This window comes from Burkholderia sp. TSV86 (assembly GCF_001522865.1).
Classification (GTDB): domain Bacteria; phylum Pseudomonadota; class Gammaproteobacteria; order Burkholderiales; family Burkholderiaceae; genus Burkholderia.
On record NZ_LOWB01000078.1, the window covers coordinates 115,198 to 171,797 of the forward strand.

At 66.0% G+C, this 56,600-nt stretch carries 47 protein-coding genes, 1 tRNA gene, 2 pseudogenes and 2 riboswitches (2 of these 52 only partly in view); of the genes and pseudogenes, 22 read left to right on the forward strand and 28 right to left on the reverse strand.

Annotated elements, in window-relative coordinates; genetic code table 11:
- On the reverse strand, positions 1–123 hold the 5' end (the start) of the coding sequence (locus tag WS68_RS14600; protein ID WP_059571579.1) for an AraC family transcriptional regulator. 357 nt of this gene lie to the left of the window's left edge; 123 of the gene's 480 nt are visible here — the first part of the coding sequence; the start codon lies at positions 121–123; its stop codon lies off the left edge, out of view.
- Between the two features lie 625 nt (positions 124–748).
- Here WS68_RS14600 and WS68_RS14605 point away from each other — a divergent pair.
- Entirely contained in the window at positions 749–2,212 is a 1,464-nt protein-coding gene (locus WS68_RS14605) for a mechanosensitive ion channel (protein WP_059571482.1), read from the forward strand.
- A 393-nt stretch (positions 2,213–2,605) separates the two neighbouring features.
- On the opposite strand, the gene WS68_RS14610 is transcribed toward WS68_RS14605, so the two are convergent.
- Positions 2,606–3,700: an acyltransferase family protein gene (locus WS68_RS14610; protein WP_059571483.1), complete on the reverse strand. Its 1,095-nt coding sequence runs from the start codon at positions 3,698–3,700 to the stop codon at positions 2,606–2,608.
- Positions 3,701–4,019: 319 nt separating this feature from the next.
- Between WS68_RS14610 and eat the strand changes: the two genes are divergently transcribed.
- The 3 genes from eat to eutC all read left to right on the forward strand — a co-directional run bounded on the left by eat (position 4,020) and on the right by eutC (position 7,831).
- Complete coding sequence (eat, locus tag WS68_RS14615; protein ID WP_059571484.1) at positions 4,020–5,429, forward strand: ethanolamine permease; 1,410 nt, start codon at positions 4,020–4,022, stop codon at positions 5,427–5,429.
- Between the two features lie 213 nt (positions 5,430–5,642).
- Positions 5,643–7,040: an ethanolamine ammonia-lyase subunit EutB gene (locus WS68_RS14620; RefSeq protein WP_059571580.1), complete on the forward strand. Its 1,398-nt coding sequence runs from the start codon at positions 5,643–5,645 to the stop codon at positions 7,038–7,040.
- Entirely contained in the window at positions 7,037–7,831 is a 795-nt protein-coding gene (gene eutC / locus WS68_RS14625; protein ID WP_059571485.1) for an ethanolamine ammonia-lyase subunit EutC, read from the forward strand. Before WS68_RS14620 ends, eutC begins: the two co-directional genes overlap by 4 nt.
- A 63-nt stretch (positions 7,832–7,894) precedes the next feature.
- On the opposite strand, the gene WS68_RS14630 is transcribed toward eutC, so the two are convergent.
- Positions 7,895–8,785, reverse strand: coding sequence for a LysR family transcriptional regulator (locus WS68_RS14630; protein WP_059571486.1), 891 nt, complete (start codon positions 8,783–8,785; stop codon positions 7,895–7,897).
- A gap of 176 nt (positions 8,786–8,961) precedes the next feature.
- Between WS68_RS14630 and WS68_RS14635 the strand changes: the two genes are divergently transcribed.
- Complete coding sequence (locus WS68_RS14635; protein WP_059571487.1) at positions 8,962–10,563, forward strand: MFS transporter; 1,602 nt, start codon at positions 8,962–8,964, stop codon at positions 10,561–10,563.
- A 111-nt stretch (positions 10,564–10,674) separates the two neighbouring features.
- Here WS68_RS14635 and adh read toward each other — a convergent pair whose 3' ends face one another.
- Positions 10,675–12,195 carry an aldehyde dehydrogenase gene (adh, locus tag WS68_RS14640; protein ID WP_059571488.1) on the reverse strand — a complete coding sequence of 507 codons (1,521 nt, stop codon included), beginning with the start codon at positions 12,193–12,195 and terminating at the stop codon, positions 10,675–10,677.
- 325 nt (positions 12,196–12,520) lie between these two features.
- Between adh and WS68_RS14650 the strand changes: the two genes are divergently transcribed.
- Positions 12,521–13,546 (forward strand): helix-turn-helix domain-containing protein, encoded by a 1,026-nt coding sequence (locus WS68_RS14650; protein WP_059571490.1) that lies wholly within the window; start codon positions 12,521–12,523, stop codon positions 13,544–13,546.
- A gap of 446 nt (positions 13,547–13,992) precedes the next feature.
- On the opposite strand, the gene WS68_RS14655 is transcribed toward WS68_RS14650, so the two are convergent.
- Positions 13,993–15,144, reverse strand: coding sequence for a glycosyltransferase family 9 protein (locus WS68_RS14655; protein WP_231753023.1), 1,152 nt, complete (start codon positions 15,142–15,144; stop codon positions 13,993–13,995).
- 36 nt (positions 15,145–15,180) lie between these two features.
- The gene (locus tag WS68_RS14660; protein WP_059571491.1) at positions 15,181–16,884 is read right to left on the reverse strand and encodes a thiamine pyrophosphate-binding protein; all 1,704 of its coding nucleotides are present in this window, start codon (positions 16,882–16,884) and stop codon (positions 15,181–15,183) included.
- Positions 16,885–17,147: 263 nt separating this feature from the next.
- Here WS68_RS14660 and WS68_RS14670 point away from each other — a divergent pair, with 263 nt between their 5' ends.
- Entirely contained in the window at positions 17,148–18,266 is a 1,119-nt protein-coding gene (locus tag WS68_RS14670; protein WP_156429515.1) for a hypothetical protein, read from the forward strand.
- Positions 18,267–18,305: 39 nt separating this feature from the next.
- Here the strand turns inward: WS68_RS14670 and WS68_RS14675 are convergent, their stop codons facing one another.
- The 3 genes from WS68_RS14675 to WS68_RS14685 are packed head-to-tail and all read right to left on the reverse strand — an operon-like array spanning position 18,306 to position 21,272.
- A complete protein-coding gene (locus tag WS68_RS14675; protein WP_059571494.1) occupies positions 18,306–19,364 on the reverse strand; it encodes a 2,3-butanediol dehydrogenase in 1,059 nt (352 codons plus the stop codon).
- Positions 19,361–20,719, reverse strand: a complete 1,359-nt coding sequence (locus WS68_RS14680) for an MFS transporter (protein WP_059571495.1) — start codon at positions 20,717–20,719, stop codon at positions 19,361–19,363. The genes WS68_RS14675 and WS68_RS14680 overlap by 4 nt, the downstream gene beginning before the upstream one ends.
- A 19-nt stretch (positions 20,720–20,738) precedes the next feature.
- Positions 20,739–21,272 (reverse strand): 2,4'-dihydroxyacetophenone dioxygenase family protein, encoded by a 534-nt coding sequence (locus WS68_RS14685; protein ID WP_059571496.1) that lies wholly within the window; start codon positions 21,270–21,272, stop codon positions 20,739–20,741.
- 453 nt (positions 21,273–21,725) lie between these two features.
- On the opposite strand from WS68_RS14685, the gene WS68_RS14690 reads away from it, so the two are divergent.
- On the forward strand, positions 21,726–22,745 hold the full coding sequence (locus WS68_RS14690) for a helix-turn-helix domain-containing protein (RefSeq protein ID WP_059571582.1): 1,020 nt from the start codon (positions 21,726–21,728) through the stop codon (positions 22,743–22,745).
- Positions 22,746–22,818: 73 nt separating this feature from the next.
- Here WS68_RS14690 and WS68_RS14695 read toward each other — a convergent pair whose 3' ends face one another.
- From WS68_RS14695 to WS68_RS14730, 8 genes are all read right to left on the reverse strand, one after another.
- A complete protein-coding gene (locus WS68_RS14695; protein WP_059571497.1) occupies positions 22,819–24,207 on the reverse strand; it encodes an L-serine ammonia-lyase in 1,389 nt (462 codons plus the stop codon).
- A 32-nt stretch (positions 24,208–24,239) separates the two neighbouring features.
- Positions 24,240–25,358, reverse strand: coding sequence for an alginate lyase family protein (locus WS68_RS14700; RefSeq protein ID WP_059571498.1), 1,119 nt, complete (start codon positions 25,356–25,358; stop codon positions 24,240–24,242).
- 154 nt (positions 25,359–25,512) lie between these two features.
- Positions 25,513–28,443, reverse strand: a complete 2,931-nt coding sequence (gene gcvP, locus WS68_RS14705; protein ID WP_059571499.1) for an aminomethyl-transferring glycine dehydrogenase — start codon at positions 28,441–28,443, stop codon at positions 25,513–25,515.
- Positions 28,444–28,697: 254 nt separating this feature from the next.
- Positions 28,698–29,078 carry a glycine cleavage system protein GcvH gene (gcvH, locus tag WS68_RS14710; RefSeq protein WP_059571500.1) on the reverse strand — a complete coding sequence of 127 codons (381 nt, stop codon included), beginning with the start codon at positions 29,076–29,078 and terminating at the stop codon, positions 28,698–28,700.
- Positions 29,079–29,187: 109 nt separating this feature from the next.
- Positions 29,188–30,306 (reverse strand): glycine cleavage system aminomethyltransferase GcvT, encoded by a 1,119-nt coding sequence (gene gcvT, locus WS68_RS14715; protein WP_059571501.1) that lies wholly within the window; start codon positions 30,304–30,306, stop codon positions 29,188–29,190.
- 101 nt (positions 30,307–30,407) lie between these two features.
- Positions 30,408–30,544, reverse strand: a riboswitch (glycine riboswitch).
- Between the two features lie 37 nt (positions 30,545–30,581).
- A riboswitch (glycine riboswitch) is annotated at positions 30,582–30,692 on the reverse strand.
- A 138-nt stretch (positions 30,693–30,830) separates the two neighbouring features.
- Entirely contained in the window at positions 30,831–31,196 is a 366-nt protein-coding gene (locus WS68_RS14720) for a hypothetical protein (protein WP_059571502.1), read from the reverse strand.
- Positions 31,197–31,359: 163 nt separating this feature from the next.
- Positions 31,360–32,412, reverse strand: a complete 1,053-nt coding sequence (locus tag WS68_RS14725; RefSeq protein WP_059571503.1) for an oxidoreductase — start codon at positions 32,410–32,412, stop codon at positions 31,360–31,362.
- A 191-nt stretch (positions 32,413–32,603) separates the two neighbouring features.
- Complete coding sequence (locus WS68_RS14730) at positions 32,604–33,311, reverse strand: SGNH/GDSL hydrolase family protein (protein ID WP_059571504.1); 708 nt, start codon at positions 33,309–33,311, stop codon at positions 32,604–32,606.
- 587 nt (positions 33,312–33,898) lie between these two features.
- Here WS68_RS14730 and WS68_RS14735 point away from each other — a divergent pair.
- Positions 33,899–35,989: a UvrD-helicase domain-containing protein gene (locus tag WS68_RS14735; protein WP_059571505.1), complete on the forward strand. Its 2,091-nt coding sequence runs from the start codon at positions 33,899–33,901 to the stop codon at positions 35,987–35,989.
- 107 nt (positions 35,990–36,096) lie between these two features.
- On the opposite strand, the gene WS68_RS14740 is transcribed toward WS68_RS14735, so the two are convergent.
- Positions 36,097–36,993, reverse strand: coding sequence for a c-type cytochrome (locus WS68_RS14740; RefSeq protein WP_059571506.1), 897 nt, complete (start codon positions 36,991–36,993; stop codon positions 36,097–36,099).
- A gap of 286 nt (positions 36,994–37,279) precedes the next feature.
- Between WS68_RS14740 and WS68_RS14745 the strand changes: the two genes are divergently transcribed.
- Positions 37,280–37,355, forward strand: a tRNA-Arg gene (locus tag WS68_RS14745).
- 73 nt (positions 37,356–37,428) lie between these two features.
- On the opposite strand, the pseudogene WS68_RS26240 reads toward WS68_RS14745, so the two are convergent.
- A pseudogene (locus WS68_RS26240) lies at positions 37,429–37,584 on the reverse strand (tyrosine-type recombinase/integrase); the annotation flags it as partial.
- Positions 37,585–37,709: 125 nt separating this feature from the next.
- On the opposite strand from WS68_RS26240, the gene WS68_RS14750 reads away from it, so the two are divergent.
- Positions 37,710–38,243, forward strand: coding sequence for a GNAT family N-acetyltransferase (locus tag WS68_RS14750; RefSeq protein WP_059571507.1), 534 nt, complete (start codon positions 37,710–37,712; stop codon positions 38,241–38,243).
- 37 nt (positions 38,244–38,280) lie between these two features.
- Here WS68_RS14750 and WS68_RS27680 read toward each other — a convergent pair whose 3' ends face one another.
- A complete protein-coding gene (locus WS68_RS27680) occupies positions 38,281–38,517 on the reverse strand; it encodes a hypothetical protein (protein ID WP_156429516.1) in 237 nt (78 codons plus the stop codon).
- Between the two features lie 136 nt (positions 38,518–38,653).
- Here WS68_RS27680 and WS68_RS14755 point away from each other — a divergent pair, with 136 nt between their 5' ends.
- The 5 genes from WS68_RS14755 to WS68_RS14775 all read left to right on the forward strand — a co-directional run bounded on the left by WS68_RS14755 (position 38,654) and on the right by WS68_RS14775 (position 44,804).
- Positions 38,654–40,459 (forward strand): methyl-accepting chemotaxis protein, encoded by a 1,806-nt coding sequence (locus WS68_RS14755; RefSeq protein ID WP_059571508.1) that lies wholly within the window; start codon positions 38,654–38,656, stop codon positions 40,457–40,459.
- Between the two features lie 649 nt (positions 40,460–41,108).
- Positions 41,109–41,786 (forward strand): CsgG/HfaB family protein, encoded by a 678-nt coding sequence (locus WS68_RS14760; RefSeq protein ID WP_059571509.1) that lies wholly within the window; start codon positions 41,109–41,111, stop codon positions 41,784–41,786.
- A gap of 41 nt (positions 41,787–41,827) precedes the next feature.
- Positions 41,828–42,205 (forward strand): DUF4810 domain-containing protein, encoded by a 378-nt coding sequence (locus WS68_RS14765; protein ID WP_059571510.1) that lies wholly within the window; start codon positions 41,828–41,830, stop codon positions 42,203–42,205.
- A gap of 9 nt (positions 42,206–42,214) precedes the next feature.
- On the forward strand, positions 42,215–42,889 hold the full coding sequence (locus WS68_RS14770; protein WP_059571511.1) for a DUF799 domain-containing protein: 675 nt from the start codon (positions 42,215–42,217) through the stop codon (positions 42,887–42,889).
- Positions 42,890–43,118: 229 nt separating this feature from the next.
- Positions 43,119–44,804 carry an acid phosphatase gene (locus tag WS68_RS14775; RefSeq protein ID WP_059571512.1) on the forward strand — a complete coding sequence of 562 codons (1,686 nt, stop codon included), beginning with the start codon at positions 43,119–43,121 and terminating at the stop codon, positions 44,802–44,804.
- 135 nt (positions 44,805–44,939) lie between these two features.
- Here the strand turns inward: WS68_RS14775 and WS68_RS14780 are convergent, their stop codons facing one another.
- Positions 44,940–45,563, reverse strand: coding sequence for a LysE family translocator (locus WS68_RS14780; RefSeq protein ID WP_059571583.1), 624 nt, complete (start codon positions 45,561–45,563; stop codon positions 44,940–44,942).
- A gap of 655 nt (positions 45,564–46,218) precedes the next feature.
- Here WS68_RS14780 and WS68_RS28950 point away from each other — a divergent pair.
- Complete coding sequence (locus tag WS68_RS28950) at positions 46,219–46,446, forward strand: hypothetical protein (protein ID WP_231753024.1); 228 nt, start codon at positions 46,219–46,221, stop codon at positions 46,444–46,446.
- Positions 46,447–46,867: 421 nt separating this feature from the next.
- Here WS68_RS28950 and fliT read toward each other — a convergent pair whose 3' ends face one another.
- From fliT to WS68_RS28385, 4 genes are all read right to left on the reverse strand, one after another.
- Complete coding sequence (fliT, locus tag WS68_RS14790; protein ID WP_059571514.1) at positions 46,868–47,191, reverse strand: flagellar protein FliT; 324 nt, start codon at positions 47,189–47,191, stop codon at positions 46,868–46,870.
- A gap of 13 nt (positions 47,192–47,204) precedes the next feature.
- Positions 47,205–48,734, reverse strand: a complete 1,530-nt coding sequence (fliD, locus tag WS68_RS14795; protein ID WP_059571515.1) for a flagellar filament capping protein FliD — start codon at positions 48,732–48,734, stop codon at positions 47,205–47,207.
- A 150-nt stretch (positions 48,735–48,884) separates the two neighbouring features.
- On the reverse strand, positions 48,885–50,054 hold the full coding sequence (locus tag WS68_RS14800) for a flagellin (protein ID WP_059571516.1): 1,170 nt from the start codon (positions 50,052–50,054) through the stop codon (positions 48,885–48,887).
- A complete protein-coding gene (locus tag WS68_RS28385) occupies positions 50,021–50,425 on the reverse strand; it encodes a hypothetical protein (RefSeq protein ID WP_197419609.1) in 405 nt (134 codons plus the stop codon). Before WS68_RS28385 ends, WS68_RS14800 begins: the two co-directional genes overlap by 34 nt.
- Positions 50,426–50,555: 130 nt before the next feature.
- Between WS68_RS28385 and rpsU the strand changes: the two genes are divergently transcribed.
- Positions 50,556–50,768 (forward strand): 30S ribosomal protein S21, encoded by a 213-nt coding sequence (gene rpsU / locus WS68_RS14805; RefSeq protein WP_006401410.1) that lies wholly within the window; start codon positions 50,556–50,558, stop codon positions 50,766–50,768.
- Between the two features lie 227 nt (positions 50,769–50,995).
- Here rpsU and WS68_RS26250 read toward each other — a convergent pair.
- A pseudogene (locus WS68_RS26250) lies at positions 50,996–51,155 on the reverse strand (DNA-3-methyladenine glycosylase I); the annotation flags it as partial.
- Positions 51,156–51,314: 159 nt separating this feature from the next.
- Here WS68_RS26250 and WS68_RS14815 point away from each other — a divergent pair.
- Together WS68_RS14815 and WS68_RS14820 are read left to right on the forward strand one after the other, a co-directional pair.
- The gene (locus tag WS68_RS14815) at positions 51,315–52,214 is read left to right on the forward strand and encodes a BadF/BadG/BcrA/BcrD ATPase family protein (RefSeq protein WP_059571518.1); all 900 of its coding nucleotides are present in this window, start codon (positions 51,315–51,317) and stop codon (positions 52,212–52,214) included.
- Positions 52,215–52,301: 87 nt separating this feature from the next.
- Positions 52,302–53,123 carry a Cof-type HAD-IIB family hydrolase gene (locus WS68_RS14820; protein WP_059571519.1) on the forward strand — a complete coding sequence of 274 codons (822 nt, stop codon included), beginning with the start codon at positions 52,302–52,304 and terminating at the stop codon, positions 53,121–53,123.
- A 197-nt stretch (positions 53,124–53,320) separates the two neighbouring features.
- Here the strand turns inward: WS68_RS14820 and aqpZ are convergent, their stop codons facing one another.
- Entirely contained in the window at positions 53,321–54,019 is a 699-nt protein-coding gene (aqpZ, locus tag WS68_RS14825) for an aquaporin Z (RefSeq protein ID WP_059516159.1), read from the reverse strand.
- A 307-nt stretch (positions 54,020–54,326) separates the two neighbouring features.
- Here aqpZ and WS68_RS14830 point away from each other — a divergent pair, with 307 nt between their 5' ends.
- On the forward strand, positions 54,327–54,623 hold the full coding sequence (locus WS68_RS14830) for an H-NS histone family protein (RefSeq protein ID WP_059571520.1): 297 nt from the start codon (positions 54,327–54,329) through the stop codon (positions 54,621–54,623).
- 115 nt (positions 54,624–54,738) lie between these two features.
- Here WS68_RS14830 and WS68_RS14835 read toward each other — a convergent pair whose 3' ends face one another.
- Positions 54,739–55,803: a glycosyltransferase family 4 protein gene (locus WS68_RS14835; RefSeq protein WP_059571521.1), complete on the reverse strand. Its 1,065-nt coding sequence runs from the start codon at positions 55,801–55,803 to the stop codon at positions 54,739–54,741.
- A gap of 577 nt (positions 55,804–56,380) precedes the next feature.
- Here WS68_RS14835 and flhD point away from each other — a divergent pair.
- Positions 56,381–56,600, forward strand: the 5' portion of a protein-coding gene (gene flhD, locus WS68_RS14840; protein ID WP_059571522.1) for a flagellar transcriptional regulator FlhD. Its footprint extends 101 nt past the window's final position; 220 of the gene's 321 nt are visible here — the first part of the coding sequence; it begins with the start codon at positions 56,381–56,383; its stop codon lies off the right edge, out of view.

A 56,600-nucleotide genomic window follows, 5' to 3' on the forward strand; every position in this document is an offset into this window, starting at 1 on the left:
CTCGCCGATCCATGCGGCAAGCGTATCGAATGCGCGGTTGATTTCCGGATACGGGCCGACGTGATCGACGGCCAGCACGTCGATTGCATGGGCTTGGCGAATTTCCACTCGATACTCGGCCATCGGTTGATCTCCTGTCGAAGGCGGGACGATGCGGCCGGCGCCGATCGGTTCGCCGGTCTGCGAGGCAGGCGCGTCGGCCGCCCCGCCGGTGCGCGGCTCTTTGTCGATAACCGATGATCTGGTGGCCACGATGCCGCGGCATGCGGGCGGCGTCGGCAAGCTGACTCGCTCGCAAAGGCGTTGCGGATCGGACAGACGATGTTTCGAGCGCGTGCGGATGCGATTGTGCACTCGATTGAACCGCATTAGGAAACGGGCTGGCCAGCGGCGCGTCTTTCCGCCGACGGTGCGCGAATAAAACTGTAAAACCGTAAAACCCGCAAAGTCGCCAAACGCTCGCCAATGCCGGCGCGTGTTCCTTTGCGGCCATCCCGCGCCGTGGCGCGACGCCATCCTTTACCTTTCATCTGCGTTCGCATCGGGCCCCATTCGCATTTCACAATTTTTTAGGAATAGGGTCGATTCCGCGTCTAAAGTTTAAGATCGGCGCTCGCTACGCGATTGCAGCGGTCATCGTTGACCGTGTAAGTTCGGCCTCGCGTGCACGCCGCCTATATTCGGAGTCCGCAGGGTTTATCGTTCGTCAGTGTTTCCAACCGCAGCCCACGCTTTCGGGAGAGAACAAATGGAATCGTCCAGCTTCCTGACGTCGCTACAAAACACCTTGGGCGTCTATCTGCCCAAAATCGCCGGCGCGATCGGCATATTGATCATAGGTTGGATCATCGCGGTGCTGGTCCGGGCCGGCGCGCGCAAGCTGCTTGCCGCGTTGAAAGTCGATGCGCGGATCTCGGAGAGCACCGGGCAGGGTGCGCAGGTGGAGCGCATCGTCGCGGGCGGGCTTTTCTGGCTCGTGCTGCTCATGACCGCGATCGGCATTTTCAATGCGTTGAATCTTTATGCGGTGTCGAATCCGTTTTCGCAACTGGTCGGCAAGATCGTCAACTATTTGCCGAACCTGCTGGGCGGTGCGGCGCTCACACTGATCGCGTGGCTCATTGCGTCGCTGCTGCGCAGCGTCGCGGACAAGGCACTGAAGGCGAGCAAGATCGACAGCAAGCTCTCGCAGACGACAGGCACGCAGCCGATGAGCACGTTTCTCGGCGACGTGCTGTTTTGGCTCGTGATCCTGCTGTTCATTCCGGCGATCCTTGCCGCGTTCGATCTGAACGGGCTGCTCGCGCCTGTGCAAAGCATGATCGACAAGATCCTCGCGATCGTGCCGAACGTGTTCGCGGCGGCGGTGATCGGGTTTGTTGGCTGGCTCGTCGCGAAGGTGCTGCGCGGGCTGGTGACGAATCTGCTCGTCGCGGCGGGCGCGGACAAACTCACGCAAAATGTCGGCAGCGCGACGCCGGTGAAGCTGTCGAGTCTGATCGGCACGGTGGTCTATATCTTCGTGTTCGTGCCGACGCTGATCTCCGCGCTCGACGCGCTGAAGATCGAGGCGATCTCGCGCCCGGCGACCGATTTGCTCGGCCAGTTTCTGGGCGCGGTGCCTGACATCGTCGCGGCCGTCGTGATCGTGCTCGTCACGTTTTATGTTGCGCGCTTCGTCGGCGCGCTCGTGCAGAAGCTGCTCGTCGCGGCGGGTGTCGACGGCCTGCCCGCCGTGCTGGGCATCGGGCGCGTGTTCTCCGGCGTTTTGCAGCCGTCGGTACTCGCCAGCCGGCTCGTGATTTTCTTCGCGATGCTGTTCGCAACCGTCGAGGCCGCAAACCGGCTCGGTTTTACGCAGGTGCGCGACGTCGTCACGCTGTTCATCGAGTTCGGCGGCCATGTGCTGATGGGCGGCGTGATCCTTGTGATCGGCTTCTGGCTCGCGAGCCTCGCGCGCCGCGTGATCGAGCAGGCGGATCACGATCACAGCGTGCTGCTGTCGCGAATCGCGCAGTTCGCCATTCTGGGTCTGGTCTTCGCGATGGGGCTGCGTGCGATGGGCATTGCGAACGAGATCGTGCAGCTCGCGTTCGGGCTCGTGCTCGGCGCGGTTGCGGTGGCGGTGGCGCTGTCGTTCGGCCTCGGCGGCCGTGAAGCGGCGGGCAAGCTGCTCGATCGCTGGTTCAATCAGCGCGGCAGGCAGGAGTGATGTGATCGGCAGGCGGCGTGCGCAATGCGCGCCGCGTTCGCCGGCAGTGGCCAAGGGGATGCCGTGTCTGACTTGTGGCGCGCGCACCTTGGGCGTGTTTGCGCGGATAACCCGCAAGCGCCGGGTGCGCAAGGGTTCAGCGTCGCGTCCGCGTCATGCCGTTTGGAATGCATCCGCTATTCGCTGCGCCCGTTGCTTGTGGTGACTCACCCCGCGCACGCTTTTCGAAAGCGGCGAAACCTGCATCGCTGGCCGCGCTGCAGGCGTCGGCCGTCGTTTGTCGGGGCAGCCAAACGGTGCTCTTTTCTTCTGGCATACGCCCGGACGAAGCCCGATTGTTGACGGGCGATCCGCAGCGCGCGTTTGCAAGCCCGTTATTCGTGTGAGTGGAACCTAGGCCGCATCCGCATGGCGGATGCGGCTTTGTGCCGTTGCGGCGGCTTGCGTGCGCGGCAGCGGCGGCAAGCCGATGAAGCGCGCGGTGCCCGAGCGCAGCGCGAGCGCGTAGAGCACCATCGGCGCGACCACGCCCGCGAGCGTGCCGAGCGCGAGATGCAAGCCGACGTTCGTGATGCCCAGCTTCACGAGCACGATTCGCGCGCCCGCGGTGGCGAGGATGTGCGCAAGATAAATGGGCATCGACGCGAAGCCGATCCGTTCGAGCCACGACGGCCGGCTCTGCCCGCTGTGCGCGCGGCCGCCGCGCAGCGACGCGCGATAGACGAGCATTAGCACGAGCGCGGTGCCTGCGAGCCCGGCGGGCACGGCCCACACGCTGGTCGAATCGCCGAAGCGATGGGCGAACACCACGGCCGCGCCGAACGCCGCCGCCGCCACGCCGATCGCGGGCAGGGTCGACGTGCGCGCGAGCAGCGCGGGCAGTTTGTCGCCGATCAGCATGCCGAATAGGAAAAACGGCAGGTACGTGAGCGTTTTCGCCACGATGTCCGGCTGCGCGAACGGCGCGAGCGCGAGCGAGCCGATCGCGAGCGCGACGAGCAGCGCGCGCACGCCGCCGGATACCGCGCCGCCGCGCCCGCCCAGGCCTGGCACGACGGCCGCGATCGCCCATGCAACCAGCATGCAGACAAACAGCGCGTACAGGAACCAGAACTGGCCGAACGGCCGCCAGCCGATGGCGAGCAGATCGTGCAGCGTGAACGGGTGGTTCATCCCGTGCGACGACAGCGCGATTTGCACGCCGCCTTGCAGCACCGACCAGACGAGGTACGGATAAACGATCGTGCGCAGCTTCGACGAAAGAAATTCGCCGCCGCTTGCGTGCTGCAGCGATTTCGGCACATGCAGTCCTGACAGCAGGAAGAACAGCGGCATGTGAAACGTGTAGATCGTATAGTCGGTTGCCGCGAGGAATTCGCTCAGCCCGGCGGGGACCAAGCCGGCCGAGACGAGGCCGCGCAGCACATGCCCGTAGACGACGAGGATGATGCCCGCGCCCCGAGCGGTATCGAGATAAGAGGCCCGCATGGTCTGAATGGAATAATCGGTGATCGTTGGACGTGATCAGGCCCCAATGCTGTCGCCGGATCGCACGGACGCGGCCGATGGGGCTCGACGTTGGCCCACACTGTATGCGCTGGCCCGGCCACGGTCTGTATGGCGGGAGACACAAGCCCGCTGTCGCGGCGCGCGTGGCCGGGCTGGGCCGCGCATTTCGTAGGTAAAACGAAAGAATGGACGTTTGCCGATTTTCGATAACACGTCGATTAATGACTCACTAGCATCGATTCTCAGTCGCGGAACGGCCCGTCACGGCAGCCGCTCCGCCGCCTTCGAGGAGAGAGTCATGCAGACGGAATCGAATGGCCGCCCCGGCGCGGGCGGCAGCGCGGCGCAACCGGCGCTCAAGCAAACGCTCGGCACCTGGCAGCTGTGGGGCATTGCGGTCGGGCTCGTGATTTCCGGCGAATACTTCGGCTGGAGCTACGGCTGGGCGAGCGCGGGCACGCTCGGCTTCGTCGTCACCGCGCTGTTCGTCGCGGCGATGTACACCACGTTCATCTTCAGCTTCACCGAGCTGACGACGTCGATTCCGCACGCGGGCGGCCCGTTCGCCTACGCGCGCCGCGCGTTCGGCCCGACGGGCGGCTATCTCGCGGGCGCCGCGACGCTCGTCGAGTTCGTGTTCGCGCCGCCCGCGATCGCGCTGGCGATCGGCGCGTATCTGCACGTGCAGTTTCCGGGGCTCGAGCCCAAGCATGCGGCGATGGGCGCGTATCTCGTGTTCATGGCGCTCAATATCGTCGGGGTGCAGATCGCGGCGACGTTCGAGCTCGTCGTCACGCTGCTCGCGATCTTCGAATTGCTGGTGTTCATGGGCGTCGTGTCGCCGGGCTTCGCGTGGAGCCACTTCACGAAGGGCGGCTGGGCGGGCGCCGATCACTTCAGCATGGGCGCGTTTCACGGCATGTTCGCGGCGATTCCGTTCGCCATCTGGTTTTTCCTCGCGATCGAAGGCGTCGCGATGGCGGCCGAGGAAGCGAAGAATCCGAAGCGCTCGATTCCGATCGCGTATGTCGCGGGGATTCTCACGCTCGTCGCGCTGGCGATCGGCGTGATGGTGTTCGCAGGCGGCGCGGGCGACTGGACCAAGCTCGCGAACATCAACGATCCGCTGCCGCAGGCGATGAAGTACATCGTCGGCGCGAACAGCGGCTGGATGCACATGCTCGTCTGGCTCGGCCTGTTCGGCCTGGTCGCGTCGTTCCACGGGATCATCCTCGGCTATTCGCGCCAGATCTTCGCGCTGGCCCGCGAAGGCTACCTGCCCGAATGGCTCGCGAAAGTGCATCCGCGCTTCAATACGCCTTATCGCGCGATTGTCGCGGGCGGCGTGATCGGCATTGCCGCGATCTATAGCGACGAGTTGATTCAGTTCGCCGGCCAGACGCTGACCGCGAACATCGTGACGATGTCGGTATTCGGCGCTATCGTGATGTATATCGTCAGCATGGCCGCGCTGTTCAAGCTGCGCCGCACGCAGCCGCGGATGGCGCGGCCGTTCCGCGCGCCGCTGTATCCGCTGTTTCCGGCATTCGCGCTCGTGGCCGCGGTGGTGTGCCTCGCGACGATGGTGTATTTCAACGCGCTCGTTGCGCTGATCTTCGTCGCGTTCCTCGTGCTTGGCTACGGCTATTTTCTTGCCACCGGCTCGCAGCGCGCGGCAGCGCCCATCGACGCATTGTTGGAGGAATGAATGGGCCGCAGGCGGTGCGCGCGCGACCGGGATACGCGTGGCGCGCAGCGCGTTCGGCGGCAGTGCGCCGGCATGCGCGGCTCGGCGGCGGATGGCCGGGCGCGCATGGCCGGCGCAACGCGCGCGGAGCCGGGCATTCGTTGAACGGCGATGCGGATGGACGCGCGGCGCACGGCAGGCGCGGCCAGCACGACACAAGGAGGATTCACGCAGATGCGATATACGGAGACGATCGGTTTGCGCACCTATCGCTTCGCGGACCTGAAGACGTTGCTCGCGAAAGCGAGCCCGCTGCGTTCCGGCGACGAGTTGGCGGGCGTCGCGGCCGCGACCGAGGAGGAGCGCGTCGCCGCGAAGATGGCGCTCGCGAACGTGCCGCTCACGGCATTCATCAACGAGGCGCTGATTCCTTATGAGGACGACGAGGTCACGCGCCTCATCGTCGATACGCATTCGCGCGACGCGTTCGCCGAGATCTCGCATCTGACGGTCGGCGATTTCCGTAATTGGCTGCTGTCGAGCGCGGCCGATGCCGCCGCGCTCGAGCGCATCGCGCCGGGACTGACGCCGGAGATGGTCGCGGCGGTGTCGAAGCTGATGCGCAACCAGGATCTGATCGCCGCGGCGAGAAAGCGCCGCGTGGTCACGCGCTTTCGCAACACCGTCGGGCTGCCGGGGCGCATGTCGGTGCGGCTGCAGCCGAATCATCCGACCGACGACGTGAAGGGCATTGCCGCGTCGATGCTGGATGGGCTGATGTACGGCTGCGGCGACGCTATGATCGGCATCAATCCGGCCACCGACAGCCTCGCCGCGATCACGAAGCTGCTTACGATGATCGACGCGTTTCGCGAACGCTACCGCGTGCCGACGCAATCGTGCGTGCTGACGCACGTGACGAACACGATCGCCGCGATCGACAAAGGCGCGCCGGTCGATCTCGTGTTCCAGTCGATCGCGGGCACCGAGCAGGCGAACGCGAGCTTCGGCATCTCGATCGCGCTGCTCGCCGAGGCGCGCGACGCGGCGCTTGCGCTCAAGCGCGGCACGCTCGGCGACAATCTGATGTACTTCGAGACGGGCCAGGGCAGCGCGCTGTCGGCGAACGCGCATCACGGTGTCGACCAGCAGACCTGCGAGGTGCGCGCATACGCGCTCGCGCGCGCGTTCGAGCCGTTTCTCGTCAACACGGTGGTCGGTTTTATCGGCCCGGAGTATTTGTACGACGGCAAGCAGATCATCCGCGCGGGGCTCGAGGACCACTTCTGCGGCAAGCTGCTCGGCGTGCCGATGGGCTGCGACATCTGCTACACGAATCACGCGCAGGCTGATCAGGACGACATGGACAATCTGCTGACGCTGCTCGGCGCGGCGGGCATCAATTTCATCATGGGGATTCCGGGCGCGGACGACGTGATGCTCAACTATCAAAGCACGTCGTTTCACGATCAGCTGTACGTGCGCGAGGTGCTGGGCCTGCGCCGCGCGCCCGAATTCGAGGAATGGCTGGAGACGATGGAGATCGTCGATGCGCGCGGCGCGTTGCGCGCTGCGTCGCCGCGAGCGCCGCTGCTGGCCGGCGCGAATGACTGGATGGGGATTGGCGCATGAGCGACGCGGTCGAAAGAAATCCGTGGAGCGAGCTGCGCGCGTTCACGAACGCGCGGATTGCGCTCGGCCGCGCGGGCAACAGCCTGCCGACTGCGCCTTTGCTCGCGTTCAACCTGTCGCACGCGCAGGCGCGCGACGCGGTGCATCAGCCGCTCGATGCCGATGCGCTGCGCCGCGAGTTGGACGCAGCCGGTTTCGCGACGCTCGCGGCCGACAGCGCTGCGCCCGATCGCCAGCATTATCTGCGCCGGCCCGACCTCGGCCGCAGGCTGTCCGACGCGAGCCGCGCGGCGCTCGCGCAGGCGGCGGCCGCAAGCGGCGGCGACGCGGCGCGCCCCGATGTCGTGTTCGTGATCGGCGACGGCTTGTCGGCGTTCGCCGCGGCCAAGCAGGCGCTGCCGCTGTTGAACGCGGTGCGGCCGAAGCTCGACGGCTGGCGCATCGGGCCTGTGGTCGTCGCGCGGCAAGCGCGCGTCGCGCTCGGCGACGAGATCGGCGAGCTGCTCGGCGCGCGGCTCGTCGCGATGCTGATCGGCGAGCGGCCGGGGCTGAGTTCGCCGGACAGTCTCGGGGTTTATTTGACGCATGCGCCGAAGGTTGGTTGTCATGACGCGCAGCGCAACTGCATCTCGAACGTGCGGCCCGAAGGGCTACCGCATGAGGCGGCCGCGCACAAGCTGCACTATCTGCTGACGCACGCGCGGCGGCTCGGGCTGACGGGCGTCGGGCTCAAGGACGACAGCGATGTGTTGCTGCCCGCGGCGCGCGCCGAGCGGTTGGCGGTGGAATGATCCAGCGCGGCGTGGCGCACGACTGGGTGCGAAGCCAATCGAACCAATCGAATCTGCCGAACCTCAATCGCCGCGAAACAACCGCTCGCAGATGAAATCGACGAATACCCGCACCTTCGGCGACAACTGCCGGCTCGACGGCCACAAAACCGAAAACTGTCCCGGATCGATCGAATACTGGTCGAGCATGGTGGCGAGCTTGCGCTGCTCGAGCGCGTCGTGGGCGAGGAAATCCGGCATGTAGCCGATGCCGAATCCCGCGATCACGGCGGCGCGCAGCGCCTCCATGTTGTTGCACGTCATCGCGGTGCGCAGGTTCGGCGGCTCGCCGCCGTCCGGCAGCAGCGCCCAAGGCTGCAGCTTGCCGGTGGTCGGGAAGCGGTAGCGCACGCAGCCATGCGCGTCCAGATCGCGTAGCGTGCGCGGCGTGCCGGCCTGCGCGAGGTACGCGGGCGACGCACACAGCACGAAGCGAAACGGCCCGAGACGGCGCGACATCAGGCTCGAATCCGTCAGCGTGCCGCTGCGGATCACCGCATCGAAGCCGCCGTCGACGACGTCGACGAGACGATCGTTGAAATCGAGATCCAGCTCGACCTCCGGATAGCGGCGCTTGAATTCGGGCAGCACCGGCAGCAGGAACCGGTAGCCGATCACGGGCAGGCTTATGCGCAGCCGGCCGCGCGGCGTCTGCGCACTCTGCGAGACGGCGGCTTGGGCGTCGCGCAGCTCTTCGAGGATACGGTGACAGCGTTCGTGGAAATGCCGCCCTTCGTCGGTCAGCGTGACCTTGCGCGTGGTTCGGTGAAAGAGCCGCACGCCGAGCGTGTGCTCCAGCCTTGCGATCGTCTTGCCGACCGCCGATGCCGAAACGCCGAGCTTGCGGCCCGCCGCGACGAAGCTCAGCGTTTCTGCCGTGCATACGAACGCGACGATGCCGTTCAAATTGTCCATGCCGCTTCGATCCTCTCAAGCCATGCCAATTGCGGATTTTAATTCCGCAATATCCGGAATTTCATGTCATTTTTCACAAATTGAATCTGAATTATCGTTCATCGCTCGGCCGGGTAGCGTGTGGCGCGCGCTTTCGCGTCACGGGGACTGGCGTTTTTTGAAGGATTCGACGAACGATGGATACGGACTCCCCTTTTTCTTCCGCGCGGCTCGCGATACTCGCGGCCGTCTGCCTGGCCGCGCTCGCGCTGCCGCTCAGTTTTTCGGGCGGCGCGGTCGCCACGCCCGCGATCGGCCGCGATCTGGACGGCGGCCCCGTCGCGATGAGCTGGATCACGAACGCGTTCATGCTGACTTTCGGCAGCCTGCTGATGGCGGCGGGCGCGCTGGCCGACCAGTTCGGCCGCAAGCGTGTGTTCGCGGCGGGCGTCGGCGGTTTTACCGTGTGCGCGCTTGCGCTGGGCTTCGCGCCGTCGATCGTCGCTGTCGATCTGCTGCGCGCCGCACAAGGCGTGGCGGCGGCGGCGGCGCTCGCGGGCGGCACGGCCGCGCTCGCGCAGGAATTCGACGGCGCCGCGCGCACGCGTGCGTTCAGTTTGCTCGGCACGACATTTGGCGTCGGGCTCGCGTTCGGCCCGGTGCTCGCTGGCATGCTGATCGAGCGCTTGGGCTGGCGCGCGATCTTCGTGACGGGCGCGGTGCTCGGCGTGCTGTCGCTCGCATTCGGCGTGCCGCGGATGCGCGAGTCGCGCGATCCCAATGCGCTGCGCCTTGATTGGGCGGGCACGGCGGCATTCACCGCGATGCTGTCGTGCTTCACATTCGGCGTGATCCAATCGCAGGCGAGCGGCTGGTCGAATCCGGTTGTCGCGGGACTGCTCGCGGGCGCGGCCGGGCTGGCGATCGCTTTTGCCGTGATCGAAACGCGCGTTGCCCGCCCGATGCTCGATCTCACGCTGTTTCGCTATCCGAGCTTCGTCGGCGTGCAGGTGCTGCCGATCGCCACCTGCTATTGCTACATCGTATTGCTCGTCGTGCTGCCGCTGCGCTTCATCGGCGTGGACGGCCTGAGCGAACTCGATACCGGCTGGCTGATGCTCGCGATCTCCGCGCCGATGCTCGTCGTGCCGACGCTCGCCGCGACGCTCACGCGTTGGATGTCGGCAGGCGTGATCTCGGGGATCGGACTGTTGATCGCGGCAGCCGGGCTGTATTGGCTGAACCGCGCGCTCGCAAGCGCGGCGCCCGGTGGCGTGGCCGCCCCGCTCGGGCTGATCGCGCCGATGCTGACGATCGGCGTCGGCGCGGGGATGCCGTGGGGGCTGATGGACGGCTTGTCGGTGAGCGTGGTGCCGAAGGCGCGCGCGGGCATGGCGACGGGGATTTTCAGCACCATGCGGGTGGCGGGCGAAGGGATCGCGCTTGCGCTCGTCAACGCGCTGCTGGCGGCGCTCGTTCAGGCCCGGATGCATGCGGCGGCGGCTTCGTCCGCCACGCCCGACGCCGTGCACGAGGCGGCCGCGCGGCTTGCGGCTGGCGATGTCGCGCATGCCGCGGCGCTTGTGCCGGGCGTCGCGCATACGGCGCTGCGGCAAGACTACGCGGCCGCGTTCGGCAGTGTGCTCGACGGGCTGATGGTGGTGACGGCGTTGTGCGCGCTGGCGTCGTTTGCGTTTTTGAGCCGCACGCGCGCGCACGGCGAAGCGACGGACCAGACGCCGGTCGACGCGCCCGCGCGGCGCATGCAACGGCCCGCGTTCGATCGCGAGTGCGGATGAGCGATCGGCCTGCCGCGCCTAGCGGCGCGCACCGCTTGCCGGCCGGTTGCCCCCGGCGAAACCGCCGCCGCGCGCGGGCCTGCTCACGCGCGGCGGCTGGCGGCCGGGCCGTCAGAAGAACCCGAGCGGCTTGTCGCTATAGCTGACGAGCAAATTCTTCGTCTGCTGATAATGATCGAGCATCATCTTGTGCGTTTCGCGGCCGATCCCCGATTGCTTGTAGCCGCCGAACGCCGCATGCGCCGGGTACGCGTGATAGCAGTTCGTCCACACGCGGCCGGCCTCGATGCCGCGGCCGATCCGGTATGCGCGGCTGCCGTCGCGTGTCCATACGCCGGCGCCCAGGCCGTACAGCGTGTCGTTCGCGATCTCGAGCGCTTCTTCCTCGTTCTTGAACGTCGTCACCGCGAGCACCGGCCCGAAGATCTCCTCCTGGAAGATGCGCATCTTGTTGTGGCCGCGGAACACAGTCGGCTTCACGTAATAGCCTTGCGCGAGTTCGCCCGCGAGCACGTTGCGCTCGCCGCCCGTCAGGCATTGCGCGCCTTCGCTGCGGCCAATGTCGATGTACGACAGGATCTTGTCGAGCTGCTCGGCCGACGCCTGCGCGCCGATCATCGTCCGCGAGTCGAGCGGATGGCCCTGGCGGATCGATTCGACGCGCTTCAACGCACGCTCCATGAAGCGCTCGTAAATGCTCTCCTCGACAAGCGCGCGCGACGGGCACGTGCACACTTCGCCCTGGTTCAGCGCGAACATCGCGAAGCCTTCCAGCGCCTTGTCGAAGTAACTGTCGTCGCGGTCCATCACGTCGGCGAAGAACAGGTTCGGGCTCTTGCCGCCCAGCTCGAGCGTGACGGGAATCAGGTTTTCGCTCGCATATTGCATGATGAGGCGGCCTGTCGACGTTTCGCCGGTGAAGGCGATCTTGGCGATCCGCTTGCTCGATGCGAGCGGCTTGCCCGCCTCCAGGCCGAAGCCGTTGACGATGTTCAGCACGCCCGGCGGCAGCAGATCGCGGATCAGCTCGGCAAACACCAGGATCGACGCAGGCGTCTGCTCGGCGGGCTTCAGCACGACGCAATTGCCGGCCGCGAGCGCGGGCGCGAGCTTCCAAGCGGCCATCAGCAGCGGAAAATTCCACGGGATGATCTGGCCGACCACGCCTAGCGGCTCATGGAAGTGGTACGCGACCATGTCGCCGCCGATGTCGGCAATCGAGCCCTCCTGCGCGCGGATGCAGCCCGCGAAGTAACGGAAATGGTCGATCGCAAGCGGCACGTCGGCTGCGGTCGTCTCGCGCAGCGGCTTGCCGTTGTCGATGGTCTCGGCCACCGCGAGGCGCATGAGGTTCGCCTCCATCCGGTCGGCGATCTTCAGCATCAGGTTCGCGCGATCGGCGGGCGACGTCGCGGCCCAGCCGGCCTTCGCCGCATGCGCGGCATCGAGCGCAAGTTCGACGTCGGCTTCGCGCGAGCGAGGGATCGCGGTGAACGGCTGGCCGGTGACGGGCGACACGTTGTCGAAATATTCGCCGCCGGCCGGGGCGACCCATTCGCCGCCGATGAAATTTCCATATTGCTTGCGGTACGGAAATTCGATGGTCAGATGCTGCATGTCCGCGTGATTCATCGTTGCTCCTCGCATGTCGGGGTGATGCGCCGCGCGATGCGGCGCTCGCGTTGCGATACGCCAAAATCGTGCCAGCGTGCGCGGCGGCGGTGCAGCCGGGCCGTGCGGCGCGTGGGGCGGCGCGAAGCGGGCGTGATGGCGGTGCACCGGCGCCGGACGCGATTGCGCCGTTATGGAACAGCCGCCCCGCGCGAGTTGTTCAGCGGTGGCACAGCGTGGCGCGCAACCGGGCCACGTGGCGGCGCCGCTGCCGCGCCGCGCTTCGGCACGGGAATTGCGTGATCGCATCGATCGTTTCATTTTCGGCAACGCAAAGGGAGGCGCAATGAATCGCGAGCACGCCAGCGCCGAGACGACGGCAGAGGACACGGGACGCAGCGCGGACGGCGACGGCGTTACCGGGCGTGCGGTCGTCAGCGTCGCGCACGACGCCGACGAACAGGCGCGCAACCTGATCGGCTGGCGCCAGGCTTACGACCAGCTCGCGGCGGGCCGCTTCATCGGCACGCTGACCGAACTGCCGCTCGACACGATGAAGCTGTTCCGCGAGACGACGAGCCATACGCTCAGGCAGGCGTGCGAGGTGCGCGGCGACGCGTACTGGTTCGGTATCCCGCTCGCGCGCGACGGCGCGGCGCGCATCGATGCGCAACCGATCGCCGCCGGCGCGTTCGCGCTGCGTCCCGGCAACGTCGAGTTCGAACTGCTGACGCCCGCGCAATTCTCGATCTATGGGGTGGTTGTGCGCGGTGCGGTGCTGCGCCGCTATGCACAGGAGGTCGAGCGTTGCGAGCTGGACGAGCGGCTGCAGCAGCAGGCGGTCGTGCCGGTCGGCGCGGCGCGTCTGAGCGCGCTTTGCGCGCTGCTCGCGCAGCGGCTCGACGATGCGGGTTCGATGAGCGCGGCGCACGCGCCGCTGTCCGGCTGCGCGCGCGACGATTTGCAGGCGCAGGTGCTGGCAGCGCTGTTCGATCTGTGCGCGTCGCCTGCCGATGGCGCGGCCTCCGTTCACGTGTCGCGGCGGCGCAGGATTGTCGCGGCCGCGCGCGACTATGTGCTCGCGCATCGTTCGCGGCCGGTTGGCGTGCCGGAACTGTGCCAGCAATTGCACGTGAGCCGGCGCACGCTGCAGTACTGCTTTCAGGATGTGCTCGGGATGGCGCCGGCGATGTATCTGCGCGCGCTGCGCCTGAACGGCGCGCGGCGCGACTTGCGGCGGCGCGCGGCCGAATCGGTGCAGGACGTCGCGGCGGCGTGGGGCTTCTGGCATCTGAGCCAGTTCGCGACCGACTATCGGCGGATGTTCGGCACACGGCCGTCGGAGACGTTGCGCGATGCGCTCGTGTACTGAGCCCGGTGAGCCGCGGGCGGTGTGGCGGCGCTTCGGCTGTCTGGCGGGGGCGCGCGTGGCGTGCGTTCCGCGCGGCATGCTGAGTGCCAAATGCCAAATGCCGAGCCCGGCGGCCACGGCCGGATGTTCGCCCGCATAGGAAGCTGATACGCGTGCCCGGCACGTCTGGATGGCGCGCATGCCGCACGGCGATGGTGTTTGTCGACGAATGACCGCAGTTTGAACAGCGCAGCTCGATGTTCGCCGGGACGGCTGGCGGTCTTCGAAAGAAGCAGCCGGCGCGTGCTTGGCCACCTCGCGCGAAATTCGCACCGCGCTCGATCGCGGCAGCGCGCGCGATGGCCGTTTTATCGTGGCGGCGGCCATGCGCGCTGTCATGCTGCTCGGGCCGCTGCTGGCGCATCCGCCATCGGCCTCCTCGCACGCCCGCGCCGTTCGGCAGATCGTCAATCCCGCGGCTTCGGCCATGCGAGCGCATCCCAGTCGATGCGCCGATAAGCGGCTTCGAGTTGCGCAAGCTCGTCGAGCCTATCGCTTGCGTGACGGCTGCGCAGTGCGTCGGGCAGATCGAGCGTAACCGACGTGCAATACGGGTAGTCGCGCGCGCGCAAGCCGGCCGGGATGCTCGAAAACAGCGCGAGCGTCGGCACGTCGAAGCCGTCGGCGAGATGCACCGCCGCCGTATCCACGCTGAATACGACGCGCGCATGCTTCACCCAGCCGATGAACTGGCCGGTGTCGGCACAGTAGCCGCTCACGTCGACGTAGTCTGGATGATCGATCGGCTCGAAGCCGAGCACCGGCAGCTGGTAGGTCCGCGCGAGCCGGTCGACGAGCGCGGCGCGCTGCGTGGCGGGGATGCTGCGCAGCGGCGTGCTTGCCCGCGCACAGAACAGCGCATAGCGGCGCCCGCGCCATGCGGGCGGCAGCTCGGGCAGCGCAAGCCCGGCGAGCCAGCGATTGCGCTTGGCGCCGGCCGGAACCGATTCGGGCGGCACGCCGAGCGCCGACAGGAAGAAATCGACCATCGGCGTCACGGCAAACGCAGGCCAGTACAGATGATTGCCAAGATCGATCCGCGCGTCGCGAGGGCCCGAGGGCAGCGCGGCGGCGGGCCAGGGCAGCGCGCGCGGCGGCGCGATCACCGATGCGGCGGCCGCAAGCCGGTACAGCGCGTCGACATAGCCGGGCGCGTGCGCGGGCCGGTACAGCACGACGCGCAGATGCGCATGGGCGGCGCGGATGGCCGTGAGCGCGGTGATGCCGACCACCGAATCGCCGAGCGCGACGCCCATGCCGTTGACCACATGCACGGCCGATATCGCCGCGTAATCGAGCGTGAACGGGCGGCTGGCCGCGTTCAGCAAGCCGGCGCGAGCGGCCGCGCCGACATGGCCGTGCGTGCGGGCTGCCGGCGCGCATTCGAGATCGTATGGCGCGACGAGCTTACCGCCGGGCGACAGCAGCGTGCCGGGGTACGCGAGCGCGTCGGCAGGCGACAGCGCGGCGTCGCCGGCGGCCCGGCGCGCGGCCGGGTTCGGCAACGACGCAGGCCCGCCGTTCGAACGCGGCGCGGCCCGGGCGATATTTTTCGTCATGGACGTATGCAGCGGGCGATCAAGCCCGGGCCATGTTCACGCGCGACGCGCTCGCAACCCCTGCGCACGGATTTGCGTCAGCGTCGCGGCCGGCGTGCTCGCTTCCTGCGGCACGCGAATGGCGATCAGCGCGGGCAGGCCGCTCGCGAGCGCGCGTTCGAGCGCGGACGGAAAATCGGCGCTGCGCTCGATCGTCTCGCCGTGCGCACCAAAGGCGCGCGCATAGGCGGCGAAATCCGGGTTCGTGAGGCCGGTGCCGTGCACGCGGGCCGGATAATTGCGCTCCTGATGCATGCGGATCGTGCCGAAATGGCCGTTGTCGACGACGATCACGACGATCGCGAGCCCGTACTGAACCGCGGTCGCCAGCTCGTTGCCGGCCATCATGAAGCAGCCGTCGCCCGCCAGCGCGACGACCGTGCGTTGCGGATACAGCGATTTCGCCGCCAGCGCGGCCGGCACGCCGTAGCCCATCGCGCCGCTCGTCGGCGCGAGTTGCGAGCGGAAATGCCGATAGTCGAAGTGGCGATGCAGCCATGCGGCGTAATTGCCCGCGCCGTTCGTGACGATCGCGTCGTCCGGCAGCCGTGCGCGCAGTTGCCGGATCACGTCGCCGAGTTGCACGTCGCCCGGCATCGGCTGCGGCGCCTGCCATTCGAGATACGCGCGATGCGCGTCGGCCGCGCTGCCCGCCCAGGCGGGCGACGCGGGCGGCTCGAGCACGGCGAGCGGCGCGGCGATTTCGGGCATGCCCGAGACGATCGGCAAATCAGCCGCATAAACGCGTCCGAGTTCGTCGGCGCCCTGATGCACGTGAATCAGCGTTTGCGTCGGCTTCGGGATGTCGATGAGCGTATAGCCGCCCGTCGTGGCCTCGCCCAGCCGCGGGCCGAGCGCGAGCAGCACGTCGGCTTCGCGGATGCGCGCGGCGAGCGCCGGATTGATGCCGAGGCCGACGTCGCCTGCGTAGTTCGGGTGCGCGTTGTCGAAGGTGTCCTGGAAGCGGAACGCGCATGCGACAGGAAGCTGCCAGCGCTCGGCAAAGCGGCGCAGATCATCGCAAGCGGCGCTCGTCCAGCCGCTGCCGCCGACGATCGCGAGCGGCCGCTCGGCGCGCGCGAGCGTGTCGCGCAGCGCGCGCATCTGCGCGGCCGACGGCGACGCGGCAATGCGCCGCGCGGCCGGCACGGCCGGTTGCGGCGCGCAGGGCGCGGACAGCACGTCCTCCGGCAACGCGAGCACGACCGGGCCGGGCCGCCCGGACACCGCGACATGAAACGCGCGGCTCAGATATTCGGGGATGCGGCGCGCATCGTCGATTTGCGCGACCCATTTCGCGAGCTGGCCGAACATGCGCCGGTAGTCGATTTCCTGGAACGCTTCGCGATCCAGATGTTCGCGCGCGCATTGGCCGATGAACAGAATCATCGGCGTCGAATCCTGGAAGGCGGTGTGCACGCCGATCGACGCATGCGTCGCGCCGGGGCCGCGCGTGACGAAGGCGACGCCGGGCTTGCCGGTCAGCTTGCCGAGCGCCTCGGCCATGTTCGCGGCGGCGGCTTCGTGCCGGCAGACGACGGTCTGGATGCGCTCGGTTTCGTCGGCGAGCGAATCGAGAACGGCGAGAAAGCTTTCGCCGGGCACGCAAAACACGCGCTCGACCTCGTTGGCGAGCAGCGCATCGACGATCAGCCGCGCACCGGTGACGGCACGCGGTTCGAAATCCGGGGAAATCGACATGGACGGCGGGCTCCCTTCATGGCGGGACGTACAGCTTACGCCGGTTACGGCCGCGACGAAATCCGCGGCGCAACGCGCGGCGGATTTCGCGCGGCCGCGCGCACGTTGCGCCGATGTTCCTTAATATCGACGCCTCCGGCGCTCGGCCGCACGGCATGCCGCCCGAGCGCAAACGGCAGCAAACGAGATCGGACGCGCGCGGCCGGCGAGCGGATCGGTCGCATCGCACAAAACAGCGCCGGCCGCGATGACCGAGGGATCAGATGACCAAGAAACGGGCTTATACGAGCGCAAGCGGAAAGGAGATGGTGTCGGCCGAGGCCGTCGCGCGCGAGCGCAAGCTGCGCTACAACGGGGAGCCGACCGGGAAGACCTACTACAGCCTGCACCGGGCGGGGCAGCGCAAGGAAGTCGTCCATGTGCTGAAGGGCGCCGGCTATTTCGCGTACAAAAGCACGGGGGGCGGCGCGCCCGGCGGCGACGCGCAGGGCGAATCGCTGAATCACGTGCTGTTCAAGGAGGCGCTCGCCACCGTGTCGCATACGCGGCTCGAGCTTTACGTTCCCACGCCGCAGGGGCCGGTGCGCTGGAAGAAATTGGTGCCGGTCCGGATCAACGCCGCGCGAACCGAGGAGCCGGTGCGGCGGCAGGCGGGCGCGCCTTTCTTGGTGGACGTCTATGTCGAGTTCGAGACGGCCGACAGCCTGGGGCTCAAATGGGATGGCCGGATGTGCGTCGAGATCAAGCATTCGCATGCGGTCGACGCGCAAAAACAGGACGAACTGCGCGCGCTCGGCATGCCGGTGATCGAAGTGGACGTCAGCCGCCCGCCCTATGCGTATCCGATCGACGACGACGCCACCACCGACGAGCTGGAAAGCCAGCACCGCGTGCGGCTCAAGCGGATGTTCGAGAGCGACAACGGTTTTCTGAAGGCGGTCGTGTTGAGTAATCCTTCGTCGAACGCGTATCTGAAAAAGCTCGTCGACAGCCAGCGCAACGAGCTTGCCGAGCAGCGGCGGGCGCTGGAGCGGCTCCAGGCCCAACTCGCCGAGCGCGAAACCGAATTGCGGCAAGCCGCCGACGCGAAAGCGAAGAGCGACGAACGCTCACGTGGCGCGAACGCCGCGCTGAGCGAGATGAAGGAGCGGTTGAAGGAAATCTCCGATGCGCAGATGCAAACGGCAGCGAAAAACAACGCGCTGGAGCAGGAATTGGCGCGCGCGCGGCGCGAGCGTCTGGCCGCGCGCGCGATCTGCACATGCCTGATCCTGCTGCTGGCGGGTATCGGTTACTGGCGATTGGCGTCGCCGTCGTCCGCTCAGCCCGAGCCGCCGTCGCGCGCGTTAGGCTCCGTCGCGCAGGAGCCGCGAGGCGGTTAGCGGGCGGTTCACGTCAATGACGGACTCGCGCCGCGCCACCTACCGGTCGAGCGCCGGCGCGACGAGCACCTTGATCTGCTGCTTGTCATGCAGCAACGCTTCGAAGCCGTCGGTGACGGCCCGCGCGAGCGGCACCGTGCGCGTGACGATCGCCGCCGGATCGAGCGCGCCGCGGCGAATCAGATCGAACAGCGCCGGATAGACGTCGCGGTAGCCGACGCTCGTCGTGATCGACAACTCGTCGTTGACTGCGCGGAACGCGTCGAAGCGTGCATCGTGCATCAGGCCGACCATCACCATCCGGCCCCCCTTGCGCAGCACTCGCATCGACGCATCGAGCGTCGCTTGCAAGCCGGCCGCCTCGAAGCTAATCGGCACGCCGAGGCCGCCGGCCGCCGCGCGGATCGTGTCGACGAAGCCCGGATCGCGCGCATCGCACGCGAGCGTTGCGCCCAGCCGCTGCGCGGCCTCGATGCGTTGCGGTGCGACATCGACCGCGGCGACCACCGACGCGCCGTGCGCCTTCGCGAGCATCACGAGCAGCAGACCGATCGGCCCGAGCCCGAAGATCGCGCATGCGTCGCCCGCGCGCAGCCCGCTGCGCCGCAGCGCGTGCAGCGCGACCGCTGCGGGTTCGAGCACGGCCGCCTGTTCGAGCGTGACGTCGTCCGGCAGCTTATGCAGCATGTAAGCGGGCACGGTCGCGTAGTCCGCCATTCCGCCGTCGCCCATCAGGCCGGCGAAGCCCATCGATTCGCACAGGTTGTATGCGCCGCCCGCGCAGTATGCGCAGCGCCGGCAGCGGTATTCCGGCTCCACCGCGACGCGGTCGCCAAGCCGCAGGCCCTCGACCTGCGCGCCGACTTCGGCAACGATGCCGCAGAACTCGTGACCGATCGTGAGCGGCGCGCGGCGGCCGGACACCGGATGCGGCTTATCGGTCGGGATTGCGTGCGGCCCGTCGGCGTACTCATGGACGTCGCTGCCGCAGATTCCGCAGTACACGACGGCGACGCGCACCTCATGCGCGCCGACGGGCGCTGGATCGAGATCGACGACGCGCAGATCGCGCGCGCCGTGCCATTGCAGTGCTTTCAAGACAAACTCCCGAGGTCGTGGTCGCGCGCCGTGGTGCGCGCGCCGGTGGCGCCGAGGCCGGCGCGGCGGCTTAGCACCGCCGGCGCCGTCTCGACGAGCAAGAATGACGCCGCGCAGGCGATGAGCGCGCCGCCCGCCGCGATCCACATCACAACGGGCAGGCCGAAGCGGTGGGCCGCGAAGCCCGCGATCGTCGGCGCGAAGAAGCCGCCGATCAGCTCGCCGATGCCCATGATCAGCCCGAGCGCCGTCGCAACCGAGCGCCGGTCGATCGTCTCGGCGGGGATCGTCGCCATGAACAGCGTGAAACAGCCGAGGCCCGTATAAGTGAGCAGCACGCCGGCGCCGAGCGCCCATGTGGATTGCGCGTACATCATCACGATCGGGCAGAGCGCCGCGATTGCCGCGAACAGCACCATCGCCGGCTTGCGGCCGACGCGATCCGAGATCGCGGGCACCGCGAAGCCCCACAGCACCCAGGCGGCGCCGAGGCAGCTCAGCACGCCGCTCATCTGCTGCGGCGTCAGCCGGCGCGCTTCGACGAGGAAGGTCGGCGCGAACGACACGAGCACGATGAACCATGTGACGAAGCTGCAGCTGATCAGCACGCATAGCAGGATGTTGCGGTGCTTCAGCAGTTGCCAGCGGTTCGCGCGGCCGGCGCCGGGTTCGCGGGCGCTGTCGCCCGCGCCATGCGCGCGGCTGCCCGCATGGCTTCCCGTGGCGGCCGCGCTTGCCGCGCCGGCGTCGCGCGGCGGCCGCTCGCGCACGAACAGTGCGATCAGCGCGGCGATCACGAAGCCGGGCAGGCACGACAGATAGAACGCGGTGCGCCAGCCGTACTCGGTCGCGAAATGGATCACGACGGGCGGGCCGATGACCGCGCCGAGCAGCCCCGCCGCCGAGCCTTGCAGCAAGCCCATGTTGAGGCCGCGCCGATGCGGCGCCGAGCTTTCGATCATCAGCGATTGCGACAGCGGCAGCACCGGCCCTTCGGCGACGCCCATCAGCGCGCGGAACACGAGCAGCGCCACGAAGCTCCCGACGAGGCCCGACAGCGCCGAGCAGAGCGAAAAGACGATCACGGCAACGACCAGGATCTGCTTGCGGGCGCCGCGCGCGTCGGAATACGCGCCTGCCACCGCGCCGGACAGCGACCACATCAGCGCGAGCACCGACGACAACATGCCGAGCTGCGTATGGCTCAAGCGCAGTTCGGCGGAGATGAAGGGAAACAGGAACGATAACGCCAGCCGGTCGAAGAATACGAAGCCGAATGCGAGAAACAGAATCGCGAGCAGCAGATTCTCGTAGCTGAGCCAGCGGGCCGTCTTGGCGGCCGGCACGGAATTCATGATGACCCCTGCGCCGGCGTTAGCGGAACAGCTTGTCGATCGCCGCGGCGCCCAGGCCGACGCGCTCGTAATGCGCGCGACACATCGCGATATACGAATGCACGTCGAAGTAGCCGGTGGCGTTGCCTTCGTCGTCGAGCCAGATCAGCGGCCCCTTGACGATGAAGAACACCTTCATCGGCTGCTCGTGCTCGAACGCGACGAGCGTGTGCCCCTCGCCCGGCGATTCGTAGACGAAATCGCCGGCGGTCGCGGTCCAGTCGTGTTCGAGATAGCCCCATTTGCCCGAAATCGTGTACGCGAACACTTCATGCGGGTGATAGTGGCGATTCACGAGGCCCGCGCTGCGCGCGCACAGGATGTCGCACCATTGGTTATGGGTCGGCGAGATCCACAGCGGACGCGACGATACCGTCTCGGTGAACGGCACGTACAGGCGCGGATCGTCGGCTGCCGCGTCGGCGATATAAGCCTCGGGCTTCGCGTCGGGCATCAGCGCGTTCGCGATCGGCTTCAGGTCGCGCCAGAATTCGGTGTGAGCGGGAGCTACCATGCTTGCCTCCTGGTAATTTTGATCATGGCTAAAATTTAAGCGTCAGCGGGCACAACCGCTTGATCGACCGGGACTTTTCTGTTGATCGACAGGGACGGCCCGGGCTGGCGGGCCTGCGCGCGGGCTTATCGTGCGATGTCGCCGCCGGGCCGGATAAAGGGTCGGTTCCCGCTGATTACAGGCTGCGCCCGCGCGTTTTTCCGGCACGCCCCCCGCGCAAGCGCGGCAACTTGGCTCATTGCCACGACGAACGGCGCCGAAATGCGAGCGAAAACGCACAGCCTTCGGCTTAAAAGTGCTTTCATGACGGTGGCCGCCATCGCCGAACGAATTGCCTGCGGGATGGAGGGCCGGGCGCTGCGTCATGCCTGCGCCATGCATTGGCCTCGCGCGCGGCCCGTGCGGCGGCGGGCGCAAGCGCATCATCAGCATGAGCAGGGGCTAGGAGACACGATGAACACGGTTGGCTATCCGGGCCATGGCGCGAACCATGGCCCGGACTATTGCGCGGTCACGCGCATGTCGACAGCGGGCGTGCCGCCCGGCGAGCGGATCGCGCTCTGGGAGGCGTACAACGCTGACGCGCTCATCGGCCTGCGTTGCTCGTCGCTCAGCGAAACGGGGCTCGATGCGAGCCTCGCGAACTACATGCTCGACGGCATGCGGCTTGCCGACATCTCGGGCAACACGCACCAGATCGAGCGCAGTCCCGCGCTCGTGCGCAATTGTCCGAAGAATTCGATTTTTGCGTGCCAGGTGGTCGAGGGGCGCGCGTACTTCATTCAGCACGAACGTTGCGAGATCGTCGATGCGGGCGAAACGATCGTCTACGACACGCGCCGGCCGTATATCTTCGGCTTTCCGACCGGGATGCGCCAGTTCCTGATCGATTTGCCCGCCGATGAATTCCGCCTGCGCTTCGGCGTCGATCCGGCGCGGCTGCCGCTCAAGCTTGCCGCGCGCGCGGGCCGCGAGATGCTGCTCGGCCGCACGCTGCGCCACCGGCTCGGTGCGTTCGTGCATCAGCCGACGCATGCGGCAACAGCGCCGCTCGTTCTGCATGCCACGGTGCTGCTCGAATCGATGCTGCGCTGCGAGGTGCGGGGCTCGGCGGGCTCGACCCCGGCGTTGTCGTATCTGCTGAGCGCGAAGCAATTGATCGCCGAGCGGCTCGCCGATCCGGCGTTGCGGCCGCAAGCGGTCGCGGATGCGCTCGGGCTGTCGCTGCGCCATTTGAACCGGTTGTTCGCGACCGACGGGCAGTCGCTTGACGAGCACATCTGGAGCAAGCGCGCGTCGCTTGCGCTTGCCGATTTGCTCGATCCGGCGCTACGCGGCGTCGCGATCGGCGAGATTGCATTCCGATGGGGATTTTCCAGCCACGCGCATTTCAGCCGCACGATTCGAGAGCGCTATGGCGCAAGCCCGTCGGCGCTGCGCGCGCAGAAGCGGGAGGGCGGCGTCGCGGATTGAGCCGCGCGCGCCGGCCGGTTGCGCGCAAGGGCCATCGGGGCAACGGCCGGGCCGCGCATGCGCGCCGCACGCTTCAGCACTCGACGATATTCACCGCCAACCCGCCGCGCGACGTTTCCTTGTACTTCGTTTTCATGTCCGCGCCGGTTTCGCGCATCGTCTTGATGACGGAGTCGAGCGATACATAATGGCTGCCGTCGCCGCGCAGCGCCATGCGCGCGGCGTTCACCGCCTTCACCGACGCCATCGCGTTGCGCTCGATGCACGGAATCTGCACCATCCCGCCCACCGGATCGCAAGTGAGCCCGAGATTGTGCTCCATGCCGATCTCGGCGGCGTTCTCGACCTGTTGCGGCGTGCCGCCCAGCACGGCCGCGAGCGCGCCCGCCGCCATCGAACACGCAACGCCCACTTCGCCTTGGCAGCCCACTTCCGCGCCCGAAATCGAAGCGTTCAGCTTGTACAGAATGCCAATCGCCGCGGCCGTCAGCAGGAATTCGATCACGCCTTGATCGTTCGCGCCGGGCGTGAAGCGCGTGTAGTAATGAAGCACGGCGGGAATGATGCCCGCCGCGCCGTTGGTCGGCGCGGTGACGACCCGGCCGCCCGCCGCGTTCTCTTCATTGACGGCGATTGCGTAAAGGTTGATCCAGTCGACCATCGACAGCGGATCGCGCAACGCTTGCTCCGGGTTGCCGGTGAGCGTTCGATAGAGCTGCGGCGCGCGCCGCTTGACCTGGAACGGGCCGGGCAGGTTGCCGTCGGCGTCCGGATTACCGATGCCGCAACCGCGCGCGACGCACGATTGCATCACGTCCCAAATCTTGAGAAGGCCCGCGCGCGTCTCGTCGTCGGAATGCCAGGCGCGCTCGTTTTCCCACATCAGTTGCGCGATCGACTTGCCGGTCGACGCGGTGAGCGCGAGCAACTCGGCGCCGGTGCGAAACGGATGCGCCATCTGCTCGGCCGCGCCCAGCACCTTCGTGTTGGGCGCGCCGGCGGTGACGACGAAACCGCCGCCGACCGACAGATAGGTGGATTCACGCAGCACCGAGCCGCTCGCGTCGGTCGCGACGAGCTTCATCGCGTTCGGATGCTCGGGCAGCGCCTGCCGGTAGAACGCGATGTGCTCCTTCGGCACGAACGTCACCGCATGCGTGCCGAGCAGCGCGAGCGTCTTCGAGGTGCGCACCGTCTCGAGCCGCGCGGCGATCGTCGCCGGATCGACCGTATCGGGCGCATCGCCCATGAGGCCGAGCATCACGCCGCGATCGGTGCCGTGGCCCTTGCCCGTTGCGCCGAGCGATCCGTACAGCTCCACCTTGACGCCGGCCGTCGCGGCGAGCAGCCCGTCGCGCTCGAGCGCTTGCGCGAACATCAATGCGGCGCGCATCGGCCCGACCGTATGCGAACTCGATGGGCCGATACCGATTTTGAAAAGATCGAACACGCTGACTGCCATGAGATTTCCTGACTTGCTGAATATTGCGGGGATCACCGCGCCGGCAGTGGCAGGCACGCGGCAAGCCAAGCGGGCGGCATCGGGGAAAGTTGTTGTGCGACACTCGCATAGCGGCCGTCCAGGCGCGCGGCGAGATGGAATAGCTCGGCGGCGCTTTTCGGCTCCCATTGGCCCGAGTAGCCGGGCAGGCCGGCTTCGCGGCGTTTCGCATCGAACGGCACCGGCGAATGGACGAATTCCTCGTGCGTTTTCTCGCCGCGCGCATACGGCACGAGCCAATCGAGCGCGGCGGCCAGCGTCGCGCCGTTTGCCGCGCGCTCGCGCAGCCAATTGCGGTTGAAGCGCCGCGCGGCGAGCGCGGCGGTCACGAGCGGCTGCAGATCGTAGAGCGCGTAGTGCAGCGCGTCGCGCTCGACGAAATCGTAGGTCGTGCCGTCCGGCTCGATGTTGTCGCCGAGATGCTCGGCGAACAGGCGCTGCGCGGCGTTCATCATCTTGCGATCGCCGAGCGTGAACGCGGCCAGCGCGATCAGCTTGATCCGGTGGCTCTGCCAATTGTTGCGCCAAGTGTGCATCAGCGGACGCTTCTGCGCGTCGATCTGTTGCACATAGCCGCTGCCGAGCTTGGCGATGAACGCCGACGCGGCGTTGCGCGTCTTCACCGGCAGCACGCTTGCCGTCATGTCGTATGCGAGGATCAGGCTTTCGAAGCGCGTTTCGTCGATCGGGTTGTAGCTCGGCTGATAGGTCGTCACCCACGCGAACAGAAAGCGGTCGACGAGCGCGAGGTAGCGCGCGTCGTTCGTCACGCGCCACGCGAGCGCCGCGTCGCGCATCAGTTCCATGTCTTTCAGCGCGTCGGCGCTTTGATCGTAGATGCCCTCGTGCGGCAGTGTGCCTTCGGTATGCACGCGCGGCATCGCTTTCGGCGGCTCGTTGACGCGCGCGTCAACACTGCGGATCAGCGCCTGCACGCCCGGTTCCGCCTGCGTCGTTTCGCTGCTTTGCATCGCGGGCGCCGCGCAGAAATTCATCGCCGCCCGCGCGGGATGGGTCAGGATCAACGCCGCGTATGCAACGAGCGCCGGCGCGAACGCGTGAAAACGCGGCCGCGGCGCGCGCGCGAGGCCCGGATACATCTGACGCACCATGCGGAACTCCTTTGTTGGCTGGATCGCGGTACGAGATGTTAGCCGGACTTGCCGGCGAATGGGAGCGCGTGCCATCCGGAACGACGGGGGCGGATGGCGCGGCGTCATCGGCAGCATCGCAAAGCCGGCGCGGCCAGGCAGCCGCGCCGCCGCATCACGCGTAATCCGCTACCGGCACGCACGCGCAGAACAGATTGCGATCGCCATACGCGTTGTCCGCCCGGCCGACGGGCGGCCAATACTTGTTCGCCGACAGCGACGCGACCGGATACGCGGCTTCCTCGCGCGAATACGCGTGCGGCCATTCGTTCGCCGTGACGACGGCGGCCGTGTGCGGCGCGTGGCGCAGCGGGTTGTCCTCGCGGTCCGCGCGGCCTTCCTCGATCGCGCGGATCTCGTTGCGGATCGCGATCATCGCGTCGATGAAGCGGTCGAGTTCCTCTTGCGATTCGGACTCGGTCGGCTCGACCATCAGCGTGCCCGGCACCGGGAAGCTCATCGTTGGCGCGTGAAAGCCGTAGTCCATCAGACGCTTCGCGACGTCGTCGACCGTGATGCCGCTCGTCTCCTTGATCGGCCGCAGATCGAGAATGCACTCATGCGCGACGAGCCCGCCCGGGCCCGAGTACAGCACCGGATAGTGCGGCGCGAGACGCTTCGCGATGTAGTTCGCGTTGAGGATCGCGGTTTCGGTTGCCGCGGTGAGGTTTTGCGCGCCCATCATCGCGATGTACATCCACGAGATCGGCAGGATCGATGCCGATCCGTATGGCGCGGCCGACACCGCGCCGATGCCGGCTTCGTCGCGCGCGTAGCCGGTGGAGCGCTGATTCGGCAGGAATTTCGCGAGATGCGGGCCGACCGCAACCGGGCCGACGCCCGGGCCGCCGCCGCCGTGCGGGATGCAGAAGGTCTTGTGCAGGTTCAGGTGCGACACGTCGCCGCCGAACTGGCCGGGCGCGGTCAGGCCGACCATCGCGTTCATGTTCGCGCCGTCGACGTACACCTGGCCGCCGTGCGCATGCACGATCTCGCAAATCTCGCGCACGTTCTGCTCGAACACGCCGTGCGTCGACGGGTACGTGATCATGATGGCCGCGAGATCCTTCGCATGCTGGTCGGCCTTCGCCTTCAGATCGGCGAGGTCGACGTTGCCTTGCGCGTCGCACGCGACGACCACCACCTTCATCCCCGCCATCTGCGCGGATGCCGGATTCGTGCCGTGCGCGGACGCCGGAATCAGGCACACGTTGCGATGGCCTTCGCCGCGCGATTCATGATATGCGTGAATGATCAGAAGGCCCGCGTACTCGCCCTGCGAGCCGGCGTTCGGCTGCAGCGACACGGCCGCGTAGCCGGTTGCCGCGACGAGCATCTGTTCGAGCTGGTCGATCATTTCGCGGTAGCCGAGCGTCTGCTCGGCGGGCGCGAACGGATGGATGCGGCCGAACTCGGGCCACGTGACGGGCAGCATCTCCGACGTCGCGTTCAGCTTCATCGTGCACGAGCCGAGCGGGATCATCGAGCGGTCGAGCGCGAGATCCTTGTCTGACAAGCTGCGCAGGTAGCGCAGCATTTCCGTCTCGGAATGATGGCGGTTGAACACCGGATGCGTCAGATACGCGCTCGTGCGCTCGAGGCCGGCGGGCAGCGCGGGCACGTCCGGTAACTGCGCGTCGAGCGCGTCGACGTCGGGCGCGGCCGCGCCGCCTGCCGCCTGCGCGAAGATGTCGAGCAGATCGGCCAGATCGGCGCGCGTCGTGGTTTCGTCGACCGATACGCCGACTTGCGTGCCGCTCACGCGGCGCAGGTTGATGCGCCGCGCGTTCGCGAGTTCGTGGATGCGCGCGGTGCGCGTGCCCGTGTCGATCGTCAGCGTGTCGAAGAACGTGTCGTTGACGCTCGCGTAGCCGAGCGTCTTGACGCCCGCCGCGAAGAGCGCCGCGATGCGGTTCACGCGCAGCGCGATCGTCTTCAGGCCGCGCGGGCCGTGATAGACGGCGTACATGCTCGCCATGATCGCGAGCAGCGCCTGTGCGGTGCAGACGTTCGACGTCGCCTTCTCGCGGCGAATATGCTGCTCGCGCGTTTGCAGCGCGAGGCGCAGCGCAGGCTTGCCCTGCGCGTCGACCGTCACGCCGACGAGGCGCCCCGGCATCTGCCGCTTGAATTCGTCGCGCACCGCGAGATACGCGGCGTGCGGGCCGCCGAAGCCCATCGGCACGCCGAAGCGCTGTGAATTGCCGACCGCGACGTCCGCGCCCCATTCGCCGGGCGGCGTAAGCACGGTAAGCGCGAGCAGATCGGCCGCGGCGATCACATGGCCGCCCGCCGCATGGATGGCGTCGGCGAGCGCGCGGTAGTCGCGCACGTCGCCGTTTGCGCCCGGATACTGGAGCAGCACGCCGAAGGCGCCTGCGTGCACGGCGTCGGCGGCGGGGCCCGTCTTCACGTCGATGCCCGCGGGCTTTGCGCGCGTTTTGATCACTTCGAGCGTTTGCGGCAGCACGTCGTCGGCCACGTAGAACACGTTCGATTGGGGTTTGCCGACGCGTTGCAGCAGCGTCATCGCCTCGGCGGCGGCGGTTGCCTCGTCGAGCAGCGACGCGTTCGAGACGGCAAGGCCCGTCAGATCGATGATCATCTGCTGGAAGTTCAGGAGCGCTTCCAGCCGGCCCTGCGAGATTTCCGGCTGGTACGGGGTGTACGCGGTGTACCACGCCGGATTTTCGAGCACGTTGCGCAGGATGACCGCGGGCGTATGCGTGTCGTAATAGCCTTGCCCGATGTACGAGCGGAACACCTGATTCTTGTCGGCGAGCGCGCGCAGCGCGGCGAGCGCTTCCGCCTCGCTCTTCGGTTGTGCGAACGGGCCGAGCGGCAACGCGCCGGCGCGTCGGATCGGCGCGGGAATCACCGCGTCGATCAGCGCGGCGCGCGACGCGAAGCCAAGTGCGTCGAGCATGGCTTGCTGGCTGGCGGCGTCAGGGCCGATGTGGCGCTCGGCGAACGCGTCGTGTGTTTCGAGCGCGGCAAGCGAGAGGGGCGTGCGGTTCATCAGACGATCCGGATGTTCGAGCTTCATGACAGTCCTTGTCGGCCAGAGTTAGCGCTTTAGCGCTTAGTCTGGCCCCATGCTTCGCGGTCGGCCAGAGTTAGCGCTTTAGCGCTTAGCTTGGTCCCATGCTTTAGGTCGGCCGGAATTGGCGCTTCGCCGCCGCTCCGGCTCCCTGCTGTGTAGCCGGCCGGAGCCGGCGCGCCGGCTCCGACTCTGGCCGCACGCGGCGCGCTGCTCATTGCTGCCAAGCCAGCGCGCCACGCGGTCCGTAAATGGTTGAGTTAGCCCACCAATTGCGTGTATGCGGTGGCGTCGAGCAGGCCGTCGGTCGATGCGTCGGCCGCCAGCTTGATCTTGAAAAGCCACGCGCCATAAGCATCGCTGTTCACCGCTTCCGGCGCGTCGACGGCGTCCGCATTGACGGCGACCACCTCGCCCGACACCGGCGAATAGATATCCGACGCGGCTTTCACCGATTCGACGACGCCAACGGCATCGCCTGCCTTCACCTGCTTGCCGACGGACGGCAGCTCGAGAAAGACGATGTCGCCAAGCGTGCTCTGCGCGTGATCGGTGATGCCGATCGTCAGCGTGCCGTCGGCTTCGGTGCGGATCCACTCGTGTTCGTCGGTGTATTTCAGATCGGCCGGGACGTTGCTCATCGGATGCTCCTGAATAGAAAGGGGGTGATTCTTTACTACGGCGCACCGTGGCGGCGCGCCGGATGTCGTTTCGCCGGGCGGTGCGCGGCCCGGTCCGTTACCGTTACCGTTACGCGACGAGCACCTTGCCGTTGCGCACGAACGGCAGTTTTACCACGCGTGCGGGAAGTTGCTTGTCGCGGATCTGCACGTGCACGGTGTCGCCAACGGCGACCGCCTTCGGCACGCGCGCGAACGCGATCGATTCCTGCATCGACGGCGAAAACGTGCCGCTCGTGATCTCGCCGTCGCCATGCGGCGTGAGGACTTTTTGATGCGCGCGCAGCACACCGCCCGCGCGGCCGTTTTCCTTTTGCAAAACGAGGCCGACGAATGCGGCGCGCGAGCCGTTGGCTTCGAGCGCGTCGCGGCCGACGAATGCGCGTGGCGTCGAGAGATCGACGGTCCATGCGAGGCCCGCGTCGAGCGGCGACACCGTGTCGTCCATGTCCTGGCCGTACAGGTTCATGCCGGCCTCCAGGCGCAGCGTGTCGCGCGCGCCGAGCCCGCACGGGCGCACACCGTTCGTGATCAGCGCGTTCCATAGCGCGTCGACGTGCGCGGCGGGGACGATGATCTCGAACCCGTCTTCGCCCGTGTAGCCAGTGCGCGTGACGGTGAGATCGCCGAACGGCGTGCCCGCGACCTGCGCGGCGTTGAATGGCTTGAGCTCGCTTGTCGCCGCGCGCGCGGCGGGCACCGTGTCCCACACCTTGGCGCGCGCATTCGGCCCCTGAACCGCGACGATTGCGAAATCGCGGCGCGGCGCGATCGTCACGCCGAAGCCTTGCTCGTCATTGAGCCGGTTGAACCATGCGACGTCCTTGTCGGCGGTGCCGGCGTTGACGACGACGCGGAAGAATTCCTCGGTGAAGTAGTAGACGATCAGATCGTCGATCACGCCGCCCTGCGGGTTCAGCAGGCACGAGTACAGCGCGCGGCCGGGTGTCTTGAGCTTGTCGACGTTGTTGGCGAGCGCATGCTCGAAGAACGCGCGCGCGCGCGCGCCGGTGAAATCGACGACGCACATGTGCGAGACGTCGAACATGCCGGCGTCGGTGCGCACGGCGTCGTGCTCGTCGATCTGCGAGCCGTAGTTGACGGGCATATCCCAGCCGCCGAAATCGACCATGCGGGCATTGAGGGCGCGGTGCGCGGCGTGAAGCGGGGTGGTTTTGAGAGCGGTCATCGGGATCTCGGGCAGCGTGACCGGGTTAGGCCCGGCCGCGAAAACAAAACGGCAAGTCGGCGATCGCCGGCGCTCGATGTTGCTTGGCGGCCTGCGATCCTGAATGCCCCTCTGTCCTCGATACCTGAGAGATTGCGCAGCGAAATCGCTTCGGCTTGCGCGCGCCCCTTCGGTGGGCAGCCTGCCGGCGCCGCGCGATGCGCGCGCCTGGCTACTGCCGCTCTCCAGAGTGCGAAGACTGCCCGACGCCGTCACGGCTTGCGGCAGGCGAATTCTTCGACGCGGCCGGTCCTTTTGCCTGAGAGTTTGCGGGTGTGCCCCTTCGGCGGCGCGGCAAGCCATCCGATCGACGAACGATGTGCCGCACGCTCTCCCGACGCGTGCGGGCGAATGTACGCGAGCGGGAATGGGTTGTCAATTTGGACAAATCGATGTCGCTTCGCGGCAAGCGGGCCAGCAGCGCGCAATAGGATTCGGATGCAAGATGCGTGGCGCGCCGCGAGCGGCGGCCCGCTGCCGGACGCTTACTCGCCGATCGCGCGCGCGGCGGTGTCGAGTTCCTGGTTCAGCACGCGCTGCTCGTCGCCGGACAAGCCGCCGCCGTGCTGCGCCGCCATGTCCGACGACTCCTGGCGGATCACGTCGAGCCGGCGATGCAGCGCCGCGCCGGTCGGCGGCGGATAGTAGCCGGCGTTCACGCGCGCGTCGATGCGGCGGCTTAGATTGTCGATGCGGCCCTGAATCTGCTGCATCCGTTCATATCCGACCACCTGGGGGCTCGGGCGGGGCGCCGGCGCGGGACGCGGCGCCGGCGCCGGCGTGACGACACACGCGGCGAGCGACGAGACGAGGGCGCAGCATGCCGCCGCGCGGGTCAACCGGTGATGCATTGCATTCTCCTGAGTGCCGATGTGCCGATGTGCCGATGTGCCGATGTGCCGATGTGCCGATGCCGGGCAAGCATGAGAGGAACGGTCCGGACCCTCGATACGATGACGCTCGGTTCGAATTGTTTGTAACGGTTTTTGACATTGGGCGCGGCGGCTCCGGCCCTCAAATCGTAGCGCGAACGAACGGCAGGCGCCGGCCTTCGCGTTCGCTGTGCTCGGCCAGCTCGATGATCGTCATCACGTCGACGGCATCTTGCGCGGCGACGGGAACGGGCGCGCCGTCGTGGATCGACGCGGCGAGCGCGCGATAGAACTCCGCGTATTGGCCGTCGAGCGTCGGCACGGGGCGCTCCACCTCGAGTTCGCCGTCCAGCCCGCGCAGCACGCCGGGCGGATTGCCGCCGCCGAACGGCACATCGTCGGGCGTCAGGCCCGCCTTGAGCTGGTCTTCCTGCGTGTCGAGCCCGTACTTTTGATAGCCGCCCTGGGTGCCGAGCACGGTGAAGCGCGCGGGCTCGATCGCGGCAAGCGCGCTCGCGTGCAGCACGACCTCCTTGTCCGGATAGCCGAGCAGCAGATGGACGAAATCGGCGGCGTCGCCGCCGTCGCGGCGCGTTTTGATCGACGCGCTGACCGTATCGGGCGCGCCGAACAGCACCAGCGCCTGGTCGATCAGATGCGGGCCGAGGTCGAACAGCAGCCCGCCGCCGCGCGCCGCCTCCTCGCGCCAGCGCGTGCGCACCTGCGGGCGAAAGCGGTCGAAATGCGATTCGAAATAGGTGATGCGGCCAAGCTCGCCGCTTTCGATCAGCTTGCGCAGCGTCAGGAAATCGCCGTCCCAGCGGCGGTTGTGGAACGGCGCGAACACGCGCTCGCGCGCCACGGCAAGGCGGGCGAGCGCGAGCGCATCGGCGGCCGTCAGCGTGACCGGCTTGTCGACGACCACATGCTTGCCCGCTTCGAGCGCGCGCTTGGCCAAATCGAAGTGGGTGTCGTTCGGCGTCGCGATCACGATGCATTCGACGTCGTCGAGCGCGGCGAGCGCGTCGAAATCCGGCACGACCGCCACGCCGGGATACGCGGCCTGCGCGCGCTGCGGCTGGCCGGTTGCGATCGCCGCGATGTGCGTGCGGCCGCTGTGAGCGATGACGGGTGCGTGAAACGTCGCGCCGGCGAAACCGAAACCCATCAAACCAATCTTGAGCGTTGACGACATGAACCGATCCTGTCTGCTTGCGAAATGAGAGCGCCGCGGCTTGAGCGCCGATCTGAACACCGGGCGGCGGCGAGCGGCTATTGTGGCATGACAAATAAGGGGCGCAACGGCCGCGCCGGGTTTTGCCGCGACGTTGGCCGGACGATATAGAGGCGCGGGGCCGGGCCCACGCGTGCCGCGTTGCGCGCGCGTCAGCGTTCGAGCCGGCGCCTGAGCGCGGCGGCGGCTTGATCGGCCCATCGCGCGCAGGCTCGCGCGCCCGGATGGAAGCCGTCCGATGCGATCGAATCGGGCGCGAGCGGTATTTCGACCGGCAGGAACTCGCACGCGTGCTGCCCGGCGGCCCAGCGGCGCAGTGCCGCATTGAGCCGCTTCGCGCGCAAGCCGAGATACCACCTGAGCGGCTGCGGCAGCGCCGGCAGGCGATGCATCGGTGGCACGGCCGACAGTACCACGTGCGCCGCGCCGAAACGCGCCGTCAGCAGGGCGACGAGCGCGGCCTGCCGGTCGCGCCAGCGGGCGGGCGAAACACCGGCCGTCACGTCGTTGACGCCGAGCGACGTGACCACCGCGTCGAAACGCGCGGCGGGTTCGGCGGCGAGCCAGTCGAGCGCATCCTGCGTCGTTGCGCCGGTGCGCGCGACGAGCTTCCATTCGACGCGGTAGAACGGCGCGAGCGCGCGCACCAGCTGCCCGGCGAGCGCATCGGATTGCGTCGCGACGCCGACGCCCGCCGCGGCCGAATCGCCGAGCACGAGCAGACGCAGCGTTGGCCCGGCGCCGCCGACGCCGCTGCGCGGCCCGCCGGCTTCGGCCAGGCGCGGCGTCACGCGCCGCACGTAGCGGCCCTGCGCGAGCAGCAGCGGGCCGAGCGCGGCGGTGGCGAAGTGGTATCCCATGCGGCGTGAGCGGTGAGGCGAAGTGGCGAGCGTGTGCGATGATAGCAGTGCGAGTGCTTACTCTGGCGTTGCCGCGCCGGGCGAAGGGGCTGGATGTGGGGCGTGCCGGGGCGGCCAAGGTCCCGCGTTCGACCTTCGGCGTGCCGGTATGTCGGCGTTCGACGTGGGGTGTTCGGCGTGCAACGCCCAGCGTTCGACACGCGACGTGCGCATCCGATATCCGATATCCAGCATCCAGCGTTGTTCGACATCCGGCGTCCCACGTTCGACCTGCGGTCGCGCAGCGCCCGGCAATGCACGCGCCTTCGCCTACCCAACTGCTTCGCCGTTCCGTATTGATGCTCGATGCGCCCGGCGGATCGCTCGAATCCGTTGCGCCGCAACACACAACCCGTGCGCGGCGCGCGACGTTCGGCTCTTTGCGCCGTCGCGCGCCCGCGCGATCAAACATGGGCTGCCGCCGTGTTAACATGCGCGTCCCGCGAGCCGTTCCTCGAGCGCGCCCCGCCGCCGTTTCGCGCGCGGCGCGCCGTCGTGCTCGCCGCCATCCGGCTTCGCCGCCGCCAACCGCAACACCATTCGCCATCATGTCCGCAGGCCTGAATCCCGCTCAAAGCGAAGCGGTGCGCTATCTCGACGGTCCCTGCCTCGTGCTCGCCGGCGCGGGCAGCGGCAAGACCCGCGTCATCACGCAGAAGATCGCGCACCTGATCGAGGCGAAAGGCTTCGAGCCGCGCCATATTGCCGCCGTCACGTTCACGAACAAGGCCGCCGCCGAAATGCGCGAGCGCGTGGGCAAATTGCTCGAAGGCAAGACGCTCACCACCCCCGGCAAGGAAGGCCGCAAGGTGCCCGTCAATCAGCTGACGGTCTGCACGTTCCATTCGCTCGGCGTGCAGATCCTGCGCCAGGAGGCAGAGCACGTCGGTCTGAAGCCGCAGTTCTCGATCATGGATTCGGACGATTGCTTCGGCATGATCCAGGAGCAGATCGGCACGACCGACAAGGGTCTGATCCGCAAGATCCAGAACATCATCTCGCTGTGGAAAAACGGCCTCGTCACGCCCGAGCAGGCGCTGGCGATCGCGGCGGACCAGGACGAGCACCAGGCGGCGCTCGTCTACCGCAACTATGTCGCGACGCTGCACGCGTACCAAGCCGTCGATTTCGACGATCTGATCCGCCTGCCGACCGAACTGTTCGCGAATAACGAACCGGTGCGCGAGCGCTGGCAGAACAAGCTGCGCTACTTGCTGATCGACGAGTATCAAGACACCAACGCGTGCCAGTACGAACTGCTGAAGCTGCTCGCCGGCCCGCGCGCCGCGTTCACCGCGGTCGGCGACGACGATCAGGCGATCTACGGCTGGCGCGGCGCGACGCTGGAAAATCTCGCGCAGCTCGGCAAGGATTTCCCGAAGCTGCACGTGATCAAGCTCGAGCAGAACTACCGCTCGACCGTGCGAATCCTGAGCGCGGCAAACAACGTGATCGCGAACAACCCGAAACTGTTCGAGAAAAAGCTGTGGTCCGAGCACGGGATGGGAGATTCGATCACCGTCACCCCGTGCAATGACGAGGAGCATGAGGCCGAGTCGGTCGTGTTTCGCCTGAGCGCGCACAAGTTCGAGCGACGGACGCAATTTCGCGATTACGCGATCCTGTACCGCGGCAATTTCCAGGCGCGGATCTTCGAGCAGGTGCTGCGGCGCGAGCGCATTCCTTACGTGTTGTCCGGAGGCCAGTCGTTCTTCGATAAGGCGGAGATCAAGGATTTGTGCGCTTACCTGCGCCTGATTGCGAACGCCGACGACGATCCCGCATTCATTCGCGCCGTCACCACGCCGCGCCGCGGCATCGGCAACACGACGCTCGAGGCGCTCGGCGCGTTCGCGGGGCAGGCGAAGGTGTCGCTGTTCGAGGCGGTTTATATGGGCGGGATCGAGGCGCGGCTGTCCGCGCGTCAAGTCGAGCCGCTCAGGATGTTCTGCGACTTCATCCAACGCCTTGCCGAGCGCGCCGACAAGGAGCCCGCGACCGTCGTGCTCGACGACATGATGGAGGCCATCCACTACGAAGCGTATCTGTACGACACATACGACGAACGGCAGGCGCAGACGAAGTGGCAAAACGTGCTCGAATTTCTCGAATGGCTCAAGCGCAAGGGCACCAAGCCCGACGCGCAAGAGACGTCCGACGGCGACGCCGACGGCTTTCACAACGCGGACGGCCTCGCGGATACCGGCAAGAACCTGCTCGGGCTGATCCAGACGGTCGCGCTGATGTCGATGCTCGAGGGTAAGGAGGAGAATCCGGACGCGGTGCGGCTGTCGACCGTTCACGCGTCGAAGGGGCTGGAGTATCCACACGTATTTCTAGTCGGCGTCGAGGAGGGGATCATGCCGCATCGCGGCGGCACCGAGGACGACGGCCCGATCGACGACGAACGCATCGCGGAAGAGCGCCGGCTGATGTATGTCGCGATCACGCGCGCGCAACGCAGCCTGCATCTGAACTGGTGCAAGAAGCGCAAGCGCGCGCGGGAAACGATCGTCTGCGAGCCGTCGCGCTTCATCGCCGAAATGAACCTGGACGACGCGCCGCCGCCTTCGCCCGAAGAAGCGCCGATGACGCCGAAAGACCGCCTCGCGAGTTTGAAGGCGTTGTTGCAGAAGTAAGTGCGCGCAAAAGCGCACCGGCAGGCAATGCAGGCGCTTACGCCGCGGATAATTGCCGCGCGGTCGGGTTTTGCCGGGCCGCGCACCAGCGGCCCGGCGGCGAGTGCCTATTTTACGGCGTTGACCATGTAATCGACGGCGGCCTTCACGTCGGCGTCCGACGCGTTCGACCCGCCTTTCGGCGGCATTGCTCCCTTGCCGTGCAACGCGAAGTTGTAGACGGCGTCCATCGAATCCTTCAGGCGCGGCGCCCAATCGGCCTTGTTGCCGAATTTCGGCGCGTTCAGCACGCCGGTTGCGTGACACGCTTGGCAAGTCGATTCGTACAGCATCTTGCCGACCGACGCCGAGCTTTGCGCGTTCGCGCCGGCGGCGGGCGCGTCGCCCGGCTTCGGTATTGCCGCGATCGCGGCCATGGCCGCGGCGGCCTGTGCATTGGCGGCCGAGGCGTCGGACGCACCTGGCGCAGCCGCGGCGCCCGAAGCCGGCGCCGCGTTCGCGGCAGGCTGAGCCGGCTCGGCGAACTTCGCGCCGCCTTGATTGGCCATATAGACGACCGCGCGCGCGATCTCGTAGTCGCTGTAGTCGTCCGGGTTCGTGCCGCCGCGCGCCGGCATGGCGCCTTTGCCGGTCAACGCGATATGCAGCACCTCGTCATAGCCGGCGGCGATCCGCGGCGCCCATGCGGCGGCGTCGCCGAACTTCGGCGCGCCGGCCGCCCCGGTGCCGTGACAGGTCACGCAAACGGCCTTGTAGACTTCCTCACCCGTCTTATAGGCGCGCGGCGCGTTCGCGTCCTTCACGCTGACCTGCGCGACGGGCGCGATGCGCTTCGCGACGGCGTCGTCGGACAGGCCATCGGTACCGGCGCCCGTGCGGAACGCGTGATTGGCGTAAGAGGCGAATAGAACGATGATTGCGATCGGAATCGCAAACGAGGCGATGACAACTGCGATGAGTTGCCCGGGGGTCTTGATGGGGGCTTCGTGGGGTGCTTCGCTCATGCTTGCCTCGTCTCCATGAATAAGAATTGTGAGCGGTACGGCAATGAATGGCTGATGCTGTCGGGTGAAGCTCGGACGATTATAGACGGAACGTTTACATAGCGGCGAGCGGGCGAGCTGCGCGTGTTTACCCGCACGGCGCTTGCGGCCGGCGCGAGCGTGACGCGAAGCGGGTGGGAGCAGGCTCGGTGGCCGACGAGCAACGGTGGACGGTCCGGCTGAAACAAGGTATCCTTGCGGTCTTGCCAAAGCTGTGGCTTTTTTGGGGCCGCAGCACTTCTCTAAAGCGCCCGTAGCTCAATGGATAGAGTACTGCCCTCCGAAGGCAGGGGTTGCTGGTTCGATCCCAGCCGGGCGCGCCAAGCCTAGTAAGGCTCTCAGCGGTTTCCTCCCTTCGTCGGACAGACTCATTGCAGCTAGCACCGGCGCCGGCTCGGCCGTCAGCGGCGCGACCCAATGCGCCAGATGATCGGCGGAGAGGTGCGCGTACCGCTGCACCATTTCCAGCGTTTCCCAGCCGCCCAGCTCCTTCAGCACGTGCAGCGGCGTGCCGTGCTGCACGTGCCAGTTCGCCCAGGTGTGACGCAGGTCAGCCATCCCGGCAGCTGTCTGGCTGTTCCTGTATCTTTCCGGATTGATTGCGATAGACGGCGTCCCGCATTCCAGCCGTTGCCGAATGCCCCGCCCACAGCCGCCCGTCCACCTTACGGCTCATCATGCACGACGCTTATTTATTCGAAACGTCGCGGCTTCGCGTCCGCTGCTGGAGCGCCGACGATCTCGGCGCATTGCTGGCCGTGTATGGCGATGCCGATGCGATGCGCTGGGTCGGCGACGGCGTTGCGTTGACTGAAGCGGATTGCGTTCGCTGGCTGGCGGTCACGGAGCGCAACTACGCGCAACGCGGCTATGGCATGTTTGCCGTCGAGCTATCGGCCGATGGTACGGTTATCGGCTTTTGCGGCTTGGTTCATCCCGGCGGCCAGGACGACGCCGAATTGAAATATGCGTTCCGGCGTGAGCATTGGGGCCACGGCTATGCGACCGAAGCAGCCGCGAGCATGCTGCGCCACGGCCGCGATGCGTTCGGCCTGAGCACGATCATTGCCACGGTCATGCCGCAGAATTCGGCTTCGCTCAGCGTGTTGCGCAAGGCGGGCATGCAGCGTATCGAGGATCGGATCGAAGTCGACGGCAGCGCAACGGCAATGTTCGTTTGGCCTTCGCCGGCTATCGGCAAAGGCCGGTAATGCAACGTCCGGCTGGCGTTCGCACAAAGGCATTCGACTAAGCCGGGATCACGCTTTCCTGCATTTTTGATCGAATTGGGCTCGCGGTGACCGAAGCCAGGCGATTTGCCCCGGCATTTGGCGCCATGGCAATTCGTGCATTCACGTAAAATCCGTCGGTTTTGCATTTCGAATTTGAGCGGCGGCTCGGGCTTGCGCCCAGGCGAGCCGGAATCAATAAAATAATCAAGCGGTTAAAACAGAAATCGAAAACCCGCCGGCCGCCTCGAATCATGCGCGGCCTCCGGCGCGGGCCGTTTTTTCGCCGCCGGCGTCACAAAAGAGTCGCGGTCACGTGTCGCGACTGGGTCAAGTCCTCCGTCCCTGCTGCCGTAAACCGTAGGATCCGCACCCTTCCGACGTCGCCTGCCATGCTCTCCTCGATTCGCTCTCGCATCCTTGCCGCGTGTGTTGCCATTGTCGTCGGCGCGCTTGTTGTCAATACTGCGCTCAATTACGCCGTCGCAAGCCGCTATAACCGTGACGCCATTCGCCAGAATCTCAGCGCGGTGTTGACCGGGCATCAGACGAGCATTGCCGATTGGGTCGCCTCGAAGACGCAATTGGTCGTGTCGGCCGAAGATGTGGTATTGACGCCCGACCCGGTTCCGGCGCTGAAATTGATTGCTGCCGCGGGCGGTTTCACGAACGTCTACGTTGGCTATGCGGACAAGACCGCGAGGTTCTCGGACGCATCCGGCATTCCCGCCGACTACGATCCGACCGGCCGGCCGTGGTACAAGCAGGCCGTGCAGGCGGGCAAGCCGGTCGTGACGCCGCCGTATGTGGATGTCGGAACCGGCAAGCTCGTCGTCGCGTTCGCCGCGCCGATCGTGCGCGACGGCGTGCTCAAGGGTGTCGTGTCCGGCGATGTCGCGATGGACAGCGTGATCGCGAACGTCAAGGCGATCCACCCGACGCCCGGAAGCTTCGGGATGCTCGTCGATCGCGGCGGCCGCATTGTCGCGCATGCGGATTCGAAGCTCACGCTCAAGCCCGTCAACGAGCTGTCGGACGACCTGAGCGTCGAGAGCCTCGCCGCATCGTCGGCTGATGATGGTGCGGAGCCGGTCGTCGCGCACGTCGCGGGGGCGGCGAAGCTGATGCGCGCGCGCGCCGTGCCGGGCGCAGACTGGCTTGTCGTCGTCGCGCTCGACAGGGCGGATGCGATGGCCGGCATGCACTCGACGCTCTTCACGTCGATCGGCGCGCTGGTGCTGCTCGCCGCCGTCGCGGCGGCAATCGTCGGTGCGGTGACGGGCGTGGCGTTCAAGGGGCTTGCGCGCATTCGCGATGCGATGGAGTCGATCGGCTCCGGCACGGGCGATCTGACGCAGCGGCTGCCTGACGCGGGGCGCGACGAGGTCGCGCAGATCGCGCGCTCGTTCAATGCATTTGTCGGCAAGCTGAACGATGTGATGCGGATGATTCGCGACGCGAGCGAATCGGTGCGGCATGCGGCGAGCGAGATCGCATCGGGCAATCACGATTTGTCGCGCCGCACGGAATCGGCGGCGGCGAGCCTCGAGGAAACGGCCGCGTCGATCGAGGAGATCACGTCGACGGTCACGCAATCGGCGAGCGCTGCGCGCCAAGCCAACGATATCGCGACGAACGCGGCGTCGGTCGCGTCGCGCGGCGGCGCGGTCGTGGCCGATGTCGTGACGACGATGCGCGATATCGAGGGCGCGTCGGGCAAGATCAGCGACATCATCGGCGTGATCGACGGCATCGCGTTCCAGACCAACATCCTTGCACTGAACGCGGCGGTCGAAGCCGCGCGCGCGGGCGAGGAGGGGCGCGGTTTCGCGGTGGTCGCCGGCGAGGTGCGCACGCTCGCGCAGCGCAGCGCGCAGGCGGCCAAGGAAATCAAGGCGTTGATCGATTCGAGCGTGTCGAGCGTGTCGGCGGGCGCGACGCTCGTGCAGCAGGCCGGCCAGACGATGGACGACATCGTGGGCACCGTCTCGAACGTAACGTCGATCATGCGCGAAATCTCGGACGCGGCTGACGAGCAAACGCGCGGAATTCAGGAAGTGAATCGCGCGGTCGCACAGCTCGACGAGATGGTCCAGCAGAACGCGGCGCTCGTCGAGCAGTCCGCGGCGGCCGCCTCGGCGCTCCAGACCCAGGCGGCGGAACTGGCCGACGCGGTGGGGCGGTTCAAGGTTGCATGAAGCGGCGCGCGCATCAGCCGCCAGGGTGTCGCATGCGGAGTAACTTCCGGCTCCGGCCCGATGTCAGGTTTGGCCGGAGCTTCACGTGCGTACCGGCATGGGCCGGGGCGTGGCGGCGGCCCGACATCGGGCAATTTTCTGTTGTCGCGCGGCCCTGATTGCCGTTATCGTTGCATAGAATGATAATTATTGCATGTCGCGGGAATAAATTGACAGCAGATAACAACAGACCATGCCTGAATGCGTCCGGGCAACGGGGGGGCGGCGAACGTTGGCGGGCCGGCGCGCAGCGCGGCAGATCGACCGGTTCGCCGTCATGCGCTTGCGTGCGCCGTCGCGCATTCACACTCAGCCGCGATTGGCGCAACCGCACGATCCGCCGATCTCCTTTCACCGCTCATCTGACGCTTCACGGCGCGTAACCACGCGCCCGCTTCCTTGAAGCGGGCGGCGGGCGCACGCACTGCCGGAGCCGTCCGTCATGCGAGCCGTCGCGTGCGTTGCGTTGGCGTTTTCCGCGCGACCGGAGGACCGCCGCATGGACGATGCGGCGTTGCATGCCATCCACGCATGCCGGCAGGCGAACGGCAACCCGCCAGCGGCCGTCGCCCGCTCACTTTTTTGGCTCTTTCCCAGGAGGACTCATCGTTTGAAAACTTCAAAATCCTATTTGGCGCTGCTCACGACAGCTGCCGTCGTCGCGCTTTGCGCCTGCGCCACCGAGGAGTCGCGCACGCTTCCAGTGCCCCCGACGCCCAGCGCGCAAAAGCCGTATGCGGGCAAGCCGGTTCAGATCGCGGTCGGCAAGTTCGACAATCGCTCGAGCTACATGCGCGGCATCTTCACCGACGGCGTCGATCGCCTCGGCGGCCAGGCCAAGACGATTCTCGTCACCAAGCTGCAGCAGAGCCGGCGTTTCAACGTGCTGGATCGCGAAAATCTCGACGAGATCAAGCAGGAAGCGGCCTTCCTGAAGCAGCGCCAGAACGTGAAGGGCGCGCATTACGTCGTGACGGGCGACGTGACCGAGTTCGGCCGCAAGGAAGTCGGCGACCAGCAACTGTTCGGCATTCTCGGGCGCGGCAAGAGCCAGATCGCTTACGCGAAGGTGAATCTCAACATCGTCGATACGGCCACGTCGGAGGTCGTCCTGTCGAGCCAGGGCGCCGGTGAATACAGCCTGTCGAACCGCGAGATCATCGGCTTTGGCGGCACGGCCGGTTATGACTCGACGCTCAACGGCAAGGTGCTCGATCTCGCGATTCAGGAAGCCGTCGATCATCTGGCCGAACAGGTCGACTCGGGCGCGCTTGCGTCCGGCAAATGAACGGCGCGAGCCGGAGCGTTCCATCCATCGACTCATCGACCATGACAACGAAGAAAAAGATTTTCAGCGCGGCGGCATGCGTGCCGGTGACGGCTGCTGTTGCGCTGCTGACGGGGTGTGCGGCGAATCAACCGAAGCCGCTTTATCAGTGGGACGGCTATCAGCCGCAAGTCTACGAGTACTTCAAGGGGCAAAAGAACCCGGAAGAGCAGATCGGCGCGCTTGAGCAAGCGTTGCAGAAGATCCGCGCAAAAGGCAACCGGCCGCCGCCCGGCTTCGAGGCGCATCTGGGGATGCTGTATGCGGGTGTCGGCAAGGAGCAACAGGCCGTGCAGGCGTTCGAGGCCGAGAAGGAAGCGTTTCCCGAATCGGCAGCCTACATGGACTTCCTGCTGAAGAAGAAATCCAAACAACAATAAGGACTCGCGATGCTCAAGTTCATTTCCGTAAGACTGCTGTCGGCCGTGTCCGTGCTCGTGCTGCTCGCTGCGTGCGCGGCGCCGGCGCAGCATATCGATTACACCGCGTTCAAGAAGAGCCAGCCGCGCTCGATCCTGCTGCTGCCGCCGCAAAACGACACGTCGGACGTGAAGGCGACCTATGGCGTGCTGTCGCAAATGACGTTGCCCGTGGCCGAGGCAGGCTATTACGTCGTGCCCGTTGCCGTGATGGAGGAGACCTTCAAGCAGAACGGGCTGACGAATGCGGCCGACATCCAGACGGTGCCGGCCGCGAAGCTGCGCGAGATTTTCGGGGCGGACGCGGCGTTGTACACGACGGTTACCCAGTACGGTTCGGTCTACACGATTCTCGACAGCACGACGGTCGTCGAGGCATCCGCGAAGCTCGTCGATCTGCATACGGGCGACGTGCTGTGGCAGGGCAGCGGCCGGGCAACCGGCAACGAGCTGGGCGGCAATATGAACGTCGGGGTGGGCGGGCTGATCGGCGCGCTCGCGCAGGCGGCGATCAAGCAGATCGCGCATACGCTGACCGACGAAGCGGTGGATGTCGCCGGGCTGACGAGCAGCCGCCTGCTGTCGGCCGGCCAGCCGGGCGGGCTGCTGTACGGCCCGCATTCGCCGAAGTACGGGACGGACTGACGCGGTTCGGCGTCGTCGGCAGCGGCCAAACGCGGCTCGGCATCGCAATCGACAGGCCGGGCCGCGTTTCGTTGGCGGGGCGGCCGTGGACGCCAGCATCGGATGCCGCTTGCGATTCCATGGGCTTTTGCGCCGGGATTGCCGAAGGTGACGCGTTATAGTCACGAATGTGTCATTTTCGTGACGATACACGACCGACCCCGATGACAAACCAGAACAAGGAGCAGCCGTGACCGACCCGCATTCCCCGTCGACCAAGCGTCCCGATCTTCCCGCCGACGATCTGCCGAATGATCCCGACCGCCGCCGCATACTCGGCGGCATTGCCGCGCTCGGCGCAAGCGTCGCGCTGGGCGGTTGCGAGACGAGCGCGCAGGCCGAGCCGCGCTCGATCGAAGATCTACGGCTCGACGCCGCGCTGCGTCAGCAAGTGCGCAACATTGTCGTGATCTACGCGGAAAATCGTAGCTTCGCCAATCTGTTCGGCGATTTTCCGGGGGTACGGCATCCGTTGCGCACCGTGCCGCCGCCGCGCTACATCCAGCTCGACCGCGACGGCAAGACGCCGCTGCCTACGCTGCCCGCTATCTGGGGCGGGCTCGTGCCGCAGGCGCAAGTGGTCGACGGTAAGCGCTACATGATCGGCGAGGGCGACATCACGGGGCTGCCCAACGCGCCGTTCGTAATTCCCGACGCGCAACGCAGGCCGCTGCCGAACGGCGTCATCACGCGCGATCTGTGGCATCGCTTCTATCAGAACCAGATGCAGATCAACGCGGGGCGCAACGACCAGTTCGTCGCCTGGGCGGATTCCGGCGCGCTCGTGATGGGCCATTACCGGAACTCGGCCGACACGTTGCGACTCTGGAGCCTCGCGCGGCAATACACGCTCTGCGACAATTTCTTCATGGCCGCGTTCGGCGGCTCTTGGTTGAACCACATCTTCCTGATTTCCGCGCAAGCGCCGCTTTATCCGGACGTCCACACGAGCCCGGCGAAACATCTGGTGTCGGTTATCGAAGGCGACGATCCGACGGGCACGCGGCTCAAGCTCGCGACAGATTCGCCCGCCTCGGCGCTCGACGGCCCGCCGAAGTTCGAGAACGACGGGCTGTTCACGCCGGACGGCTACGCGGTGAACACGATGGCGCCGCCGTATCAGCCGAGCAGCGTGCGGCCGCCCGTGGGCGGCGATCCAGCTTATGCCGATCCGTCCAACCCGCGCGTGCTGCCGCCGCAACAATACGCGACGATCGGCGACCGAATGTCGGAGAAAGGCGTCGATTGGGCATGGTATGGCGGCGCATGGCAGTACGCGCTCGAGCATCGCGACACGGGCGCGGTGCCGGATTTCCAGTATCACCATCAGCCGTTCAACTATTTCGCGAACTACGCGCCGGGCACCCAGGCGCGGCACCGGCATCTGCGCGACGCGGGCTTGGGCGACGATCCGTCGACCAACCGCCTGATCGCCGATATCGATGCCGGCCGCCTGCCCGCCGTTACGTTCTACAAGCCGCAGGGCAATCTGAACATGCATGCGGGCTATGCGGACGTCGAATCGGGCGATCGGCATATCGCGACCGTGATCGACCATATCCGGCGCGGTCCGCAATGGGCGCATACGGTCGTGATCCTGACGGTCGACGAGAACGGCGGATGGTGGGACCCGGTCGCGCCGCCGAAGGGCGACCGCTGGGGGCCGGGTTCGCGGATTCCGGCGCTCGTGATTTCACCGTTCGCCAAACAGGGCTATGTGGACCATACGCTGTACGACACGAACTCGATTCTGCGCTTCATCTCGCGCGTGCACGGCTTGAGGCCGCTCGACGGCGTCGCGTCGCGCACGCGCGCGTTCGTGGCGCGCGGCGAGGCGCCGCCGGGCGATCTCACCGCGGCGCTCGATCTCGGCTGACGCAGGGGCTGACGCAGCGGTGCACGGTTGGCGGCGTGCCGCCTTTGCCGGCGCAGCTTCGCGTTATCGGCGCGCCGGCTTCAGCCGCCTGAGCGGCGCGCCCACATCGCATGCAACGCGCGAAATACGGCGGCATCAGTGACTCGACATCCCGAGCGTCAGCGTGCCGGCTCCGATCAGCGCCGCACCGCCGCCATAGCCGAAGCGGCGTTGCGCGGCGGCGCCCGTCAGCCGCATCGCCGCCAAGCGCGCGAGGCGCGCATAGCAGGCGGCATTGACGGCCGCGAGACAAACGAAGGTCGGCAGCAGCACCGCGCATTGCTGGACGAAAGTCTGGTGCGGTGAAATGAACTGCGGAACGAACGCGACGAAGAACACGATGCTTTTCGGGTTCAGCGCGGTGACGGCCCACGCGGACACGAACCGCTGCGCGGCCGAGCGGTTTTGCATGCGTACCGCCATCGTGCCGCTGCGTCGCGCATGCAGAATCGACCGCACGCCGAGGTAGACCAGATAGCCGCCGCCGGCGAGCTTGAGCGCCGTGAACGCGGCAGCCGACATCGCGAGCAGCGCTCCCGCGCCGGCCAGCGAGATCGCCATCGCGGTGGTGTCGCCGGCTGCGACGCCTGCCACCGTGCTCCACGACGAGCGGTTGCGGTTCGCGAGCGAATCGCCGATCACGAGCAGGATCGTCGGACCGGGAATCATCAGCAGGACGATGCTCGCGCTGGCGAACGCGAGCCACGTTGCGACGGACATGGCCGCCTCCGTGATATGCGGAAAATTCCAGTGATCCACAACGGAAAACAGCCGTCAAGCGCGCGGCGCATGTGGCGCCTCCGTCTGAACGCGGGCCGCGTTCGAGCGCGGCACGTCATATTCGCGTGGCTCGAATTCACGCGATCCCGGCCATTCCGAGCGTCGATGCGCACGCCTCCGAAACCCATCGAAGCGCGCGAACCGGTTACCGATACGACAAATGGCCGCGTAATGCGGCGAATCTGGCGGGAGGGAATGGGCGGTGCGGCCTTCTTCAGATTTCATTTGGATTGTCGTTATAGCTTACGGTCGGCCTTCATTTACATCGGCGCACCCGTTGCCGAGACAAACACGGGAATGCCGGCGCGCTTCCCGGGCGCGGGGCACGCGAGCGCCGCGTAGAGGCCGCCGGCGTTTTCTATTCGATTTGATTTCACCATTCAATTACCTGATGAGGTCTTGACTGATGCGCACAAAAATTATCGCTGCCCTGCTTGCGGCCATCGTTCCTTTGGTTGGCGAGGCGTCGACTTCGATTGCGATCGACGCAAAGCGGAATTGCCTGGCCGGCGCTTTCGGCGCCGTATCCGGCGGGGCCCCGGTGACGTTTCAACTCGCGCCGGGAAGATATGTCGTCTCGCTTCTTTCGAACAACATGAGCTGCAGCGGCGGCGTGTTGACGAACGGCTGCATGATCCATTCCGTGATGCTGCAAGGCGGCTTGGGAACCAGCAGCAGCCGATGGGGAACCTCGATTACCGAGCCGACCGTCGTGGACTTGACCGGGCCGGGGAGCCTGTCGAACCTCATCGCGTATGTCAGCGACGATCAGTGCGCGGACAACACCGGGCAAGCGACGTTGCTGATTCAGCCCGCATATTGAAGGAGTTGCCCATCGGTTCCGCTGGTGTGCCGCCAGGCGCTAGTCGGCTCGGGCCGCCGCCACTGCGGCGTTGAGCACGCCAAGCCGGCGGCCGGGGCCACGCAGAGCCGGGCAGCCGGGCCGCTGGATCGGCTGGCCGTGCGATGAACGTGCGATGCCGGGCGGGCGCAGGTCTCGCGCGTCATTCGCTCGGCGCGTGAGCCGCTATCGCAATCCGCTCGTGACCACGCGCGCCGCGCTTGCGAGTAGCTCACGAACCGGTCGCTGCACGCCGGCGCGCAGCGGACGATCGACAAAGCGATCGGAAAAGGCGCCGGAAAGAACGGAACGGCGGACAAAAAAACCCCGCCTTGCGGCGGGCGGGAGTTGAACGAGCACGCGACAAAACGCGTGATTTATAGTTGTCGGTTCAGGAAAACCATCAGAATTGCGCGGCTGCTTGATAGGCGCTTGCCGCCCCCAGCCGGTCCATCGCATTCCGGTATTCGACCTGCAGTTCTGCCTGCGCGGCCTTCGCGTTGGCGACGAGCGCCGCATCGATAGCCTGAATCTGGCGCACGAGCGCGAGTGCGGCGGGCGTCTGCTCGCCCGTGATCGACATCAGATGCGGCGAGCGCTCGTCGGCCAGGCGCGCCGCTTCGGACCAATTGGCCAACTGCACCGCTTGATCTATTTCGCGGGTGATCGACAGCACGCGTTCGATCAAGGACATCTGGTCCGGGTTCGACTGATTCGGCTGGTTCATCGCGTTTGCTCCGTTACTTGTTGTTCGCAAGCGCGCCAGCGCTGTTCGTGCCGCCGAACAGCTGCGTCAGGTAGTTCGAATTCGAGTTCATCTTCGCCATCAGTGAATTGAGCGCGGTGAATTGCGCACTGTACTGAGCGGTGAGCAGTGATGCATATCTCGTGAGCTGCGCCTGCTGTTGCCCAAGGCTTTTCAGATCCTGGTTCAGCGCTTTCGTGCGGATATCGAAGATGCCGCCCGTCTGCACCGTGTTCTGGATCGAGTCGCTTAACTGCTTGCCGATGCCGTTCGTCGAATTGAACAGCGCGGCGACCGACGACGGATTGCTTTGCAACGCCGTATTGAGCTTGGCCGTGTCGATCGTCAGCGAACCGTCCGGTTGCCCCGACGTCGAACCGTCAGCGAACTTGATGCCGAGCGACGCGAGCGACACGTTCATGCCGCCCGCCTTGACGCTGCCGCCGACGATGCGCGCTAGCGAATTGCTGACCGTATTGAGCGCCGAATCGCCGAGCAGTGGCCCCGCGCTTTGCGCGCCGCTGCTGTCGGTCGACAGCGCCGACAGTTTCGCGACGGTCGCGACCACCGTGTTGTACAAATTGACGAAGTTGGTGATTGCGGTGGCTTGCGCGGCCGTGTCGGCTGTCACGTTGAGCGTCTGTGTCGTGCCGACGGCGGTTTGCGACAGATTCAGCGTGACGCCGGTAATGGCGCCCGACACGGTGTTGGTCGAACTCGACGCGGCGATGCCGCCGACCGTGAATTGCGCGTCCTGCGCGGCCGTGCTTTGCTTCCACGCGATGCTGCCGCCCGACTGGATCGTCGACTGGCCGCCCGTGGTGCTCGCCGTCGACGTCACTGCCAGGCTCGACAAGCCGTTGTCGCCGGACAGGTTGCTGACGCCGACGCTGATCGCGTTCGCGGCGCCCGGCGAGTTCGAGCGCAGCACCAGATGCGCGCCGTCAGTGCCGTTGACGATCGTGGCCGTCACGCCGGGGTTGTTCGGCGCGGCATTGATCGCGGCGGCGACGCCGGACAGCGTGTTGTTCGTCGAGTCGATCGTGATCGACGTCGATTTACCGCCGACGGTGAGCGACAACGTGCCGGTGCCGAGCTGCTGCGTCGCATTGAATGCGCCGGAAGACAGCGTCTGCGAATCGGCGATCTGGCTCACGTAGATCGAATAGCTGCCCGCGACGGCGCCCGGAGCCGTCGTCGCCGTGAGGCCGTTGCCGGTCGCGCTTGCGGCGAATTTTTGCGTCAGCGTGCCGTCGCCGAGCAAACCGATGCCGGCCTGCAGCGCGGAGAGCGCGGCTTGCAGCGTGCCGAGCGCGGACAGTTTGGATTGGTCGGCGGCCGCTGAAGCCGACAGCGCCGCGGCTTGCCCCGCCGTCTTCGCATTGACGAACGTGGTCACGAGTGTGCCAACGTCCAGTTGCGAATTGCCGGTCGCACCGCTGATGATCGACTGCGCCGCTTGCTGCTGCGCCGATTTGAGCTGCTGCAGCGCTGAATTCGTTGTGCCGGAGACGGGGGTGGACATCGGATGGCTCCCTTCGCCAAATCAACATGCAGGCGAAAATCGCGAAATTCGGAAAGAAAAAAAGTGCGGCGGCCACGAGGACTTGCACCGCCGCACAAAGACTGGCCGCCGAACAGCGCGGCCTGTCGTTCGGTACAGGTTACGGCGCGATTACTGCAGGAGTTTCAGCACTTGCTGCGGCAGCGAGTTCGCTTGCGCAAGCACCGAGATACCGGCTTGCTGCAGCACTTGCGCCTTGCTCAGGTTCGCGGTTTCCTGCGCGAAATCCGCGCTTTGGATTTGCGATTGCGCTTGCGACAGGTTCGTCGAGCTGGCCTGCTGCGTCGTCGCGATCGCGGTGAAGCGGTTTTGCGCGGCACCGAGCGTCGCTTGCAGGTTGTTCACCGCCGCCAACGCATTGTCGATCGACACCATCGCCTCGTATGCGCCCGTTTGCGTGCTGATGTTCAGGTTCGACACCGTCGGCGGCTGATTGACCGCATTGATCTGCGCGACCATCGCCGTCGCGGCTGCCTGCTGCGACGGGCTCAGCGCGCTTGTTGCGGCGGTGGCGAGCGTCAGCGTCTGGAACGCGGGCGCGGACGGCGTGCCCGTGCCGGCCGTCGTCGCGCCGAAGACGGCCGTGACGGCCGCCGAAGACAGCGCCTGGTTATTCTGGTCGGTGAACGTGAAGCCGCCCTTGCCGTCGGACAGAACGTTGATCTGCGTCGTTTCCTGGCCGGTGCTGGTGCCAGGCGTCCAGGCTGCGCCGGCCGAGTCGATCGCGACGTTGATCGTGCCGAGCGTCTGGCCCGACTGAACCATGCCGCCGCCGATCTTCGCGGCCGACATGCTTTGCGACAGATCCACGCTGACCGTCTGGCCGACGTTCGCGCCGACCTGGAAGCTGAGCGTGCCCGCCGAGCCGTCGAGGATGTTCTTGCCGTTGTAGTTCGTCTGCGAAGCGATACGGTTGACTTCAGCGATCTGCACCGCGACTTCCTGCTGCAGCGCTGCCGCATCGCTCGAGCTCAGCGGGCCATTCGACGCTTGCACCGCGAGTTGGCGGATACGCTGCAGGCTGTTCGTCAGCGAAGCAAGGCCGCTCGATGCCGTTTGCAGGATCGACACACCGTCGTTCGCGTTCGACACGCCTTGGGACAGGCCGGTGATTTGCGTTTGCATCCGGGTTGCGATTGCGAGGCCGGCGGCGTCATCCGCCGCGCTGTTGATGCGCTTGCCCGACGACAGGCGGGTGATCGCTTGCGACAGCGCGCTTTGCGAGCCGTTCAGGTTTTGCTGAGCGATCAGCGAATTGATATTGCTATTGATTCCGAGCATGAAATTCTCCTGATTGAGCCGAAAAGCCCGTCATGTGCCAACATTGGCGAGGGCGGGAGCACTCGTTCTTTGCCGGCCGCCTTGTGCTGGATTTCGGCGCTCGCAAACAAAACTTGAGGGACGCGAACAGATTCGGCCCGATTTTTTGCGCATACGATTGCGCGCACCCGCAGGGCCTGCCCGAACGTATCGATACGGCATCCAAACGAAAAAGCGGCAAACCTCTGGCCTGACCGATGTTTACCTGTTATCATGGCGGGCTGAATTGAGATTTCTGTCAAGCCTTTGCCAATTTCGGCATGTCTGCTGACAGTCAAACGTGATGCGGCGGCGCCTGGATTCAACCGGTTGCCGAGCGTTTCGCGGTGCATTTCGCCTCTCTTTTCCGGCCTCCGAGGCCATTTACCCGCTCGTTTCGCCCGTTCGTGGAAACGCTCGGAAGGCCGGTGCGTGGCGCTTGGCCGCTACGTTTTTGACCGTATCAAGCAAATTAGGAACGACATGACGACGATTCTTTTGAAAGAAAACGAGCCGTTCGAAGTGGCGATTCGCCGCTTCCGCCGCGCGATCGAGAAGAACGGCCTGATCGCCGAGCTGCGTGAGCGCCAGTCCTACGAAAAGCCGACTGCCGTGCGCAAGCGCAAGAAGGCGGCTGCCGTGAAGCGCCTGCACAAGCGTCTGCGCAGCCAAATGCTGCCGAAGAAGCTCCACTAAGGCGTTTTCGGGCGGTTCCGCTCGTTGCGGCGATGCGTGTTCGATAGAACACGCATCGCCGTTTTGTTTTTGCGACCGGTTTTTGCGGCCCGTCATGACGATGCGTTCTCGATGCGGCGTTGGCATCGCTGATTCGCGGGCTCGCGGCCAATAAATTCGGGCGAATCACTCGGCGGCGCGCCGCTTGCCGATCTTCTTGCCGAGTGCCGCGCAACGCGTGTGGCGTGGGCAACCCGTTTCGTGATCGTTGACCATGCCGATCGCCTGCGCACCTTCCAGCATCAACATTTCGAACAAATACCGGTCGTCGTGCGACGGCACGCCCCACTCGGTATCGTGATAGTGAGCATCCGCTTCGGTTTTTACCCAGCAACAGCGTTCGGGCATCGGCTTGTCTCGCCTGCAGCCGATTGCGACGCGTCAGCATAATGGAACAGCCCGCTCACGCAAGCTTGGCCGTTCGGCTGATGGGCGGGGTCGGCCGTTGCGGTTAAGCTTCCGTCTCGATACATCGACGAATCACGGCGGATCTGACTCAAAGCAGCCATGAGCAATGACATTTTTTTGATCGGCATCGATGGCGGCGGCACGGGTACTCGCGTAGTGCTGGCCGACATCCAGGGGCGCGAGTTGGCGCGAGGCGTGGGCGGGCCGTCGGGGCTCGCGCTCGGCGTCGACGCCGCATGGCGCTCGATCGAAGCCGCATGCGCCGACGCCCATGCGCGCGCGGGTGCCACATTCGATTGGCGGCGCTGCGTACTCGGCTGCGGACTGGCCGGCGTCAATCATCACGATTGGCTGAATGCTTTTCGCGCGAGCGCCCCTCCGGTTGCCGCGCTCGCCGTTGAAAGCGACGCTTACACGACCGTGCTTGGCGCTCACGGTGGCGCGCCAGGCGTGATCGTCGCGCTCGGTACGGGCAGCATCGCCGCGGCGCTCGACACCGCAGGCGCCTGCCGGATCGCCGGCGGCTACGGATTTCCGTGCGGCGACGAAGCGAGCGGCGCGTGGCTCGGGCTGCGCGCGCTGTCATACGCGCAGCAGGCGCTCGACGGACGCGCGCCACTCGACGCGTTTGCACAGGCGCTGATCGCGCATACCGGCGCAACCGACCGAGACGCGCTCGTGGTCTGGTCGTGCAATGCGAACCAAACCGCGTATGCGCGGGTGGCGCCCGTCGTGCTCGCACACCGCGATCATCCCGTCGCGGCCGCGCTGATCGAGCTGGCAGGCATCGAGATCGGCAAGATGATCGATGCGCTCGATTCGAATGCGGTACTGCCCGTCGCGTTGTGCGGCGGGCTTGCCAACGCGTTCGCGGGCGTCGTGCCCGAATCGCACCGTGCGCGACTCGTCGCGCCGCTTGCCGATTCCACGCATGGCGCGCTGCGGCTTGCCGCACGGCAAGCGCAGCGGCTCGGCATCACGGCAGCGGGTGGAAAATGAAAGCGCAGGATTTGTGTCTTCGCGGCCCATTCGCCGGCGCGATAGAATGTCCGCCTGCCTCGCGTCCCGCTTCTCCCGAAGTCCGCCATGTATAAAGTCATCGCTACCGATCTCGACGGAACCCTGCTCAACAGCGACCATCAGCTCGATCCGTATACGGTCGATACCGTGCGCAGGCTCGCGGACGACGGTGTGAATTTCGTGATCGCGACTGGACGCCACTACACGGACGCTGTCGGGATTCGTGACCTGCTCGGGATTCGGCCATATCTGATCACGTCGAACGGCGCGCGCGTGCATGCGCCGGACGACACGCGCATCCACGCGCAGGATGTGCCTGCCGAGACGGTGCGGCAACTGGTGTTGCCGGAGCTTGTCGGCTTGCACGGGCGCGTCATCGTTAATTTATTTACTAACGACGGCTGGTTAATCGATCGAGATGCGCCGCATCTGCTGGCATTCCATCAGGATTCCGGATTTCGCTACGATGTCGCCGATTTGCTCGCGCATGACGGTGCCGATATCGCGAAAGTGCTCTACATCGGCGAACCCGACGATTTGGCTGTCGTATCGGCGAATCTCGCCCGCCGTTTTGGCGATGAGCTATACGTCACGTATTCGCTGCCGGACTGTCTCGAAGTGATGACGGCGAACGTTTCGAAAGGGCGCGCGCTGCGCGTCGTGCTCGATCGGCTCGGCATCGATCCGGCGCACTGCGTCGCATTTGGCGACAACATGAACGACATCGATTTACTCGAGACGGCCGGGCATCCGTTCATGATGAGCAACGCGAATCCCGATCTCGTCACGCGGCTGCCCGACGTGCCGCGCATCGGCAACAACTTCGATGCGGGCGTTGCACGTCATCTGCGCTCGTTGTTCGCGCTCGAGGATAAGGCGACGTCCTGATTTCACCCCGCCACACTGCACGGCCGCATAGCAAAGCAGTTCAATGGCAAAGAAAAAGGGCGCCGTGACGGCGCCCTTTTTCGCCCCGTCCGGTCGTCTCGCAGCGTGTCGGCGGCGACGGGCGGATGCTCTCCTCTCTGTCGCGTCACCCCGGAGTGGGGCGGCGGCAGGCCGGCTCGAGGCCGGCTGCAACAGCGTTAATTGTCGTCGCGGCCCGCGATCAGCGGGTACACAACGCCGGCGATGATCGCGCCAACGATCGGAGCCACCCAGAACAGCCACAGCTGGCCGATCGCATCGCCGCCGACGAAAAGTGCCGGCCCCGTCGAGCGCGCCGGGTTCACCGACGTGTTGGTGACCGGGATCGAAATCAGATGGATCAGCGTCAGGCACAGGCCGATCGCGATCGGCGCGAAACCCGCCGGCGCGCGCTTGTCGGTGGAGCCAAGGATCACGAACAGGAAGAAGCCCGTCAGCACCACTTCAGCAATGAATGCGGCGGCCAGCGTGTAATGGCCGGGCGAGTGCGCGTCATAACCGTTTGTCGCGAAGCCGCCCAGTTCGAAGCCAGGCTTGCCGGTTGCGATCAGATACAGCACGAATGCGCCAAGCGTCGCGCCGATCACCTGCGCGATGATATAGGGCACCAGGTCGCGCGCCGGGAAGCGGCCCGCAACGGTCAAGCCAACGCTCACCGCCGGGTTCAGATGGCAGCCGGATATGTGGCCTATCGCAAACGCCATAGTCAGGACCGTCAAGCCGAACGCAAGTGCCACGCCGGTAAAACCGATGCCGAGACTCGGAAACGCGGCGGCTAGCACGGCGCTGCCACAACCGCCGAAAACGAGCCAGAACGTGCCGAACACTTCCGCTGCTAGACGTTGAGGTAATTTCATGGAATAGGTTCCTGGTCATGGAGAATCGAAAGCGGATTGCAGCGGGAATGAAGAGCTGCATCCACGAATACCAACCGGATTATAGAAAATTTGGCGAATTGTGAAGGGTCAACGATTGTTAAATGGAGATTGATGGGCAATGCTTTTTATTAGAATAGCGCCGCATTGCAACAGTATTTCATTTGCAATTGTTAAATTTATCAGACAAATTATATTTTTAGCGAATTTCGTGGCAATGCCGATTGCAATATAGATTCTTTGTGTCTAGGCTGGAAACGCTAGGCAGATCATGAAACAGGGAGTTGAGATGTCTCAATATGCGAAAATCAAGGCGCAGATTGCCGAATTGCAAGCACAGGCGGAAGAGGCGCGTCGCCGAGAGGTCGAGGCTGTGATCGCCGAATTGCAAGAGAAGATCGTTGAATATGGCCTTACGGCGCAGGATTTGGGGTTTGCCGAGCGTGCACGGCGCGGGCGTCCGCCGAAGAAAGGGCCACTGCCGCCCAAATATCGCGATCCAAAAACCGGCAGTACTTGGAGTGGTCGCGGCAAGCCGCCGCATTGGATCTCCGGAAAAAATCGCGATCGTTTTTTGATCGACTGATTTCTACATTTAACGAAATGAAAGCCGCATTCGCCAATGCGGCTTTCTTCTATACGCGCGGCATGCCGCACGTATAATTCTTGCCGCGCGGCGGGCAATGGCGGTGCAATGGCGTTCAGCCGGCCGCCGCCCGCCGCCATTGCGATTGTTTGGCCGTTTCGCGCAATGCTTCGTAGATGTCGGTATATCGCGCTGCCATTGTGCGCGAGCTAAAACGCCTCTCGAATTGTGCGCGAATTGTTTCCCGCGACAATTCGTCGATCCGGTGCAGCGCGCCCACCGCGCCTTGCACGTCCTCGACGATGAAACCCGTCACGCCGTCGTCGATCACCTCGGGCACGGAGCCACGGTTGAACGCGACGACAGGCGTGCCGCACGCCATTGCCTCGATCATCACGAGACCGAACGGCTCCGGCCAGTCGATCGGAAAGAGCAGCGCCTTTGCACCTGACAGAAATGCCGGTTTTTGCGTCTCGCTGATTTCGCCGATGAACTCCACGTGCGCGGAGCCGAGGAGCGGCTCGATCTCGGCCTTGAAATATGCTTCGTCCACCTTGTCGACCTTGGCCGCGATCTTGAGCGGCAGGCCGCTTTGCGCGGCGATCCGGATCGCGGTATCGACGCGTTTTTCCGGGCAGATGCGGCCGAGGAACGCGAGATACTCGGGCTTGTGTTCGGGCTGTGGCGTGAGAAGCGTCGCGGGCAATCCGTGATAGACGGTGCCCGCCCAGCCGGCCTGCGGCAGCGGCTTGCGTTGCGAATCGGAAATCGAGACGACGGGCACGTGCGGGAACGCGTCGAACACGGGTTGCAGTTCCGGCAGATCCAGGCGGCCATGCAGCGTCGTGACAAACGGGGCGTTCATCCGCGATAGCAGTGGGAACGGCAGGTAATCGAGGTGGAAGTGCAGGACATCGAACGTATGGGCGACGCGGGCGATTTGTTCGAGCAGCCGTATATGGGGCGCCATCGCGTCGCGGATCGACGGATCGAGCCGCAGCGCGCGCGGCCACGCGGCCTCAAGCCGGGCTGAGGTGACCGAATCGCCGCTTGCGAACAGCGTGACGTCATGGCCTAGTTCGACGAGCGCCTCGGTCAGATAGGACACCACACGTTCTGTCCCTCCGTAGAACTTGGGCGGAACGGCTTCATAGAGCGGGGCGATTTGGGCGATGCGCATGAGCAGACTCCGTGGGAAGAGGGCAAAGCCGGCCGCGTGCGTCCCGAGCCGGTGGGCGCCTGCCCTCGGGGCAAGCGTGGAGGGGCAGCGAGCGTCGCCGCACCTGCCGTTTCGGCCCATTATCGGGATGGATCAGGCGGTATCTGAGCGATTTTTCAAACACTTAACCCTTGTTACAGGATGAAATACGCGAAAATCCCCGGAAATCGCCAAACCGGTCGATCTGCATCAAAGATAAAGCGAGAGGTAGAAGCGGCGTTCCGAATGCGAGTGGATTGCGCTAAACAGGATTCGCCGGACTGAGGATCTCGCCAGGCCACAATCGAATCAGAGCGACTCGACAGTCGATTCGCGCCGCGCGGGTGAAACACGCCGCGTGTCAGAAAAATTCCTACACGGTTTACAGACAAATCCGGCAACGCGCATTCCCCTTCACTGATAGCGGCACACCAGGCAATTGTCCAAAATGCTTGTAAGACTATAAACGGGTCAACCGCCCGTGCGTTTGTGAGTCATCTGGCAAACGTTTTCATAAGCATTACCGATAGGCCAAGCTTTCTTACGGGGAAATCGAATCATGGGTACGACCAGCGAAATGCTCGCCGAGATCAACGAAGTTAACCTGTCCTACTTACTGCTCGCCCAACGGTTGCTGCGCGAGGACAAAGCAATGGGTATGTTCAGAATGGGAATCTCGGAAGCGCTCGCGGACGTGCTCGGCAATCTGACGCTCGCGCAAACCGTCAAGCTCGCGGCGTCGAATCAGATGCTTTGCCGCTTTCGCTTCGACGATCACA

Bases quoted from the DNA above. Each gene is read 5' to 3' on its own strand.
- rpsU (WP_006401410.1), top strand. From the start codon at position 50,556: ATGACGACGATTCTTTTGAAAGAAAACGAGCCGTTCGAAGTGGCGATT.
- fliD (WP_059571515.1), bottom strand. From the start codon at position 48,734: ATGTCCACCCCCGTCTCCGGCACAACGAATTCAGCGCTGCAGCAGCTC.
- WS68_RS14650 (WP_059571490.1), top strand. From the start codon at position 12,521: ATGAATCGCGAGCACGCCAGCGCCGAGACGACGGCAGAGGACACGGGA.
- WS68_RS14800 (WP_059571516.1), bottom strand. From the start codon at position 50,054: ATGCTCGGAATCAATAGCAATATCAATTCGCTGATCGCTCAGCAAAAC.
- WS68_RS28950 (WP_231753024.1), top strand. From the start codon at position 46,219: ATGAGCTGCAGCGGCGGCGTGTTGACGAACGGCTGCATGATCCATTCC.
- WS68_RS14610 (WP_059571483.1), bottom strand. From the start codon at position 3,700: ATGCGGGCCTCTTATCTCGATACCGCTCGGGGCGCGGGCATCATCCTC.
- eat (WP_059571484.1), top strand. From the start codon at position 4,020: ATGCAGACGGAATCGAATGGCCGCCCCGGCGCGGGCGGCAGCGCGGCG.
- fliT (WP_059571514.1), bottom strand. From the start codon at position 47,191: ATGAACCAGCCGAATCAGTCGAACCCGGACCAGATGTCCTTGATCGAA.
- WS68_RS14735 (WP_059571505.1), top strand. From the start codon at position 33,899: ATGTCCGCAGGCCTGAATCCCGCTCAAAGCGAAGCGGTGCGCTATCTC.
- WS68_RS14740 (WP_059571506.1), bottom strand. From the start codon at position 36,993: ATGAGCGAAGCACCCCACGAAGCCCCCATCAAGACCCCCGGGCAACTC.
- WS68_RS14700 (WP_059571498.1), bottom strand. From the start codon at position 25,358: ATGGTGCGTCAGATGTATCCGGGCCTCGCGCGCGCGCCGCGGCCGCGT.
- WS68_RS14655 (WP_231753023.1), bottom strand. From the start codon at position 15,144: ATGACGAAAAATATCGCCCGGGCCGCGCCGCGTTCGAACGGCGGGCCT.
- gcvP (WP_059571499.1), bottom strand. From the start codon at position 28,443: ATGAAGCTCGAACATCCGGATCGTCTGATGAACCGCACGCCCCTCTCG.
- WS68_RS14630 (WP_059571486.1), bottom strand. From the start codon at position 8,785: ATGGACAATTTGAACGGCATCGTCGCGTTCGTATGCACGGCAGAAACG.
- WS68_RS14685 (WP_059571496.1), bottom strand. From the start codon at position 21,272: ATGGTAGCTCCCGCTCACACCGAATTCTGGCGCGACCTGAAGCCGATC.
- WS68_RS14680 (WP_059571495.1), bottom strand. From the start codon at position 20,719: ATGAATTCCGTGCCGGCCGCCAAGACGGCCCGCTGGCTCAGCTACGAG.
- gcvT (WP_059571501.1), bottom strand. From the start codon at position 30,306: ATGACCGCTCTCAAAACCACCCCGCTTCACGCCGCGCACCGCGCCCTC.
- WS68_RS27680 (WP_156429516.1), bottom strand. From the start codon at position 38,517: ATGATTCGAGGCGGCCGGCGGGTTTTCGATTTCTGTTTTAACCGCTTG.
- WS68_RS14695 (WP_059571497.1), bottom strand. From the start codon at position 24,207: ATGGCAGTCAGCGTGTTCGATCTTTTCAAAATCGGTATCGGCCCATCG.
- WS68_RS14605 (WP_059571482.1), top strand. From the start codon at position 749: ATGGAATCGTCCAGCTTCCTGACGTCGCTACAAAACACCTTGGGCGTC.
- aqpZ (WP_059516159.1), bottom strand. From the start codon at position 54,019: ATGAAATTACCTCAACGTCTAGCAGCGGAAGTGTTCGGCACGTTCTGG.
- WS68_RS14815 (WP_059571518.1), top strand. From the start codon at position 51,315: ATGAGCAATGACATTTTTTTGATCGGCATCGATGGCGGCGGCACGGGT.
- WS68_RS14720 (WP_059571502.1), bottom strand. From the start codon at position 31,196: ATGCATCACCGGTTGACCCGCGCGGCGGCATGCTGCGCCCTCGTCTCG.
- WS68_RS14835 (WP_059571521.1), bottom strand. From the start codon at position 55,803: ATGCGCATCGCCCAAATCGCCCCGCTCTATGAAGCCGTTCCGCCCAAG.
- WS68_RS14620 (WP_059571580.1), top strand. From the start codon at position 5,643: ATGCGATATACGGAGACGATCGGTTTGCGCACCTATCGCTTCGCGGAC.
- WS68_RS14660 (WP_059571491.1), bottom strand. From the start codon at position 16,884: ATGTCGATTTCCCCGGATTTCGAACCGCGTGCCGTCACCGGTGCGCGG.
- WS68_RS14780 (WP_059571583.1), bottom strand. From the start codon at position 45,563: ATGTCCGTCGCAACGTGGCTCGCGTTCGCCAGCGCGAGCATCGTCCTG.
- WS68_RS14765 (WP_059571510.1), top strand. From the start codon at position 41,828: ATGACAACGAAGAAAAAGATTTTCAGCGCGGCGGCATGCGTGCCGGTG.
- WS68_RS28385 (WP_197419609.1), bottom strand. From the start codon at position 50,425: ATGCACCGCGAAACGCTCGGCAACCGGTTGAATCCAGGCGCCGCCGCA.
- WS68_RS14750 (WP_059571507.1), top strand. From the start codon at position 37,710: ATGCACGACGCTTATTTATTCGAAACGTCGCGGCTTCGCGTCCGCTGC.
- gcvH (WP_059571500.1), bottom strand. From the start codon at position 29,078: ATGAGCAACGTCCCGGCCGATCTGAAATACACCGACGAACACGAGTGG.
- WS68_RS14670 (WP_156429515.1), top strand. From the start codon at position 17,148: ATGACCAAGAAACGGGCTTATACGAGCGCAAGCGGAAAGGAGATGGTG.
- WS68_RS14690 (WP_059571582.1), top strand. From the start codon at position 21,726: ATGAACACGGTTGGCTATCCGGGCCATGGCGCGAACCATGGCCCGGAC.
- WS68_RS14755 (WP_059571508.1), top strand. From the start codon at position 38,654: ATGCTCTCCTCGATTCGCTCTCGCATCCTTGCCGCGTGTGTTGCCATT.
- WS68_RS14725 (WP_059571503.1), bottom strand. From the start codon at position 32,412: ATGTCGTCAACGCTCAAGATTGGTTTGATGGGTTTCGGTTTCGCCGGC.
- WS68_RS14820 (WP_059571519.1), top strand. From the start codon at position 52,302: ATGTATAAAGTCATCGCTACCGATCTCGACGGAACCCTGCTCAACAGC.
- WS68_RS14830 (WP_059571520.1), top strand. From the start codon at position 54,327: ATGTCTCAATATGCGAAAATCAAGGCGCAGATTGCCGAATTGCAAGCA.
- eutC (WP_059571485.1), top strand. From the start codon at position 7,037: ATGAGCGACGCGGTCGAAAGAAATCCGTGGAGCGAGCTGCGCGCGTTC.
- WS68_RS14730 (WP_059571504.1), bottom strand. From the start codon at position 33,311: ATGGGATACCACTTCGCCACCGCCGCGCTCGGCCCGCTGCTGCTCGCG.
- WS68_RS14635 (WP_059571487.1), top strand. From the start codon at position 8,962: ATGGATACGGACTCCCCTTTTTCTTCCGCGCGGCTCGCGATACTCGCG.
- WS68_RS14770 (WP_059571511.1), top strand. From the start codon at position 42,215: ATGCTCAAGTTCATTTCCGTAAGACTGCTGTCGGCCGTGTCCGTGCTC.
- adh (WP_059571488.1), bottom strand. From the start codon at position 12,195: ATGAATCACGCGGACATGCAGCATCTGACCATCGAATTTCCGTACCGC.